Source organism: Phocaeicola vulgatus ATCC 8482 (assembly GCF_000012825.1).
Taxonomy (GTDB): Bacteria; Bacteroidota; Bacteroidia; order Bacteroidales; family Bacteroidaceae; genus Phocaeicola; species Phocaeicola vulgatus.
On sequence record NC_009614.1, the window covers coordinates 1,903,153 to 1,960,823 of the forward strand.

At 41.6% G+C, this 57,671-nt stretch carries 52 protein-coding genes, 1 tRNA gene and 4 pseudogenes (2 of these 57 only partly in view); 34 read left to right on the forward strand and 23 right to left on the reverse strand.

The window, feature by feature from the left end; all coding sequences use genetic code 11:
- The 3 genes and pseudogenes from BVU_RS07205 to BVU_RS23100 form a co-directional block, all read left to right on the forward strand.
- Positions 1–415, forward strand: the 3' end of a protein-coding gene (locus BVU_RS07205) for a Na/Pi cotransporter family protein (protein WP_005845382.1). Its footprint begins 1,277 nt before the window's first position; 415 of the gene's 1,692 nt are visible here — the last part of the coding sequence; the start codon falls outside the window, past its left edge; its stop codon occupies positions 413–415.
- Between the two features lie 191 nt (positions 416–606).
- Positions 607–672, forward strand: a pseudogene (locus tag BVU_RS23095) (Na+-dependent phosphate transporter); the annotation flags it as partial.
- Between the two features lie 54 nt (positions 673–726).
- Positions 727–981: pseudogene (locus BVU_RS23100) on the forward strand (Na+-dependent phosphate transporter); the annotation flags it as partial.
- A 186-nt stretch (positions 982–1,167) separates the two neighbouring features.
- On the opposite strand, the gene BVU_RS07215 reads toward BVU_RS23100, so the two are convergent.
- The 3 genes from BVU_RS07215 to BVU_RS07225 all read right to left on the reverse strand — a co-directional run bounded on the left by BVU_RS07215 (position 1,168) and on the right by BVU_RS07225 (position 4,222).
- Complete coding sequence (locus tag BVU_RS07215) at positions 1,168–2,526, reverse strand: transposase (protein ID WP_011965174.1); 1,359 nt, start codon at positions 2,524–2,526, stop codon at positions 1,168–1,170.
- Between the two features lie 223 nt (positions 2,527–2,749).
- Positions 2,750–3,616, reverse strand: a complete 867-nt coding sequence (locus BVU_RS07220; RefSeq protein ID WP_005845386.1) for an FKBP-type peptidyl-prolyl cis-trans isomerase — start codon at positions 3,614–3,616, stop codon at positions 2,750–2,752.
- Positions 3,617–3,637: 21 nt separating this feature from the next.
- Positions 3,638–4,222, reverse strand: a complete 585-nt coding sequence (locus tag BVU_RS07225) for an FKBP-type peptidyl-prolyl cis-trans isomerase (RefSeq protein WP_005845388.1) — start codon at positions 4,220–4,222, stop codon at positions 3,638–3,640.
- A gap of 127 nt (positions 4,223–4,349) precedes the next feature.
- Here BVU_RS07225 and BVU_RS07230 point away from each other — a divergent pair, with 127 nt between their 5' ends.
- From BVU_RS07230 to BVU_RS07240, 3 genes are all read left to right on the forward strand, one after another.
- Positions 4,350–5,048: an SIR2 family NAD-dependent protein deacylase gene (locus tag BVU_RS07230; protein ID WP_005849574.1), complete on the forward strand. Its 699-nt coding sequence runs from the start codon at positions 4,350–4,352 to the stop codon at positions 5,046–5,048.
- Between the two features lie 74 nt (positions 5,049–5,122).
- Positions 5,123–5,287 carry a rubredoxin gene (gene rd, locus BVU_RS07235; protein WP_005845392.1) on the forward strand — a complete coding sequence of 55 codons (165 nt, stop codon included), beginning with the start codon at positions 5,123–5,125 and terminating at the stop codon, positions 5,285–5,287.
- 249 nt (positions 5,288–5,536) lie between these two features.
- A complete protein-coding gene (locus BVU_RS07240) occupies positions 5,537–7,192 on the forward strand; it encodes an IS1182 family transposase (RefSeq protein WP_011965154.1) in 1,656 nt (551 codons plus the stop codon).
- Positions 7,193–7,284: 92 nt separating this feature from the next.
- Here BVU_RS07240 and pnp read toward each other — a convergent pair whose 3' ends face one another.
- Entirely contained in the window at positions 7,285–9,420 is a 2,136-nt protein-coding gene (pnp, locus tag BVU_RS07245; RefSeq protein WP_011965175.1) for a polyribonucleotide nucleotidyltransferase, read from the reverse strand.
- A 215-nt stretch (positions 9,421–9,635) separates the two neighbouring features.
- Between pnp and BVU_RS07250 the strand changes: the two genes are divergently transcribed.
- The 3 genes from BVU_RS07250 to BVU_RS07260 all read left to right on the forward strand — a co-directional run bounded on the left by BVU_RS07250 (position 9,636) and on the right by BVU_RS07260 (position 11,908).
- A complete protein-coding gene (locus BVU_RS07250; protein WP_005845396.1) occupies positions 9,636–10,784 on the forward strand; it encodes a thioredoxin-like domain-containing protein in 1,149 nt (382 codons plus the stop codon).
- Positions 10,785–10,984: 200 nt separating this feature from the next.
- Positions 10,985–11,449 (forward strand): transcription elongation factor GreA, encoded by a 465-nt coding sequence (greA, locus tag BVU_RS07255; RefSeq protein WP_005845398.1) that lies wholly within the window; start codon positions 10,985–10,987, stop codon positions 11,447–11,449.
- 51 nt (positions 11,450–11,500) lie between these two features.
- Positions 11,501–11,908, forward strand: coding sequence for an HIT family protein (locus BVU_RS07260; protein ID WP_011965176.1), 408 nt, complete (start codon positions 11,501–11,503; stop codon positions 11,906–11,908).
- Positions 11,909–11,996: 88 nt separating this feature from the next.
- Here BVU_RS07260 and BVU_RS07265 read toward each other — a convergent pair whose 3' ends face one another.
- Positions 11,997–13,040 carry a mannose-1-phosphate guanylyltransferase gene (locus BVU_RS07265; RefSeq protein ID WP_005845400.1) on the reverse strand — a complete coding sequence of 348 codons (1,044 nt, stop codon included), beginning with the start codon at positions 13,038–13,040 and terminating at the stop codon, positions 11,997–11,999.
- Positions 13,041–13,224: 184 nt separating this feature from the next.
- Between BVU_RS07265 and BVU_RS07270 the strand changes: the two genes are divergently transcribed.
- Positions 13,225–13,308: transfer RNA gene (locus BVU_RS07270), tRNA-Leu, on the forward strand.
- A gap of 112 nt (positions 13,309–13,420) precedes the next feature.
- Here BVU_RS07270 and BVU_RS07275 read toward each other — a convergent pair.
- Positions 13,421–14,083, reverse strand: a complete 663-nt coding sequence (locus tag BVU_RS07275) for an Abi family protein (RefSeq protein ID WP_011965177.1) — start codon at positions 14,081–14,083, stop codon at positions 13,421–13,423.
- A 185-nt stretch (positions 14,084–14,268) separates the two neighbouring features.
- Between BVU_RS07275 and BVU_RS22595 the strand changes: the two genes are divergently transcribed.
- On the forward strand, positions 14,269–15,102 hold the full coding sequence (locus tag BVU_RS22595) for an AidA/PixA family protein (protein WP_011965178.1): 834 nt from the start codon (positions 14,269–14,271) through the stop codon (positions 15,100–15,102).
- Between the two features lie 324 nt (positions 15,103–15,426).
- On the opposite strand, the gene BVU_RS07285 is transcribed toward BVU_RS22595, so the two are convergent.
- From BVU_RS07285 to BVU_RS22365, 3 genes are all read right to left on the reverse strand, one after another.
- Positions 15,427–16,830, reverse strand: a complete 1,404-nt coding sequence (locus tag BVU_RS07285; protein WP_011965179.1) for a hypothetical protein — start codon at positions 16,828–16,830, stop codon at positions 15,427–15,429.
- Positions 16,831–17,041: 211 nt separating this feature from the next.
- Positions 17,042–17,998 carry a toprim domain-containing protein gene (locus BVU_RS07290; protein ID WP_011965180.1) on the reverse strand — a complete coding sequence of 319 codons (957 nt, stop codon included), beginning with the start codon at positions 17,996–17,998 and terminating at the stop codon, positions 17,042–17,044.
- A gap of 830 nt (positions 17,999–18,828) precedes the next feature.
- Positions 18,829–18,984, reverse strand: coding sequence for a hypothetical protein (locus tag BVU_RS22365; RefSeq protein ID WP_158303735.1), 156 nt, complete (start codon positions 18,982–18,984; stop codon positions 18,829–18,831).
- A 594-nt stretch (positions 18,985–19,578) separates the two neighbouring features.
- Here BVU_RS22365 and BVU_RS07305 point away from each other — a divergent pair.
- Positions 19,579–20,370 (forward strand): hypothetical protein, encoded by a 792-nt coding sequence (locus BVU_RS07305; RefSeq protein ID WP_011965183.1) that lies wholly within the window; start codon positions 19,579–19,581, stop codon positions 20,368–20,370.
- On the opposite strand, the gene BVU_RS07310 is transcribed toward BVU_RS07305, so the two are convergent.
- The 7 genes and pseudogenes from BVU_RS07310 to BVU_RS07340 form a co-directional block, all read right to left on the reverse strand.
- A complete protein-coding gene (locus BVU_RS07310) occupies positions 20,367–20,810 on the reverse strand; it encodes a metallophosphoesterase family protein (protein WP_143707633.1) in 444 nt (147 codons plus the stop codon). The two genes, BVU_RS07305 and BVU_RS07310, sit on opposite strands and share 4 nt — an antisense overlap.
- Positions 20,811–20,917: 107 nt before the next feature.
- A complete protein-coding gene (locus BVU_RS07315; protein ID WP_011965185.1) occupies positions 20,918–21,367 on the reverse strand; it encodes an SF0329 family protein in 450 nt (149 codons plus the stop codon).
- A complete protein-coding gene (locus BVU_RS07320) occupies positions 21,339–22,178 on the reverse strand; it encodes a hypothetical protein (protein WP_011965186.1) in 840 nt (279 codons plus the stop codon). Before BVU_RS07320 ends, BVU_RS07315 begins: the two co-directional genes overlap by 29 nt.
- Positions 22,162–23,460 (reverse strand): PD-(D/E)XK nuclease family protein, encoded by a 1,299-nt coding sequence (locus tag BVU_RS21035; RefSeq protein ID WP_011965187.1) that lies wholly within the window; start codon positions 23,458–23,460, stop codon positions 22,162–22,164. The genes BVU_RS07320 and BVU_RS21035 overlap by 17 nt, the downstream gene beginning before the upstream one ends.
- Before the next feature lie 78 nt (positions 23,461–23,538).
- The gene (locus BVU_RS07330) at positions 23,539–23,898 is read right to left on the reverse strand and encodes a hypothetical protein (RefSeq protein WP_011965188.1); all 360 of its coding nucleotides are present in this window, start codon (positions 23,896–23,898) and stop codon (positions 23,539–23,541) included.
- Positions 23,899–24,064: 166 nt separating this feature from the next.
- Positions 24,065–25,204, reverse strand: coding sequence for a PDDEXK nuclease domain-containing protein (locus tag BVU_RS07335; RefSeq protein WP_011965189.1), 1,140 nt, complete (start codon positions 25,202–25,204; stop codon positions 24,065–24,067).
- Between the two features lie 25 nt (positions 25,205–25,229).
- A pseudogene (locus BVU_RS07340) lies at positions 25,230–25,820 on the reverse strand (site-specific integrase); the annotation flags it as partial.
- On the opposite strand from BVU_RS07340, the pseudogene BVU_RS07345 reads away from it, so the two are divergent.
- The 5 genes and pseudogenes from BVU_RS07345 to BVU_RS21445 all read left to right on the forward strand — a co-directional run.
- A pseudogene (locus BVU_RS07345) lies at positions 25,807–26,271 on the forward strand (Fic family protein); the annotation flags it as partial. The pseudogenes BVU_RS07340 and BVU_RS07345 overlap by 14 nt on opposite strands.
- A gap of 11 nt (positions 26,272–26,282) precedes the next feature.
- Entirely contained in the window at positions 26,283–26,600 is a 318-nt protein-coding gene (locus BVU_RS07350; RefSeq protein ID WP_032944233.1) for a DUF3784 domain-containing protein, read from the forward strand.
- Between the two features lie 304 nt (positions 26,601–26,904).
- The gene (locus tag BVU_RS07355; protein ID WP_005849549.1) at positions 26,905–27,243 is read left to right on the forward strand and encodes a hypothetical protein; all 339 of its coding nucleotides are present in this window, start codon (positions 26,905–26,907) and stop codon (positions 27,241–27,243) included.
- Positions 27,244–27,267: 24 nt separating this feature from the next.
- On the forward strand, positions 27,268–29,574 hold the full coding sequence (locus BVU_RS07360; protein WP_032944582.1) for an outer membrane beta-barrel protein: 2,307 nt from the start codon (positions 27,268–27,270) through the stop codon (positions 29,572–29,574).
- Between the two features lie 3 nt (positions 29,575–29,577).
- On the forward strand, positions 29,578–29,928 hold the full coding sequence (locus BVU_RS21445; protein WP_005849545.1) for a hypothetical protein: 351 nt from the start codon (positions 29,578–29,580) through the stop codon (positions 29,926–29,928).
- On the opposite strand, the gene BVU_RS07365 is transcribed toward BVU_RS21445, so the two are convergent.
- On the reverse strand, positions 29,869–30,633 hold the full coding sequence (locus BVU_RS07365) for a helix-turn-helix transcriptional regulator (protein ID WP_005845430.1): 765 nt from the start codon (positions 30,631–30,633) through the stop codon (positions 29,869–29,871). The two genes, BVU_RS21445 and BVU_RS07365, sit on opposite strands and share 60 nt — an antisense overlap.
- Positions 30,634–30,738: 105 nt before the next feature.
- Positions 30,739–32,394, reverse strand: a complete 1,656-nt coding sequence (locus tag BVU_RS07370; RefSeq protein ID WP_011965154.1) for an IS1182 family transposase — start codon at positions 32,392–32,394, stop codon at positions 30,739–30,741.
- Between the two features lie 358 nt (positions 32,395–32,752).
- Between BVU_RS07370 and BVU_RS07375 the strand changes: the two genes are divergently transcribed.
- On the forward strand, positions 32,753–33,658 hold the full coding sequence (locus BVU_RS07375) for an IS982 family transposase (RefSeq protein WP_016270147.1): 906 nt from the start codon (positions 32,753–32,755) through the stop codon (positions 33,656–33,658).
- 680 nt (positions 33,659–34,338) lie between these two features.
- On the opposite strand, the gene BVU_RS07380 is transcribed toward BVU_RS07375, so the two are convergent.
- Genes BVU_RS07380 through BVU_RS07390 form a run of 3 tightly spaced genes read right to left on the reverse strand, consistent with a single transcriptional unit; the run spans position 34,339 to position 36,962 of the window.
- On the reverse strand, positions 34,339–35,976 hold the full coding sequence (locus BVU_RS07380) for a B12-binding domain-containing radical SAM protein (protein WP_011965194.1): 1,638 nt from the start codon (positions 35,974–35,976) through the stop codon (positions 34,339–34,341).
- Positions 35,977–35,991: 15 nt separating this feature from the next.
- On the reverse strand, positions 35,992–36,513 hold the full coding sequence (locus BVU_RS07385; protein WP_005845436.1) for a GNAT family N-acetyltransferase: 522 nt from the start codon (positions 36,511–36,513) through the stop codon (positions 35,992–35,994).
- Positions 36,514–36,530: 17 nt separating this feature from the next.
- Positions 36,531–36,962: a GNAT family N-acetyltransferase gene (locus BVU_RS07390; RefSeq protein ID WP_008668335.1), complete on the reverse strand. Its 432-nt coding sequence runs from the start codon at positions 36,960–36,962 to the stop codon at positions 36,531–36,533.
- 104 nt (positions 36,963–37,066) lie between these two features.
- On the opposite strand from BVU_RS07390, the gene BVU_RS07395 reads away from it, so the two are divergent.
- The 5 genes from BVU_RS07395 (at position 37,067) to BVU_RS07415 (ending at position 41,745) form a co-directional block, all read left to right on the forward strand.
- Positions 37,067–37,552 carry a GNAT family N-acetyltransferase gene (locus BVU_RS07395; RefSeq protein ID WP_005849540.1) on the forward strand — a complete coding sequence of 162 codons (486 nt, stop codon included), beginning with the start codon at positions 37,067–37,069 and terminating at the stop codon, positions 37,550–37,552.
- 73 nt (positions 37,553–37,625) lie between these two features.
- Positions 37,626–37,982, forward strand: a complete 357-nt coding sequence (locus tag BVU_RS07400) for a DUF488 domain-containing protein (protein ID WP_011965195.1) — start codon at positions 37,626–37,628, stop codon at positions 37,980–37,982.
- A 176-nt stretch (positions 37,983–38,158) separates the two neighbouring features.
- Positions 38,159–39,670 carry an acetyl-CoA carboxylase biotin carboxylase subunit gene (gene accC, locus BVU_RS07405; protein WP_005849536.1) on the forward strand — a complete coding sequence of 504 codons (1,512 nt, stop codon included), beginning with the start codon at positions 38,159–38,161 and terminating at the stop codon, positions 39,668–39,670.
- A 24-nt stretch (positions 39,671–39,694) separates the two neighbouring features.
- Positions 39,695–40,210, forward strand: a complete 516-nt coding sequence (locus BVU_RS07410) for an acetyl-CoA carboxylase biotin carboxyl carrier protein subunit (protein ID WP_011965196.1) — start codon at positions 39,695–39,697, stop codon at positions 40,208–40,210.
- 2 nt (positions 40,211–40,212) lie between these two features.
- Complete coding sequence (locus BVU_RS07415) at positions 40,213–41,745, forward strand: acyl-CoA carboxylase subunit beta (RefSeq protein ID WP_005845448.1); 1,533 nt, start codon at positions 40,213–40,215, stop codon at positions 41,743–41,745.
- Positions 41,746–41,875: 130 nt separating this feature from the next.
- On the opposite strand, the gene BVU_RS07420 is transcribed toward BVU_RS07415, so the two are convergent.
- A complete protein-coding gene (locus tag BVU_RS07420) occupies positions 41,876–43,186 on the reverse strand; it encodes a S28 family serine protease (RefSeq protein WP_008668332.1) in 1,311 nt (436 codons plus the stop codon).
- A 104-nt stretch (positions 43,187–43,290) separates the two neighbouring features.
- Between BVU_RS07420 and BVU_RS07425 the strand changes: the two genes are divergently transcribed.
- The 7 genes from BVU_RS07425 to BVU_RS07455 all read left to right on the forward strand — a co-directional run bounded on the left by BVU_RS07425 (position 43,291) and on the right by BVU_RS07455 (position 49,313).
- Positions 43,291–43,914 (forward strand): hypothetical protein, encoded by a 624-nt coding sequence (locus BVU_RS07425; RefSeq protein WP_011965197.1) that lies wholly within the window; start codon positions 43,291–43,293, stop codon positions 43,912–43,914.
- A gap of 8 nt (positions 43,915–43,922) precedes the next feature.
- Positions 43,923–44,486 (forward strand): cob(I)yrinic acid a,c-diamide adenosyltransferase, encoded by a 564-nt coding sequence (locus BVU_RS07430; protein WP_005845453.1) that lies wholly within the window; start codon positions 43,923–43,925, stop codon positions 44,484–44,486.
- Positions 44,487–44,557: 71 nt separating this feature from the next.
- On the forward strand, positions 44,558–44,779 hold the full coding sequence (locus BVU_RS07435) for a DUF2795 domain-containing protein (protein ID WP_002558131.1): 222 nt from the start codon (positions 44,558–44,560) through the stop codon (positions 44,777–44,779).
- A gap of 163 nt (positions 44,780–44,942) precedes the next feature.
- Positions 44,943–45,542: a porin family protein gene (locus BVU_RS07440; RefSeq protein WP_011965198.1), complete on the forward strand. Its 600-nt coding sequence runs from the start codon at positions 44,943–44,945 to the stop codon at positions 45,540–45,542.
- 72 nt (positions 45,543–45,614) lie between these two features.
- On the forward strand, positions 45,615–48,077 hold the full coding sequence (gene priA, locus BVU_RS07445; protein ID WP_005845458.1) for a replication restart helicase PriA: 2,463 nt from the start codon (positions 45,615–45,617) through the stop codon (positions 48,075–48,077).
- Positions 48,078–48,124: 47 nt separating this feature from the next.
- Positions 48,125–48,835, forward strand: a complete 711-nt coding sequence (locus BVU_RS07450; protein WP_005845460.1) for a phosphatase — start codon at positions 48,125–48,127, stop codon at positions 48,833–48,835.
- Between the two features lie 7 nt (positions 48,836–48,842).
- Entirely contained in the window at positions 48,843–49,313 is a 471-nt protein-coding gene (locus BVU_RS07455) for a low molecular weight protein-tyrosine-phosphatase (RefSeq protein WP_005845462.1), read from the forward strand.
- Here BVU_RS07455 and BVU_RS07460 read toward each other — a convergent pair.
- Positions 49,288–51,345 (reverse strand): HD family phosphohydrolase, encoded by a 2,058-nt coding sequence (locus BVU_RS07460; RefSeq protein WP_005845464.1) that lies wholly within the window; start codon positions 51,343–51,345, stop codon positions 49,288–49,290. The two genes, BVU_RS07455 and BVU_RS07460, sit on opposite strands and share 26 nt — an antisense overlap.
- A gap of 81 nt (positions 51,346–51,426) precedes the next feature.
- Between BVU_RS07460 and gltX the strand changes: the two genes are divergently transcribed.
- From gltX to BVU_RS07480, 4 genes are all read left to right on the forward strand, one after another.
- On the forward strand, positions 51,427–52,944 hold the full coding sequence (gene gltX, locus BVU_RS07465) for a glutamate--tRNA ligase (protein WP_005845466.1): 1,518 nt from the start codon (positions 51,427–51,429) through the stop codon (positions 52,942–52,944).
- 12 nt (positions 52,945–52,956) lie between these two features.
- Complete coding sequence (locus tag BVU_RS07470) at positions 52,957–54,177, forward strand: 3-deoxy-D-manno-octulosonic acid transferase (protein WP_011965199.1); 1,221 nt, start codon at positions 52,957–52,959, stop codon at positions 54,175–54,177.
- A 1,201-nt stretch (positions 54,178–55,378) separates the two neighbouring features.
- Positions 55,379–55,867, forward strand: coding sequence for a helix-turn-helix domain-containing protein (locus BVU_RS07475; RefSeq protein WP_005845470.1), 489 nt, complete (start codon positions 55,379–55,381; stop codon positions 55,865–55,867).
- Between the two features lie 77 nt (positions 55,868–55,944).
- Positions 55,945–57,671, forward strand: the 5' portion of a protein-coding gene (locus tag BVU_RS07480; protein WP_011965200.1) for a PL29 family lyase N-terminal domain-containing protein. It continues 1,132 nt past the right edge of the window; the window shows 1,727 of its 2,859 coding nt (coding positions 1–1,727); it begins with the start codon at positions 55,945–55,947; the stop codon falls past the right edge of the window.

Sequence of the window (57,671 nt, forward strand, 5' to 3'; positions counted from 1 at the left end):
AATTCGTGCTATGCTTCGTGAAGTGACTGAAATAGAAAGTATCGGGGACAGCTGTTATAATTTGGCACGTACTATCAATCGTAAACATCGCAGTGATATGGATTTTACTCCGAAACAGTATGATCATATTCATCAGATGTTCCAGTTGACTGATGATGCTTTGTCTCAGATGATTTCGTTGGTGGAAGATGAGCATCATGTGGTAGATGTGAATAAATCGTTTAATATAGAGAATGAAATAAATAACTATCGTAATCAGCTAAAGAACCAAAATGTGCTGGATGTGAATAATAAGGAGTATGATTATCAGATGGGGGTGCACTATATGGATATTATTGGAGAATGTGAAAAACTGGGCGATTATGTAGTAAATGTGGTGGAAGCCAGTAGCAATGTGAAGGAAAAGAAATCCTGACCTGAAAGGGCTATGGTGAACAGAATAGGTGCAGAGGTGCAAGGTTTAACCTATGATGGGTTAAATACTTTGTGCCTCTGTGTTTTTTAATAAAGTGTAAGAAAGAAGAGAGTCTAAATAAAAGAGAATCTACATGTCAATATTTGTTTTTTTTGAAACTGATAGGCTCACTGGTACTTCTGATATATGGTATGAAAACCGTGAGTGAGGCTTTGCAAAAACTGACAGGTGGGCATTTGCGCCATATTTTGGGTGCTATGACCACGAATCGCTTCACCGGATTGTTGACAGGTGCATCGTACAGCCTTCCACTGCAACAAATAGTATCTTTGGAAGAAGACGAATATCATTTGGTTGATCCTAACAAATCATTTAATATAGAGAATGAGAGAAACAATTACCGCAACCAGTTGAAGGATCAGAATGTATTGGATGTGAATAATAAGGAATATAATTATCAGACGGGGGATCATTATATGGATATTATCAGCGAATGCGAAAAATTAGGCGATTATGTAGTAAATGTTGTTGAGGCACGTACAGATATAAAGGAAAAGAAAATTTGATTTGTAGGGATATTCAGTAAATGTCTCTAAAAAATAAGATGGCATATGAAGATGATAGGGCATGACCATTTCATATGCCCTTCTTATTGTCATTTTTCCGTGCTTTCTCACATACTTCTATCCGACAGGACATGACGTTCCGGAAGAAGTCTGATGACCTCTTCTGATTCTGTGAGTAAAATCATATCATGCTGCTTTAGCTGTTTTGTTTCTGATTTTTTCTATCATCAGTATGGCATTTGCCGTATGTATTCCAAAGAAAATCCACAGTATTTCCGTCTTCCTGTTTCTGGCCTTTATCCTTGAGAGCGAGTAATGTTGCTTTTGAGTGCCGAAGCTTCCTTCAAGCCGTGTTGCCCTTTCTTTTGAGAGTTCGCTTCTAAGCACCTTCCTCAAAGGCTCATCTTTGGCCGCCCTTCCCTTGCGCACAAAGGATGTGGATATCCCATATTTTGTACAGAACTTTCTGTTGGCATTATTGGCATATATGGAATCGGCAGCCACACATCTTACCCTTACATTCATAAGCTTCTGCTGCATACGGATACAGTCCTTCAAGCGTATACCCTCATTGAATGCCTTGAACGAGAGGTGTTCGATGAACGATATGCCGTCTATCTGTATATTATTGACCTTTGCACCGAACTCGACGGACTTGTTTTCCTTGCCTCTGACGATGGGACGTACATAATGACGGTCAATGCTGACGATGCGGTCACTGACTTTCCGCCCTTCAAACATTTCCTTTTCTTGTACAAGCACCTTTCTGATGATGGAAAGACGCTTATGATAATCCTGGGTATATCGGAGTAAAGCACCGTACTCGCTATGGATCCCATCCCTTTGACTGAGGAGCTTTTCAAGAAGCTTGATCATACGGCGCTTAAGCATTCTTGTCCTTGAAGCTCTCCTCTTTCTTTTCTTGCAGTAGGACAGATAGGATTCCGCCACATTCCTGTATTTGTTGCGCGGACGCCTTATGCCCAGCTCCCTGCAATGCCGGCATATATGCCTGTAGAGCCATTCGAGGCTTTCCCAAAGGAGTTTCATGTCCGTAGGAAAACGCATGTGGCTTTCATAGCATGTGGCATCGGTCATGCAGACGTGAAGGTTATCAAGATAAGGTTTCCAGTGTGAAGCCAGGAGCTCCTGGAAAGAATCAATGTCAAGGCGGGATGCTATCTCATTACGGATGGCACTGACTATCTTGAAGTTGGTTATGGGAAGGGACGGGGGAATCATAATTCCACAGAAAATCTGGTAGTGTATGTTCCCGTTCAGATGTTCCACCAGTTGCCTGTCGGAGAATCCGGTGTATGCCTTCAGGACCATAAGGGCGATCTTTGCGGAAGGACTGAATCTGTTCCTGCGTCCCAGGCGCCGGTCCGACAGGCCGGCGGCTTTTGCCATACATTCAAACGGAAAGACCGAATGAAGCTTGCCAAGCTCACTCTCATTAAAACTCTTGCGGTATTTTTCCAGAATATCAAATTCTGTAAAACCCAAAGTAGGGTGAATTTCTGAAATATTCACTATCTTTGCCATATCTTATTAGTTTGGATATTTCCCCCGTTTTGGCCGTCAAATCTTATTTTCGGGGGAATACCTAAAGATACAAAAAAGCCAACTAATTCGCAATACTTTGTGTATGAATTAGTTGGCTGATTTTGTAATATTTAATGAATGTCCCTTTGTAGAAGGACAAGTTAAAAGAAAAGCGTGAGACACGAATGTTCCACGCTTTTTTGTAAATCGTATTAAAATGAGGTTATTTTTCGATTCCAACCAGTTCTACTTCGAAAATCAAAGTAGAGAAAGGTTTAATCTGACCGGCTTCACGTGCACCATAAGCCAAGTCTTGAGGGATGTAAAGTTCCCATTTAGAACCTACTGGCATCATTGTCAGTGCTTCAGTCCATCCTTTGATTACTTGATTAGCACGGAAAGTAGTCGGTTCTTTACGATCATATGAACTGTCGAACTGAGTTCCGTCAATCAAAGTACCTTTATAGTTTACTTTTACTTTAGAAGAATCGGTAGGAACAGCGCCGTTACCTTCTTTAATTATCTTATATTGCAATCCGCTTGATGTAGTTTTAACACCCTCTTTCTTTGCATTTTCAGCTAGGAATTTTTCACCGGCAGCCTTATTTTCAGCGAATTGGGCTTCAGTAGCTTTTGTTTTGATTGCTTCTGCTTTAGACTGAACGTAGGCGTTGGCTTCTTCCATAGTAACATTCATGCCTTTTTTCTGCAAAGCAGCCATGAAACCTGCCAGGAAGTTTTCTTTACTTAAACTTTGAGTAGAGTCATTTCCGAAAATACGTTGGCTCATCATATCGAACATACGTCCACCAACTTGTTGACCAATCTGAAGACCTGCCATATAAGCAACATCTTTAGGACTTGTCTTGCTGGTACCTTCTTTAACACCTCTGATGAAGTCGGCCATATAGGCTGTGTCAACGCCCAGTTGTTGGCTCATATACATATCCAGACCTTGCGTGTTGGTGATACCCATCATGTAAGAAAGTGAGTCTACGTCATTCTTCATGTTTGCTTTCGGTGCTTGGGCTGTACAAGAAGCCAAGCTGGCTGCAGCAGCGATTGCTACAAAAAAACTAATTTTTTTCATTTGCCTTAAATGCTTTAATAATTATAATACTTCGATTAATTCTACTTCAAAAATCAATGTGCTGTGAGGAGGAATCATTTCTCCTGCCTGTTGTGCTCCATAGGCTAGTTCTGAAGGAATGAAAAGTTTCCATTTAGCACCTTCAGTCATCAGTTGGAGTGCTTCCACCCATCCTTTGATTACTTGGTTCACACCAAAGATAGCCGGTTCGCCGCGTTTGATAGAACTGTCAAACAAAGTCCCATCAATCAAGGTACCTTCATAATGGCATTTTACACGGTCGGTTGCACTCGGTTTTTTTCCGTTACCTTCTGTGATAACTTCGTACTGTAAGCCGCTGGGAAGTGTCACGACCCCCGGTCTTTTTGCGTTTTCCTCCAAAAATGATTTTCCCTTTTCAATATTCTCTGCATTCAATTTGGTTTCCAGCTCTTCAAAGTACTTGTTTACGATTTCACGTGCTTCGTTGTGGCTGATAGCCGTTTCTTTTCTATCTAATACGTCTTTGATTGCTTGAGCAAAGTCTTCAACATTAATACTTTGAGCACCCATGCTCAATAAATTCTGGCCAATACCAAGGCCGATGGCGTAACTGAATTTATCCATAACTATTTATTTTATAAGATGTTTTATACAAAACGCACAAAGGTAGGTGTTTTATTTGAATGAATCTGTTTTTAACAATTTAATTTTTCTTATTTTTGTGTGTTTAGTTAAAAGAGGAGGACTAGAAATGAAGAATTTAGTAGTTTTAACAGGTGCTGGAATAAGTGCAGAAAGCGGTATCAGTACATTTCGTGATGCAGGTGGTTTATGGGATCAGTATCCGGTGGAACAAGTGGCTACTCCGGAAGGGTATGCGGCAAACCCTAAATTGGTGATTGATTTTTATAATGAGCGTCGTAAACAGTTGCTTGCTGTAAAGCCTAACCGGGGGCATGAACTGGTTTCTGAGATGGAAAAGTTCTTTAATGTGACTGTTATCACTCAAAATATTGATAATTTGCATGAGCGTGCCGGAAGTTCGCATATTATTCATTTACATGGCGAACTGACCAAGGTGACATCTAGTTGGCAACCTAATAATCCAGCTTATATTAAAGAATTAAAGCCGGAAGAATATGAGATACATTTGGGAGACTTGGCCGGAGACGGTTCCCAGTTTCGTCCGTTCATTGTATGGTTTGGTGAATCTGTTCCTATGATTGAAACTGCAATTGAATATGCTGAAACAGCTGATATCTTTTTAATTATAGGAACTTCGCTTAATGTATATCCTGCTGCCGGTTTGTTGAATTATGTGCCTGCCCGCACTCCTGTTTATTTAATAGATCCTAAGCAGGTGCCCATTGCATCGGGACGTAAAGTGCATGTAATTCAGAAAGGTGCGTCCGAAGGAATGGAAGAGCTTAAAAAAATATTAGTGGGATAGTTTGCAAGTAAACAATTTCCTTGTATATTTGTTATGTATTTAAAGAATATTTAAAACATAAAACAGAGACAATTATGAAAAAGTACGTTTGCACAGTATGTGGTTGGGTTTATGACCCGGCAGAAGGAGATCCTGAAGGTGGAATCGCTCCGGGAACAGCATTTGAAGATATTCCAGATGATTGGGTTTGCCCTCTTTGCGGAGTAGGTAAAGATGATTTCGAAGTTCAAGAAGATTGATCCTACCTTATAACCGGATATCATATAAAGCGGAGGAATTTCTTTTGTATGATATATCAGATAGCGCGACTAATTATTATTTAGTTGCGCTTTTTTATTTTACATTATTATTAATGGCTTACCTTAAAAAAAAGAAGGTGTGTCAAAATGCACACCTTCTGTTTTTTACGCACAAAGCCCCGACTTTCACAAGCTGGGGCTTTGTTATTACCTAAAGATTTTGTATCTTTAGGTAATAAGAATTTCACTATGACAAAGATACATTTTCGTTCTTACAATCCCAACCAAACCGTTCTTTTTCCTCAAAGAATTGATGAGGATATTGCAGAAAACGATCCGGTGCGCATGGTTGACGCCCTGGTTGAGGGCTTGAATCTTGAAAGTTTCAGAAAGCTGTATAAGGAATGCGGGCGCAGCCCTTACCACCCCAGGATGATGCTCAAGGTCATTCTGTATGCCTATATGAACAACATCTACTCCTGCCGGAAAATTGAAAAGCTCCTTCACCGTGACATCCATTATATCTGGCTGGCCGGATATGAGAAACCGGATTTCATCACCATCAACCGTTTCCGCAACCGGGTGAAGAATGAAATCAACGAGGTGTTTACCCAAACCGTACTCCTTCTCTCTTCCAAAGGCTTCATCAGCTTGAATGTGGAATACATTGACGGGACAAAGATTGAGTCCAAAGCCAATAAGTATACTTTCGTCTGGCGGAAAACGGTTGAGCGGAACCGTGAACGCCTGATGAAGAAAATACATATCCTGCTAGGGCAGATAGACAATGTCATCGCCCAGGAGAACTCATCGGAAAGCAATGAGGAGATTGAGTTCACTCCGGCCATGCTGACTGAAATGGCAGGAGAATTGCGTCAAGCACTCGAACAGGTTCCTGAACCCTCCACGAAAGAGGAAAAGACTGCGTTGAAAAAGAAACGCAAACAGCTGAAGGAGTTGGAAGAGCACAGGGACAAGCTACAGGAATACGACAACCGTCTGGACACGCTGCAGGACAGGAATTCCTATTCCAAAACGGACAATGACGCTACTTTCATGAGAATGAAGGAGGATGCCATGCGCAACGGACAGACGAAGCCCGGTTACAACCTTCAAATCGGCACCGAAAATCAGTTCATCACCGATTTTGCACTCTTCCCGAACCCTACGGATACACTGACCCTGATTCCTTTCCTGCAATCTTTTTCAAACAGGTATGACCGGATGGCCCATACGGTGGTTGCTGATTCCGGCTATGGCTCCGAAGAGAATTACCGCTTCATGTCCGAAAACGGCATGGAAGCCTACGTAAAGTACAACTACTTCCACATGGAGCAGCGGCCGAGATTCAAACCGGACCCGTTCAAGGCCGAAAACTTCTACTACAATGAAGAACATGACTTCTGCATCTGCCCTATGGGGCAAAGGATGCGGAGGATAGGCACCAGGAATGTGAAAACCGCATCCGGATATGTCAACGAAAATGCACGGTACAGAGCTGTCAGGTGTGAAGGCTGTCCCCTGCGATGCCGCTGTTTTAAAGCAAAAGGAAACAGGACGATAGAACTGAATCATAGGCTTAGACAATACAAGCGGAGAGCCAAAGAACTGCTCTGCTCTGAGAAAGGACTGAAACACAGAGGGCAGAGATGCATAGAACCGGAAGCCGTGTTCGGACAAATTAAAAACAATATGAACTACAAACGTTTCCGACATTTTGGAAAGGACAAGGTCTTCATGGACTTTGCCTTCCTAGCCATTGCCTTCAATATAAAAAAGATGTGTGCAAAACTGACAAAAAAGGGTATGAACTGGCTGATTAGACTGTTTTATGAGCTTACAACTGCTGTTTTTAGATGCTGGGAACACATAAATCAAAGAAATCTTCAAAAGATCGCAGCTTAAAGAAAGTGAACAGATTTGTATAGTGATGAACAAAAAAAGAGGTGCATCGTGCATTACGACACACCTCCTTTATGGTATAAAAAAGAATGTTCTTATTTCTTTTCTTGCTTTTCAGGACGAGGCAGTAATACTTTGTGAGAGAGCTTGAATTTACCTGTTTTGGGATCAATATCAAGTAACTTCACTTCTATTTCATCCCCTTCTTTTAAACCGGCCTCTTCTATTGTTTCAAGACGTTTCCAGTCAATTTCAGAGATGTGTAACAATCCGTCTTTACCAGGCAAGAATTCTACGAACACGCCATATGGCATTACTGAACGGACTTTACCTACATAGACTTCACCGACTTCGGGAACGGCAACGATACCCTTGATAATGCGCATAGCATCGTCAATACATTTCTTGTTTGTTCCCGCAATCTCAATGCGACCTACTCCATCAGTTTCTTCAATCGTGATGGTTGCTCCGGTTTCTTCCTGCATACCTTGGATAATCTTTCCGCCCGGACCGATGATAGCCCCAATGAACTCTTTAGGAATAGTCATCGTTTCAATACGAGGAGCATGCGGTTTCAAATCTTTACGAGGTTCGGCTATACATTCGGTTAACTTGTTAAGAATATGTTCGCGACCTTCTTTTGCTTGCAGTAACGCTTTTTCCAAGATTTCGAATGACAGACCATCTACCTTGATGTCCATCTGTGTAGCAGTGATACCATCACGAGTACCTGTAACCTTGAAGTCCATATCACCCAAGTGATCCTCATCTCCAAGAATATCAGACAATACGGCATATTTTTCTTCACCTGCATTCTTAATCAAGCCCATGGCAATACCTGAAACTGGTTTTTTCATGGCAACACCGGCATCCATTAATGCAAGCGTTCCTGCACAGACAGTAGCCATTGAAGAAGAACCATTTGATTCCATGATATCAGATACTACACGTACTGTGTATGGGTAGCCTGCAGGAATTTGTCCTTTCAAAGCACGCCATGCCAAGTGCCCGTGACCGATTTCACGACGACCTACACCACGTTGTGCTTTTGCTTCACCGGTAGAATAAGGGGGGAAGTTGTAGTGTAACAAGAATCGTTCTCTGTGTTGATCCAGAACATCGTCTACGATTTTCTCATCTAGCTTGGTGCCTAATGTGACAGAAGTTAAAGACTGAGTTTCACCACGGGTGAAAATGGCAGAACCGTGAGGGCCGGGCAGATAACCTACTTCGCACCAGATAGGGCGAATTTCAGTTGTCTTACGTCCGTCCAGACGCTTGCCTTCATCAAGAATACAACGACGCATGGCTTCCTTTTCCACATCGTGGTAGTAACGGTCGATTAATGCACCTTTTTCTTCCAGTTCTTCTTCTGTATATTGAGTTTTGAATTCATCGCGGATGGCATCAAAAGCATCTTGACGTTCATGCTTGTTTCTGTTTCCTGAAGCAGCGATGGCGTATGCTTTATCATAACAAGCTTCGCGTACAGCTTTGCGTAAATCTTCATCGTTTTCTTCGTGGCAGTATTCACGTTTTACTGTAGAACCGACTTCTTCCATCAGTTCCATCTGCGCTTTACAATGAACTTTGATTGCTTCGTGAGCAGCCTTCATGGCAGCCAGCAAGTCTTGTTCGCTGACTTCCTGCATTTCGCCTTCTACCATCATGATGTTGTCATATGTGGCTGCAACCATCAGATCCATATCAGCTTTCTCAAGTTGTTCGAAAGTGGGGTTGATAACGAACTGGCCATCGATACGTGCTACGCGTACTTCAGAAATCGGTCCGCCGAAAGGAATGTCGGAAACGGCTAATGCTGCTGAAGCGGCCAATCCTGCCAATGCATCAGGCATATCTATTCCATCAGCTGAGAAAAGAACAATGTTTACGTAAACCTCTGCATGGAAATTATCGGGGAATAAAGGACGCAATGCGCGGTCTACCAGTCGGCAAGTCAGGATTTCATAATCTGAAGCTTTGCCTTCTCTTTTGGTAAAGCCACCGGGAAAACGTCCGAATGCTGAATATTTTTCTTTGTACTCTACCTGAAGGGGCATAAAATCTGTACCGGGAACTGCATCTTTTGCTGCACAAACAGTAGCTAGCAACATGGTGTTACCCATGCGGAGCATTACAGAACCGTCTGCCTGTTTAGCCAGCTTTCCCGTTTCGAGTGTGATGGTTCTACCATCAGGAAGCTCGATCGTCTTAACAATTGGATTGATCATAAAAAATGTTTTAATATATTTTTCGTCTAAAATTCGTGCAAAGATAGGCATTTATTCTTCTAATTTGGTGAGAATGAGATAAAAAGTTACTATGATTACTGTTTTTTTTCATTTTAATGTGTAAGAAGGTGGATAAATGCTTTGACAAACCACGAAAAGACGTATCTTTGCATCCAAAATTATTAAGAGAACACACATTTATATTAATTTTAGCGATGAAAAAGAATGTATATTTTTTGCTCGCACTTCTGTTGATAGGGTTGAGCGCCTGCGATAATGCACCGAAGTTCAAAGTTCAAGGTGAAATTAATGGTGCTGAAGATAAGATGCTTTATTTGGAAGCGTCGGGATTGGATGGCATAGTAGCGCTTGATTCGGCAAAATTGGGCAGTAGCGGAAGTTTTAGTTTTGCACAGAAGCGCCCGGAATCTCCTGAATTCTATCGTTTGCGTTTAGATAATAAAGTGATAAACTTTGCTGTAGACTCTACGGAAACAGTATCAGTTAAGGCTGAGATAAATGATTTTGCGACTGCCTATCGTATTGAAGGTTCGGAAAACAATTTGAAAATTAAGGAATTGGTGTTGTTGCAAGCTGATTTGCAGAAGAATGTGGACAAACTCGGTCAGAACCGTAATATCCCTGCGGGCATCGCACAAGACAGCCTTTTGGCTATGGTAAACAATTACAAGAATAAAGTGAAACGAGAATATATTTTTGCGGCTCCAAATATGCCATATGCTTATTTCGCTTTATTCCAGTCGTTGAATGGGTATATGATTTTTGATCCTTTGACAAATAAGGAGGATGTGAAGTGTTTCGCTGCGGTGGCTACGAGTCTGAATAATGCTTATCCACATGCCGACCGTTCACGCAACTTGTACAATATGGTTATAAAAGGAATGAAGAATACCCGTACTCCCCGTCAGCAGACCATGGAAATTCCTGAAGATAAAATCAAGGAAGCCAGCATTATTGATATTCAGCTGAAAGACTTGAAAGGCAATACACGCAGTCTGACCGATTTGAAGGGTAAAGTGGTGCTGATCGATTTTACTGTATATAACAATGCAATGTCTGCTGCACATAATTTGGCGTTACGTGAACTTTATAATAAGTATGCTTCTCAAGGGTTCGAGATTTACCAGATTTCACTGGATGGTGATGAACACTTTTGGAAAACATCTGCAGATAATCTGCCTTGGGTCTGTGTACGTGACGCTAATGGCGCTTATTCTTCATACATTTCATTATATAATGTAACTAATCTGCCTTCGGTATTTTTGGTAAATCGTAATAATGAATTAAGTGCCCGTGGTGAGAATATTAAAGATTTGGATGAAGCCATTAAAAAACTCTTGTAAAAAGCTAATTATGAGTTGAATTTGTTTAAACATGTTACATAGCATCCTTATAAACTTGACTCGTATTAGATAAAAGTCTATCTTTGCAAGACTTGAAATACCAAAGAGGGTTCCGACATTTCCATGTCGGAATTCTTTTTGTTTTTATAGGCATAACTGGAACAATGAATAATTATATAATTTAAAAGGAGGAAAACATTATGGCTTATATGTCAGAAGAAGGTTACAAGCAACTGATTGAGGAACTGAAATATCTGGAATCAGTAGAACGTCCTAAAATTGTGTCGGCTATTGCCGAAGCGCGTGATAAGGGAGACTTGTCAGAAAATGCCGAATATGATGCTGCCAAAGAGGCGCAAGGTCTATTGGAGATGAAGATCAGCCAGCTGAAATCAACTATTGGTGATGCTAAAATTATTGATACTTCAAAAATGAATGCAGATACAGTGCAAATTTTGACGAAAGTAGAATTGAAGAATGCCAAGACCGGAATGAAGATGGTTTATACTATCGTAGCCGAAAGCGAAGCGAATTTAAAATTGGGCAAGATTTCGGTAAACACTCCGATAGCACAGGGTTTGTTAGGAAAAAAAGTGGGTGATGTGGCTGAAATCACTATTCCGCAGGGTAAAATCAGCTTAGAAGTTGTGAATATTTCATTTTAATATATAAGGCAGGTCCGCTATGCGGGGCTGCCTTATTTAATACTTATAGATATGGCAACAATATTTAGTAGAATTATTGCAGGTGAGATTCCTAGCTATAAAGTGGCTGAAAATGACCAGTTCTATGCTTTTCTGGATATCAATCCGTTAGCCAAAGGGCATACGTTGGTTGTTCCGAAATGTGAGGTGGACTATATCTTTGATTTGGAGGATAATGAACTGGCTGCTATGCATGTTTTTGCAAAGAGTGTGGCGCTTGCCATTCAAAAGGTTTTTCCGTGCAAGAAAGTAGGTGAGGCAGTAATCGGATTAGAGGTTCCTCATGCACATATTCATCTGATTCCTATTCAGAAAGAGTCGGATATGATTTTTTCTAATCCGAAGTTGAAACTGACAAATGAAGAATTTGTGGAGGTGGCAACAGCAATCAATCAAGCCTGGGAAGGTGGTGACAAGTAATCTTTTTCTTTCTTAGTAAATATAAAGAGCGGGAAACGGATATTCTGTTTCCCGCTTTCTTTTATGATTAAACTCCGGTTACCTGTTTTTATACAAACTGATCTCCTAGTTTGATTTGTACGTCATTTACGAATTTTCGGATAGCGCTTTCGTCATCTTTTTTGCATATGAGTAATACATTGTCTCTTGCGGCTACTAAATAACCTTCTAGATCCTGTATTACGGCTAATTTCCCTTCTGGCACTACTATTACATTATTATAGCTGTTATATAATAAGGAGTTTCCGTTTACTACGACGTTACCTTCTTGGTCCTTGGATGATATATCATACAAGGAGTCCCATGTACCTAAATCTGCCCATCCGAAGTCGCACAATTGGACGAAAACATTGTTGGCTTTCTCCATGATTCCATAGTCAATGGAGATATTGGGACAGGAGGCAAAATCTTCTTCTCCGTTAGTCAGTTTGGTACAAACTTCGGGCATAATCTCATTGAAGGCTTTTAAAATTGTATTGATATTCCATAAGAATATTCCTGAGTTCCAATAGAATTCTCCACTTTCTACGAATACTTTGGCAAATTCCAATTGGGGCTTTTCAATGAATGTTTTTACTTTAAAGAATTCTCCTTGTTTTTCTTCCTCAATCTGAATATAGCCATAGCCGGTTTCCGGTCTGTTAGGTTTGATACCTAATGTTAGTAATTGAGGAGAGTTTGAAACAAATTCCAGACCTTTCAAAATTGCAGCTTTGAACTCATCTTCTTTTAAAATCAGGTGGTCGGACGGTGCGACAATGACATTGGCATTTGGATTGAGTTTTTTTATATGATAGGAAGCCCAAGCTATACATGGAGCAGTGTTTCTGCGGGTGGGTTCCAATAAAATTTGTGATTTGTCCAATTCTGGGAGTTGTTCTTGGATCAGTTCTTTATACAATACATTGGTTGTAATAAAAATGTTTTCTATAGGGACTATTTTTTTATAACGATCAAACGTTTGCTGTATTAGAGAACGTCCGGTCCCGAAGAAATCAAGGAATTGTTTAGGAAGGTTTTTGCGGCTATATGGCCAGAACCGACTACCTATACCTCCCCCCATGATGACACAATAATTATTGCTGTTTGTCATGATATAAAATCGTTTTAAAGTTTCCGCTAATATAGGGCTTATTTTTAGAAAACCATTGTCCGTTATCCCATAAATCGTAGTATATTTATCTTTTTTTGAAAAAAAATGCCGAAAAGTTTGTAGGTATGAAAAAAAGTCGTACCTTTGCAACCGCAATCGAGAAACAAACAATGTTTCAAGAGATGCCCAGATGGCGGAATCGGTAGACGCGCTGGTCTCAAACACCAGTGGATTCACTTCCATCCCGGTTCGACCCCGGGTCTGGGTACAAAGATAAAAGCTAAGTAATTGATAATTCAATACTTAGCTTCTTCTTTTTATCGGGGATGTTCCCAAATTGTTCCCAATCATCCTTATGTATCCCACCAAAGATGGGGCATTTACTTCATGCCATCTATTACCTTTAGTATAGAATCGGGCTTTTCTACCATTCGCAATACAGAATCCGAATCAAATCCCATATATTCTATATAGGTTCGTATTAACTCATAATGCTCTTTGGCATAGCTTGTATCTATCACACGTGTAGCGTTGAAGCAGATAGGTTCATGATGTGCTATTCGGTTACGAAATTCACGGATGGCAGTCAGTTGGTTGTAGATGTCTGTTTGCTTTAAACCATGCGCTTTGTTGGGGAATATTTGAAGAAGTGTTTTTCCTCCTATGCGGTAATTGCGTCTTGTAAACAGATAAGTCCAGAAACCAAATGTAAAGGAAGCTACCATCTTATCGTTGTTGTACACTCCCATATTGGTATAAGTACGCTGTATGCGTACTATTTCGGAGGCTTCCTGTTCAAGTAATCCATTGGGTCTTGCTTGGTTGATTATCCAATTATCATCATTGAAGTACTGTTTGTAGTGAGTGTTTATAGCATTGCGTAGCATTATCTCAAACATACCGATAACCCCATAAAAACGTTGGCTCAACTTGATGTTATATTGGTATAGGCGCAAGGTTTTGGCTTTTTCATAGCCACTTGCTTGTGCGTATTTGTTTAATCTTGCAGGGGATAGTACCTGCAAACATTCGTCATATTTCATTTGGTATAAGTTTAAAAACAAAACTTTTCTTGCAAATATAGAAATAAATGACTATATTTGCAAACGTAAGACCCTGTTGTCCCTGCTGAACAAGCAAACTTCAGGGTTATTGTTTTTTATGTGGGTCTTATTATGCACTTTTGATTTTAGAACAATTTGATTATAAGCTAATTAGATGTTTGTTTATGAGAATAGTAAATTATATTTTTATTGTCATTATCCTAAGTCTGCTTGGTATGACAAGTTGCAACGATGATAAACGGGAAGTTTTACCTTTTCATTTGGATAAGAAATCTTATGAGGTAATGTTAATGGGATGGAATGATATTCCTATTACAAACGGTAGTGGTAGGCTGAGTGTCACTACTGATGATAAAGAGATTGTTTCGGTATCATGTACTACCTTAGGAATAGATGGAGCTACTGCTATGCTCCGTATCACGGGACTTGAAAAAGGAAATGTTAATCTGATAGTTAAGGATGATGTTACTAATGAAACGGAAAGGATATCTGTAAAGGTTACAGACAGCTATTTGGTCTATATGGTAGGTGAGAGCAAACACCCCTCTTTGCCTAATGGAACGATTATGTATTTGATAAATAATGAAGCCCAGGATTGTTACTTCTTTACATATAATAATATAGAGCATGAAGTACATAGCGATTTTATCACTAAGGGTTCTTATTCATTTTCAGTAGTAAAAAATAGTGATCCAAATCTATCGTATGAAACATTTCCCTATTTAACATTAACGTATAAGACGGATGAGAATGATATTCTAACTGATGCAGATGTGCCTGCAAAGGAACATAAATTCAATTTGATAGGTTCTTCTTCATTGACATATAGTGTTATCGATAAGTTTTTGGGAGTTGATTGGGATGAGTTGGCAAAAACTCAGAATTTGCGTTCAGTAGGTAATGTTACCTTCATGAAAATGCAAGAGGATGGCACAAACTATTTGTTGCATGGAGAAATAACACTGTTTCCTCAAATACCTGAGGGGGTTTTGAAATAGGTGTCATTTTCTTTTGAAATGATAATACAAACATAGGTGAGGTGTTATTTTAGGTAGTAAGGTTTATGATATGGGCAATAAGCAGAGTTACTGCTTGCTCGTTCTGTACAATTAGGATATGCACATTTGCTGTCTCCTGTTATTATTTCTAATATAGTTGAACAAGAAGAAGATAGCATCGAAATGCTTAGACTAATTAATATAATTATTATTTTTTTGCCCATTGTGGTTGATTTATGTGCCTTAACTTTTAAAATGATTTGTAAATATAGGGAATTAAAGTGTAATTCATCATTGAATTACACTTCTTTTGCTTATTGTTGGTTATAATTTGAATCCTCTATTTTTTCTTGGTTTTTCCACCGTTTGTTGCAAACCTTGCCTTAGTTTCTCCCATTGCTCCTTGAACCATTCACCTATTGGCTGTCGGTTTATGGTTAGTACCAACTTGTTCCCATCAACCGGACTTTGCTCAATTTTGAAAGTGGCATTTTTTGTTTCAAATCTCCGTCTATACTCTTCGGAATAGATTTTTCCGCTGCACCTGATTGCTTCCCTTTTGTATAAAAGAGAATCAATCATCCCCTTGGTAAAGCCAATGACATAGCATAGTTTTTCCATTCTCAGCATTTCTTTGAGCAATGGGAACCAGCATAATGCTTTTTCAAGAATGGTGTTCAATCGTGAAATTTCCTTGTCTTTGGCTTCAAGTTCTTGATTATGTATTCCTTGAAGATTACGAATTTGTCTGCCATGCTGTTCCTGCATTTGTTGCATCTGCACTTTTAAGTCATCAATGCTTTTGTCACGCTTGGAAATTTCATAGCGTAAACTTTCGTTGGCTTGTTCCAAATCTTTTAATTTACCACTTCCGAAAAGAGAACCTACACCGCTAGTTATGGCAGTGGCTACATCGGTAGCTGCACTTTTGAGTTTGTCTGTGCGTATCTCTGCTTTTACCTGTTTGAGTTCCTGCTCGGCAAGGCTTACCTGTTGCTCCTTGTGTCGCTTGGTTTCCTCTATACGTTGCAGTTCGGCTTTTTGTTTTTTTATGATGAAATCGTTCCGTTCCAGATGCTCTTTACCAGTGACCGCTTTTGCCTGCCCACGTTCCATCAGGAGAATATCGGAAGCAAGGGTCTGCATGGTTGCCATATCCTCGTCATTGAGCTTTCGGCTCTTTCCGGTTTCATGGTTCATCCAGTCGAATACGACATGAGCATGATAATTTGGTTTGAACCATCTGTTACCGACTTGGAAGCTCTCTTTGTCTTCCGCTTCCGGCTGACCGTTCAGCCAATGCCCTTCGTCTTTGTGCAGGAAAATTTGTAGCGGAGTGATGCCCCATCGTCTTTGACACTCTTCACCGAATTTGCGTACATCAGCCAGTGTGGTGTCCGGTCTGATGAGCAAGACTCCTTCACGGATGGGTGAACATCCCGCCACCTTGATAATCTTTCCATTCTTTCCCTTGCGTTCCCTTTCCTTTTCCTGCATGGTACGTCCGGTCTTTTCCTTGACCATTTGCTTGATATTGTCATAATGAGTTCGCAGTTCGGGGGTGCCGAAGTCGGGATTTATCCACTGTTCGTTATCGGTGGAAAGTTCGGGAACGACATAGATTCTGGACTCCCCGATATTACGCATATACTCGGCAGTCCTTCGGTTGTGCGCCTCGCTCGATGCGATTCTGCAAGGCTTGATATGTATGCTTGATTTTGTTGCCATAGCTTCTTTTCTTTGTTTGCAATTGATTATTTTGCTCGCTTCCGCAGAGGGGTTCTTAGGGGTAAACCCATAAGCGGAGATTGCAAAGAGAGGGTCACTCTTTGCTCGGGGTTCTCAGGGGTGAAACGCCTTGAGTGGGTCATTAGGGCAAAGCCCTAATCCCCTCGGGAGAGCCCACAACTACGAAAGCGGAGCGTGTAGTTATAGTGGGCTATAACCGGAAGCCGTTCTTCTTCTCCGGTGATTGGCTGCGCACCCCTTTTGCGGACTGGAGCTGCCCTTTTTTCTCAGCCTGTTTCTGTAAGTATTCGTTCAAGTCCTTGCATCCGCTGTAAGTCTGTGAAGCGTCACGGATGTATCGGTCTCTGCCGTATTCCTTGCGGATTTGTTGGAGGGCTTCCATGCCTGCATGGTCGTTGTCAAAAAAACAGTGGATGCGTTCGTAATTGCCCAACGGATAGAGAGCCTTGTTTACATTCGATACGGAGTTCAATACGATGTAGTCCTGCCCGTCCAATTCCGGATAATTCGGGCAGTTCTCCTGTCTCAATGTCAGAAAGGAGAGGTAGTCCATAAATCCCTCGAACACATAACAGGTATTCCTCGCTTTCCCAGACTGTCTGATGTGGGAGATTTCCTTTGGAGCGATGCAGCCCTTGAAATAGCGGTTGCGAACCTCAAACCCACCCGAAGCATTGGGAAAGGCAATGGCAAAGTACCGCTTGCCGTTGTGAGTGAAACGTGCTTCACTACATTCTCTTTTCGCCAGTTCTATGTTAATTCCTCTACCTTGTAAGTAGGCAAGCAGGGCAGGAGATGATAACGGAACTATTTCCAACTGTTGGAAGCTCGGCTCGGAAGAGCTTTGCTTGCCAAAAGAGAAAGATACCGGGCGCACGTGCGGTGTCTGCTCTGCTATCCGTTTCAAGATATAAGGTACATGGTCGGTAGCGTACAGATGTGCAGCCAGTGCAATGATGTTTCCGCCCTTTCCCAAACCGAAGTCATACCATTGTTCACGTTCGGTATTTACTTTGAACGATGCTTCACTCTCTTCCCGAAATGGGGATTTGTACCAAAGGTTGACTCCCTGTTGTTTTACTGGTGAATAACCCAAGCTGTGCAGGTAGTCGGCTATTCGTATGCGTTTAGCTTCTTCTATTGTCATTTTCTTACGGATTTGTAGGTGAATGAAAAAATGATGATTTGATGAATTTGAAATGTAACGCACTGTTAAACAGAATTATATCGGCTCATCTTTTTCTCATCAGATTGCTTTCCAAAAGAGAAATGATGTTTTCTTTTTTCATCAGCAATCGTTGTTGATGAGTGTTTGATGAATACATATCTATCTGTAAGGCAATATATTACTTCCCTTATTCATCATTTCATCAAAATAATTAGATAGCGGTCAGTTGTTCTTTCGTTACCGTATAAAACCGACCAGTTTTCCTTTTCGGCTCATAGTGGCACTCACGATGGGGTGCGAACTCATAAGCTTTTAATGCAAAGATTAAAGCATTTAGGGCTTCATTTCGTGGAGTAGTAGATAAGAGGTTCTTTCTGTATAGATTAGCAAAGGTGTATGCATAAAGGGAAATTAGCAAAGGTTAATCCCCTAAGAATTATAACTGATCCCATATTTTGTATCTATGGCACGTGTAGCGTTGAAGCAGATAGGTTCATGATGTGCTATTCGGTTACGAAATTCACGAATGGCAGTCAGTTGTTTGTAGATGTTTGTTTTAAACCATGCGCCTTGTTAGGGAATATTTGAAGAAGCGTTTTTCCGGCTCAGCGGAATTTTCTTCCTATACGGTAATTGCGTTTTGTAAACAGATAAGTCTAGAAACCAAATGTAAAGGAAGCTACCATCTTATCGTTGTTGTACACTCCCATATTGGTATAAGTGTGCTGTATGCGTACTATTTCGGAAGCTTTCTGTTCAAGCAATCCATTGGTGTATATAATAACTTAACTCAAGTTTCGGATTTAGACTTAGACCGTCATAGCGTAGGCTTTAAGAGCATCCAACCTCTTGTCGTTTTCAATGACCGGCATATTCAAATCTTCAGATTCAGCCCCAGTGATTTCAGCCACAACCGCCACGACTTCTAAATACTCAAATAGAACTTTGTTTCGTATGGTGTACATGTGAGAAACTTTTTCCAATGGCTTTCATGTGAAAGCCTGCCTTAGGAAGGTCTGTGTCATCTGCTATCAGTACTGTTGGCAATTTGCTTTTCTTGTGATCGTTCCGCATGGTTACTTTCATTAGAAGCCAATAGGTTATGCGGTATATCACCTTTCGCCAGTTGATGTCGTCTTGTGACAAATAGGAATACAGTACATCCTTTTTCCCACCAAACATCCGGCTTAAGACAGAACCATTGTAATGTGAGACCCCTTTATTGCAAAGAATGGAAGCAACACTAATATTTGGAGCACCTGGAGGTTTGTGAGCTGACAGTTGTCACGCTTCATTCCACCAAGACTACGACAGTCCAAGTTGACATTTTCAAGTAGGTGTGTAAATGAGCCCATAACGGCACTGCGACGTTTTTCACTGAAAAAAAATGCGGATTTCTGACGGAATTTTTGTAATTTTGCTCATGGCTTTCAGTTTTGAGTAATGTTTTTTATCACATCTAATTTGCTCATTTCCCATGATATACGGAAATACTCAAAGCCTTTTTTATGCGATATACTCAACCTCAAAGTCTAAATCATTAAACAAATAAGACGATTATGGATTTATATGCAGACGATTTGGCGGATTACATCTATCAAGAAAATGATGTGGACAAGAAACGGGCATTGTTATTGAAAGTGGAAGCGGAAATCAAAAAGCTCATGGGCGAACAGGAAAAGGGTAGCCTTGATTTAAGGCACATCGGTGCAGTACAGATAGAAAAGATACAAGATCTGATAGGTACAAGAAGTTTGATTCTCAACCAGATGTTTCAAGCCACTTCGCAGGAAATCAAACGCTTTGAAGCGGTAAATGAATTGCTGAATAGTTTGACTAAGAAGATGTATCATCGCATGGCAAACCTCTATCGTACATTGATTAATAGCCCCAAAGATGAATCTTTTGATGACGATTATATCATCCGTGGTACACTGAGGTATGTGTTCTGTGGGGTGGAGTCTATATTGGAATTGCCGGAAGACAGCTATTATGGCTCCGATTTTGCTTACATGATAGAACTAATTTGTTGTTTACTTGAAGAATACAATGGGGGACTTCCCGAAATCGAAGAATGTTCTTGTAATTATTCATCCAAAAACACATCGGATATGACAGATGAGCAGTTACAATGTGTGGATGTATGGGATGATGGAGTGACATGGGCAGAAGAACATTTACGCCGTCCGGAACTGAAGCATATTATCGTGTGTCATGCCATACATGACATTTGCACTCACAAACCTTACTCCATTCCGGACTTATTGCGGTTAAATGATTTTTGGGTAGAAGCCCATCTGGTATGTCAACATATTATAGACCAAAACGGGAAACGCTATAACTCGGATTAATCATTTATTTTGCAAAGTGCCTGAAAGGTGGAGACATTGCCAAACTTTGTGCTCCACTTTTCTTCCCATAGTCCTCCTGTATAATGCACATGACCGGAAAGATGATATTTTGGTTGGCGTTCTAAAATTATTTGTTTCAATATTTCGCTACCCGTATCTTCATCCAATATGCCTTTCGGGGGAATGTGGGTAATCAAAAAATCCGTTTTATAAGACAATCCATATTCTTCTCCCAACCATTGCATTTGCTGAATCATCCTACAGGAAATAGCGTAGAAGGTAATGCCGTCATATTCTATGCCGCAATCTTCAAGCAAAGTTACATTTGCAGGTATCAACCGGCGGGCTTCTTCCAGACAAAGGTCATATGAGAATCTTTCCCTTTGGATTTCAATTTCAGGATAATCTTCACGAGATTTTCTGCGCTTTTTGTAGAACACGTTCATTTCCAATACAAATAATGCTTCTATAATTGATAGTTTTAGTAAAAAATATTCCGATGCAAATGAATGAACCGGGAGTTTGACAAATAAAATAGATTACAAAATCAGTAGGGGGTGCCCAATCTTTTTCGGATAATCCAATGTACTTGGGTAAAATAGTCTTGCTTCAAAAGTAAAGTCAAGCGTCTTTTACCTATGCGTTTATCGCACGCTATCAGTATGGGCACTAAGTGCCATCGGTCTTCAAATGAATGAGTGAGTAATTCCCAATCAGGACAATCAATATATTCTCTAATTAAGCAAGAAATATCGGATGTATCTCCCATCCAAGGATAAAACTGTTCTCTCAGTTCTTCTTTGGTGAATATTTGGGGATAGTCCCATATGATTTTTTTTCCTATGGTAATCCAATAACGTGGCATGTCGTCGTTAGCATATCCAGTCTTGCTACGCATTGGGTATGCTACGCAATGTATCTGAAATTTTATATTTGGGTCAATTATTTGATATAAAGCTGTCTGAAGTTTACTCCAGCGATGTCGTACTATTTTCATGTCCTTGTGCTTTTGTAATGAAATATGGTTCAAGCTGTTTCAATCGTACAATCATTTCTTCTTTGAAACGCGATTCAGAGTACTCATCTTCTGTCCATATAAGCCACGAGAAGTAGTCCCACGAATTGTTAGGATTAAGAGTAAATCCTTCTATATCCAATTGCTTTACATCGCGTCCATATATATACGTACAAACAGCATATACATTATCACGGAAATAGAATCCTGCTCCTATGATGTATCCGTCCTTTCGGGTTTCAATGGTGTATTTGCGGCTGTAATCCCAATTGGGCTCACTGAACTCAAACTGAGGAAGCTCTGATTTTATGTCAAGCAGGCAATGTTTCATGCTTTCCCAATCCAGTTTCTCTAAGTCTTTAGGGGGAAACCGCTTCAGGGCTTTTTCTCTACGGAAGCTCTTTATTGCAGATGGTATATAGACCAAAAAGGCAATGCCCATGATTATTATAACTAAAAGCATCGGTAAATAAGGGATTAATATAAACTTCCACGGCATGACAATCAGATTGTTATAGCGTAGAAACATTAAGGGAAATGTAAGAAAATACGACAAGGAAGATATATAACTTTCACCACCAAATATTTCATCTACAGAAGTATCTCTTGAAGTTAATACATTACGTATAAATATAAAAGGACTGGTAATTATAAAATATGCAGGTGTTGCACACCATATAGGGATAAATACCTCCCACCATTCCCTTTGTATGGCACCATCCAGTTTTTGAGTTACCAGAAAAGCGCTTAAACATCCTGCGCTGGCTACAATAAATTTATAAAATCTTTTCATGCTTTTCTTTTAATATCATGTTTATATTATCAATAATATCTTTGCTTATGCTTTCTATCGTTTCCTTCATCCTACTTAAATGTCGTTGACTATCTCCATCATTCAGATTTCGGAAATTGATAGTCGGATGGGTATATTCCCATAAAAGCCAAGAATCACTCGATTGATATCTGTTGTCATTTTCTATAATCTTATTAATTTTATTTATAACTCTCTGTATTTCTTTGTTTTGTATTTCTTTGACGACTGAACGTCTGACTATTCTCCCCTCTTTATCTCTTAGTATAACACCGCTATATGTACGCCAGTCAACTTGAACGGCATACATCAATTGGTAATCATCACTGATTGTCTTTAGCTTAAATTCAAGAGACTGGTATTTATTGTTACTTTCATAATATCTGCGTATGTAGTCTTTATGATTGTCGAGAGCATATTTGTAGTCACTAAAAGATTCTTTAATTACTTCATAACCTTTTTCTTCAATGACCGCCTCCAGTTGACTCCAAAAATCGATTTGCAGACTAATTTCTACTTCCCGTATGGCATCCTTGTATTGAGATATACAACTGATATACTTCGGGTTACTTTTAATCAAATTGATTAATTCATTCTTTTCTTTATCCATTTGGTGTGTCAATATTTTAATTAAGTTCAAATAATGTGCTATTCCTTCCCGTATTAGAGACTTGTCTATTACTTTGTGGCGACAATCAGTCAGCCAGTTTAATATAAAATCGGCATAGGATATGGTAAAGAAAGTTATTTCTTCGCCACCTGTGGTTTTATCAATATCGTGTACTTCACCGTCTAAAGACAAGTATAGCAACAGTGTATTATTCTTATTTTTTGAACATCGTTTCAGAAAATTGTGATACCGAAGAAGTTGATTTTCTTGGTCAGTCGCATAAATCTTGTTTTCAATGACAATATGGTTTATCCCGTCGGTGAGGTAAATGTCGAGTCTTCCTCCATCCGTATCTGTTTTAGGACCGATATATTTTTCACATTCCACTTTGGCATTATCGCAAGTGAAAGAAACAATATGGTCTGTTTGCCCATTCAGACGCTCAATGAATAATTTGAGAAACACATTTTCCATTTGGTGCTGTCCATTCGGATTCAGCAAATCCGCTATCATGGCTGAATGTACTCTTGTTTCGTCACTGGTCATATTGATTACTTTGAAAAGATTATAATTGTCTCCTTTCTCTTTCCGTATATATTCATGTTTTTCAATGATTAGATGTATTTCATTGAATAGTTGTATCAATTTCTTCATTTTCTCCTGTAGTTTTATACTTATAAAATTCAGATGTTTGTCTTTTGTACATTCTTAATCGGCTGATAAGAGGATAACTTATTCTTGCTTCTCTGAAAAATCAGCAAATGCAATTACATCTCCCTCGATGTCTATAATTGATTGTGTATAATTCTCACATAAGCAATAAGAGTCTATTTTTAATATTATGCAGATGTCTTTCATGATAGAAGTAACTTCTAAGTGTTTTCTATTTTTGAAAGTTATATATATTCCATGAAACCATTTTCTTTCTGTAAGTGTGGTGTAAAATTTCCATTCAACCTTTTTACAAAAAAGATAATCCAGTAATTTATCAAGATCCTTTTTGTCTGAAGGCATTTCTACACAATATCCATTTCCAAAATGCAAAAAGAAATAGTTGATGGTAAAGCAGTTCAAAATCATATTGTGGCTCATAGCTTTTAATGAATATGTGGTTGATAAATGTTTTGTTTACCTCTTTAATTTATTTCAGGAGTTTGTCTGAATGGAATAATACACGGTTAAAATATTTGTGTGTGTTTTATTTATATATTTTAGCATAATTAACATTGAGATACAAATAGGAGTGCTCAATGAAAGATTAAAAATTTACTCCTAATATAAACCTCTTGATTTCTTCCTCGCTCGGCAATTCTATCATATATTTCTGTACGAAGATGTTCGGGTCTAATCCGGCAGTGGCATACTTTACTAATGTATCTCCCTTTTCCGTACAAAGTAGAATACCGATAGGTGGATTATCGTCCGGCTGCATTACTTCCGCTTTAAAGTAGTTAAGGTACATATTTAGTTGCGAGGCGTATTCATGGCGAAATTTGTCTATCTTCAATTCCACAATGATATGGCACTTCAAAATGCGGTGATAGAATACGAGGTCGGCAAAGAAATAATCTTCATCAATCAAGATACGTTTTTGCCGGGCTTCAAAGCAGAAACCATGTCCCATTTCCAACAGGAAGTGTTGCAGGTTATCAAGAATGGATTGTTCCAAATCGTTTTCCGTCACTAATGCACGTTCATTCAATCCTAAGAACTCTAAAGTAACAGGAGTGTTGATAACATCTTTGGGTTGCAATAAGGTTACTTGTTGCTGGACTAAAGCGGAGAGGGCTTCTTTGTTTTTGGATAGTCCGCTACGTTCGTAATATAAAGATGCGATTTGCCGCTCTAACTCTTTTACAGACCAGCATCCACGAATAGTTTCCATTTCATAGAAAGCACGTTTTATCGGGTTCTCAATTCCTGATATAGTATTTAAATGGGTGGAAGATAATCTGTTGAATAATCTATCAGCTGGAATCATCCATGTTTCGGTTTGTGGGTGTTCTGTTGATAGTTTCCAAACGCCATTTTCAGATTCGGCGGTCACCAACCGCCGAATTGGTTCGGTGAATTCGGCGGTCAATGACTGCCGAATTTGTATTTGTGATGCAATATATTGTGTGACAGACTCTTTTAGCTGTGGATAAACAAGATATAACCGCCTAAACTCTCGGAATCTTCGTTCATTCAGACCTTTTGTTTTCAGCCGTTGTTCCAGCTTTTTCAACAATTGTTCACCGTAGGCGGCACGGTCTTCTCCGTTCTGTTCGAACTCCACGATATAGCAACCCATAAGCCAGTTACGGGAAGTAAGGGCAAGGTTTACAGCATGTGCGGCTTGTGCCTGCAACGTGTTCTGTATCGTGCTGATATGTTTTACTAATACTTCAAAGTTCATAGTTACAAAGATAAGTCTTTTGTGGTTAAAACTTTAATTCGGGTAAGCTGTTTATTGCTTCCTCTTTCAATTTATCCACCGCACGGGTGTATTTCTCCGTATGCTTCAATCCGCTATGCCCTAAAAGGCTGGCTACGGTTTTGATATTTGCCCCATTGTTCAAAATGTTCACGGCAAACGAATGCCGAGCAAGGTGCCAGCTTATATGTTTGTCTATCCCAGCTCTCTTTACCCAACGCTTTACAGATTTACAGCAGCTTTCGTATGTAGACAAATCGAATATTAAACAGTTCTTATCTGTCGGAGCTTCACCAATGATAGACAATAGACCGTCATTCAAAGGAATAACCACACCACTACTGGCAGAATGTTCCTTGGCCTTGCTTTGCTCGAACTTCAATAATCGGTTAGCATAATCCACATTTTTAAAAGTAAGATCTTTTACATTGCAGAAGCGCAGACCGCAATATAGGCAAAAGATAAACGCTTGTCTGACTGTAGGGTTTTCGTTGTCATAATGACAAGCCATCAGCTTTTGTACTTCTTCGGGCGAAAGCACATCTTTCCGAAGCATCTGACTATCCACTTTGCAGGTAATATCTTTACAAGGGTCTTTCGATTCTTCCAAAGGAGAATTTCGCTTATGTGGTGTTACGGCTGATGTTGGCGGACATTCTTACATGAACTATCTGAAAGTTCCTGCTAAGGTGGATGAACTTTGTGCGATTCTGCAAGAGAAGCAAAAGACCGTGGGAGCATTTCGGGAACAATATGAATTGAGTTTTAATGCCCACCTTAATTTAGTAACCATACATCCGTGGGTGGATGGCAACGGCAGAACAGTTCGATTACTGATGAACTACATCCAGTTTTGTTATCACCTTTTTCCTACTAAGATATTCAAAGAGGATAGGGAAGAATATATCCTTTCTCTACGCCAATGTCAGGACGAAGAAACCAACCAGCCGTTTTTGTCGTTTATGGCAGGGCAGTTGAAGAAATCGCTTTCTTTGGAGATTGAAAGGTTTAAAGTTTCGCAAAAGAAAGTGTTCAGTTTTATGTTTTAAGTATCATATAAATGGAGACACCAGTGTTGATAATAGCAGCTGTTCTGTTTGTATTGGGAATGCTCGTAAGGAAATATCCCAACCTCATAGCGGGCTATAACACAATGACTGCTGAGCAAAAAAAGAATGTGGATGTCAAAGGACTGTCTAACTTCATGCGTCGCTCGCTTTGCGTGATTGCTGTGCTTATGATTGTGTCATATTTCGTAATGGTTGCAAGGTCAGTAAACGAAAAAGCGGTGTCAGTTGTGTCGACAATGCTTATACCAATCATCGGTTCAATATATATGGTGGTAAAGGCGCAGCGATACGATAGAAACGGTAAATGAATAAAACGGGAATCGGGTCGGTATGGGAAATCTGATATTCGTCTTTTGAGATAAAAGGAACGACGGCATACCTGTCCTTCCGCCTGCAAGGGTGTAAATCAAGCATTGGGTTTATACCTTTTTTTACGTTCCAAAAATCAACTACAGGTTTAGTCTTTACTATGGGTAAACCTATTCACTCCCTTCTTTATATGTATTATATCTCCTCTTTTTTAGCTCCTGTAATCAAAACTACTCTACAGGGTAGTGGAGAAGTCTTCGGAAGTGTGGAACTTTGCTGCAGAAATCAAAAAAACATCGTACAATGAAAAATGTATTTTATATTGTAACAGTAATTTTCTTGACTGTCATAGGTTTGACAGTTAATGCAAAGCCACGTTGTCAAGGTTTCAACAATTACGACAACAAAGTAACCATCGTTTTCACGGACAATCAAGCCAAAGACAAATACACGGTTTCTGATGTAAAACTCATTCCGTCATCATGGAGTGAAAAAGAATATCCGGCAACATCCGTAGAAGTAACAGTAAAAAAGGGGGTGGCCACTGTCACACTCACATTTCCTCATGTCACGCAATTCTCAAATCCCCAAGTGACGCTCCGGATAAATGGAAAGAAAAGCAAATTCAAAGTGTGCCAATAGGATATATCAATGAAAAAGATGAAAATGTATTTGATCATGCTTGTCGTGAGCATGTTGCTGCCGATGAGAGTGTCGGCACAAACCGTGAAGGGGAAACTTGTAGATGAAAGTAACCATCCGTTGCCATATGCCAATGTGGTGCTGCTGTCTCTGCCGGATTCGGCATTTGTAAGTGGAACCATCAGTGGTGAAGATGGTTTGTTTAAGCTGGAAGCTACATCGGTAAACCAGATAGTGAAAATATCCTCTATCGGATATAAGACAGTGTATAAACCGACTACTCCTGCCAATATGGGTATCGTGCAGCTCGTATCGGATGCACGGATGCTTGGAGAAGTGGTAGTAAAAGCCAATTTGCCTGTGACACGCATAAAGAATGATGCTCTGGAAACCAATGTGCAGGGTACAGTTCTCTCGAAAGCCGGAACAGCTGAAGATGTATTGGCACATATACCCGGTTTACAAAAAAAGGCTGATGGATTTGAGGTGTTGGGTAAAGGTTCACCGCTTATCTATATCAACGGTAGAAAATTACGTGATATCGCTGAACTGGACCAACTGACATCGGAGGAAATTAAAAGCGTAGAAGTTGTTCGTAATCCCGGTGCCCGTTATGATGCAACGGTAGGGGCAGTTGTTCGTATCCGTACTGTCAAACGACAAGGAGATGGATTTGGAGTGAGTTTGCGAAGTTCCTATGATCAATCTCAAAATTCAGACTTTGTAGAGCAAGCCGATGTAAACTATCGGCATAACGGTCTTGATGTTTTCGCTATGGTCCGTTTTGATAAAACTACCTCCTTGCAAAACGATATTCTGGAGCAAACGGCCTTTACCGATACCATATGGACGCAAAAGAATTATCAGCACTCTAATACCGATTCTCGCAGTATAGACGGACGCATCGGATTCAATTATGATTTTAATGAGTATCATTCCATAGGTGTACGTTATGATTTGAGCAATGCCCTGCATACAGATATGTTTACCGCCTTCGATAGCGAGATTCAGGCAGATGGATTGCCTTACGATATTTTATATAGTACCATTGCTGCCGATGCAAAATCACAACCGGAACATCAGCTTAATATTTACTATGCAGGACAAATAGGCAAAGGAGAACTTACCTGGGATGCAGACTATTACAGCAATACATACACGCAATATACCATTAATATGGAGAATAGTCAGGACCATGAAGACCGTACTGTCACTTCTGATAACAGGGTGGAAAATCAACTTACTGCCACCAAAGTTTCATACACTCATCCCTTATGGGGAGGAAGTATCTCTGTGGGAGGAGAATATACCTATACCAACCGGCATGATGATTATGTAAATCAGGAAGGATATGTACCTACAACCTATACCCGCATCCGTGAACAGAATCTTGCCGGCTATGCACAGTACAGCCATCCTTTACCATTCGGTCAGGCAAACATTGGCTTGCGATATGAGCATGTGGATTTTGATTATTTTGAAAATGCTACATTTGTACCCGGACAAAGCCGTGTATATGATAATATCTTTCCAAATATTTCTGTGAACGGGCAATTGGGGAAAGTACAATTCCAAGTCAGCTATGCTGCAAAAACACAGCGTCCCAACTACAGTCAGTTAAGAAATAATATCACTTATGCCAATAGGTTTACATGGCAAACGGGAAATCCACTCCTAAAACCAAGTGTTACGCATGATATAACCGCTGTTGGTGTATGGCGGTTCTTTCAGGCAATGGTAAGCTACAAAGTGCTTCGGGACTATATCCTTTATTGGGGAACACAGGTGGAAAATCAGTCGGCTACTACTTTAATAAACTATATCAATCACGACCGTTTACCGAGTCTGACAGTAATGCTGGCAGCTTCGCCTACTATTGGTATATGGAATCTTAATGCCAGCGCAATTGTGATGAAGCAGTGGTTCTCGTTGGATGCCGCCGGTCAGAGAAGGACCTATAACAATCCACTTTTTGTAGGTTCCTTAAACAATACTTTTACTCTTCCTGCAGGATTCCTTCTCTCTGCTGATTTTAATTATCAAAGTCGTGGTCAGGTTCAGAATATCACCCTTAAACGTCCACAATATACTTTGAACATAGGCTTACGCAAATCCCTTTTTAATGATGCCCTAAGTATAGAAGCGCGTGCAAATGACTTGTTGTTAGGTTGTAAGCAGGAAGCACTTCTTTATATGGAGAGTGCACAAATGAAGGATTTGTCTTGGAGTGATACACGCTCGTTCAGTCTTACAGTGCGCTACAAGTTTAATGCAGCCAAAAGCAAGTATAAAGGTACGGGAGCAGGACAGGATACAATAAACCGTATGTAAATTATGACAGCATCAATTTCCTATATAAATCTCTCATGGGCAGTTGTGGGCATCATCGACAAGGACGTCCGCAACGGCCTTCAATCCATGAAGCGTCCGGACGAACCGATAGAAGTTACCATCGAAAGGTATGTAATCGGTTATCTGGTCTTCTGGCATATTGCCTTTATTGATAAAGAAAAGATGAACAGATGTAACGATGAAAAGGTCATCGAACTTGGACGGAAGAAAATGGAGGAATACATATTCTCACATCCTCCTATAGCTACTTTGCCAAAGTTCTACATTGTGTTCCTAAATCAACCTCAGATTGGCTGCGATACCCACGGCCTCAGTGATGTTTTCTGCGTGTAGCTTCTCGAAGATTTTCTTCTTGTGAAACTTGACGGTATTGGCATCAATAAAGAGAGTTTCTCCAATCTCAGTGTTCGACAGTCCTTTGACGGAGAGCTGGAGAATCTCTTTTTCACGGTCGGAAAGAATTAGTTCCGGCTGTTTTCTCCATCGTCTGCCCTCGAATGAATAGATATAGTGGTCAGTACATGTATGGTCTGATATGACTACATCTCCGATGTTTTTCTCCGGTGAAAGTGAAACTGTACATAGAGCCAGCCATATATCTCCCTTGCCACTTAGCAAAACGGGTGTTAGTTTGTGGTGGATAAGGTGCGGATGCTTTTCTGATGTGTGGATATGAAAGTTATATTCGATAGACAAGTCAAGCCTTTTTTCTATAGGCTGGTCATAGTAGAACCGGAATCCAGCTTCGTTGATTTCCATAAGACGGTTTATCTCGTCAGACGGAACAACCTCAAAGTAGAAGGCATAACCTTTTTGTTGCACTTCTTCCGGTGAATGACCGCAGAGAAAAAGCGGGTTGGACGATACGTAAAGGAAATTCTTGCGGTGATAGTCTATGATATATAGGCTATGATTGGTATTGCGGGCCAAAGCATCAGCCATGACAATACATACATCGGTTTTTGCATACTCGCTATCTGGTATCTGTATGTCCGTATTTATAGGGCGAAAGAAATTGCTTATAATATTTTGTTGCATAATTGATGTTCTGATTTAGTATTGCAAAGTTATAAAAGGAGGTGTGTCGTAATGCACGATGCACCTCTTTTTTTGTTCATCACTATACAAATCTGTTCACTTTCTTTAAGCTGCGATCTTTTGAAGATTTCTTTGATTTATGTGTTCCCAGCATCTAAAAACAGCAGTTGTAAGCTCATAAAACAGTCTAATCAGCCAGTTCATACCCTTTTTTGTCAGTTTTGCACACATCTTTTTTATATTGAAGGCAATGGCTAGGAAGGCAAAGTCCATGAAGACCTTGTCCTTTCCAAAATGTCGGAAACGTTTGTAGTTCATATTGTTTTTAATTTGTCCGAACACGGCTTCCGGTTCTATGCATCTCTGCCCTCTGTGTTTCAGTCCTTTCTCAGAGCAGAGCAGTTCTTTGGCTCTCCGCTTGTATTGTCTAAGCCTATGATTCAGTTCTATCGTCCTGTTTCCTTTTGCTTTAAAACAGCGGCATCGCAGGGGACAGCCTTCACACCTGACAGCTCTGTACCGTGCATTTTCGTTGACATATCCGGATGCGGTTTTCACATTCCTGGTGCCTATCCTCCGCATCCTTTGCCCCATAGGGCAGATGCAGAAGTCATGTTCTTCATTGTAGTAGAAGTTTTCGGCCTTGAACGGGTCCGGTTTGAATCTCGGCCGCTGCTCCATGTGGAAGTAGTTGTACTTTACGTAGGCTTCCATGCCGTTTTCGGACATGAAGCGGTAATTCTCTTCGGAGCCATAGCCGGAATCAGCAACCACCGTATGGGCCATCCGGTCATACCTGTTTGAAAAAGATTGCAGGAAAGGAATCAGGGTCAGTGTATCCGTAGGGTTCGGGAAGAGTGCAAAATCGGTGATGAACTGATTTTCGGTGCCGATTTGAAGGTTGTAACCGGGCTTCGTCTGTCCGTTGCGCATGGCATCCTCCTTCATTCTCATGAAAGTAGCGTCATTGTCCGTTTTGGAATAGGAATTCCTGTCCTGCAGCGTGTCCAGACGGTTGTCGTATTCCTGTAGCTTGTCCCTGTGCTCTTCCAACTCCTTCAGCTGTTTGCGTTTCTTTTTCAACGCAGTCTTTTCCTCTTTCGTGGAGGGTTCAGGAACCTGTTCGAGTGCTTGACGCAATTCTCCTGCCATTTCAGTCAGCATGGCCGGAGTGAACTCAATCTCCTCATTGCTTTCCGATGAGTTCTCCTGGGCGATGACATTGTCTATCTGCCCTAGTAGGATATGTATTTTCTTCATCAGGCGTTCACGGTTCCGCTCAACCGTTTTCCGCCAGACGAAAGTATACTTATTGGCTTTGGACTCAATCTTTGTCCCGTCAATGTATTCCACATTCAAGCTGATGAAGCCTTTGGAAGAGAGAAGGAGTACGGTTTGGGTAAACACCTCGTTGATTTCATTCTTCACCCGGTTGCGGAAACGGTTGATGGTGATGAAATCCGGTTTCTCATATCCGGCCAGCCAGATATAATGGATGTCACGGTGAAGGAGCTTTTCAATTTTCCGGCAGGAGTAGATGTTGTTCATATAGGCATACAGAATGACCTTGAGCATCATCCTGGGGTGGTAAGGGCTGCGCCCGCATTCCTTATACAGCTTTCTGAAACTTTCAAGATTCAAGCCCTCAACCAGGGCGTCAACCATGCGCACCGGATCGTTTTCTGCAATATCCTCATCAATTCTTTGAGGAAAAAGAACGGTTTGGTTGGGATTGTAAGAACGAAAATGTATCTTTGTCATAGTGAAATTCTTATTACCTAAAGATACAAAATCTTTAGGTAATAACAAAGCCCCAGCTTGTGAAAGTCGGGGCTTTGTGCGTAAAAAACAGAAGGTGTGCATTTTGACACACCTTCTTTTAGTTTATATTCTGAGCCCTCTATTTTTTCTTGGCTCCTCCTCTGACTGTCGTAAACTTCGTCTTAACTTTTCCCATTGTTTAGAGGTTTTATCCCGATTTAGGTACTGTAGCCAGGTAATTATACTAAATAACGTGAGTTCGAAATAAGAATAAATATATTTCACTTATAATTAGAAACATAGCGATAAAAGTATTAAATTTATAGTGCTGAATTATAACATTTAAACGATTACCACTATGTTTCCAGAGTCTAAAGTTACAGAGATTTATTGTATGGCCGATGATTTTTGCAAGGAATTTACATTGCAACAGGAAAAATATATGATTAAGGATATGAAGACCATGCATCGTAACAAACCCAACCGTATGAGTGATGCAGAGATTATGGTTATTCTAATCCTGTTTCACTCCGGTGGTTTCCGTTGTTTCAAGCATTACTACAAGGAGTATGTCTGTAAACATCTGAAACACCTTTTTCCTCGTCAGGTTTCTTATAACCGTTTTGTGGAACTGGAGAAGGAAGTATTGCTTCCCATGACCATATTCATCAAAAGAGTACTGCTGGGAACTTGTACCGGCATCAGTTTCGTTGATTCCACTCCCTTATGTGTATGTCGTAACCAAAGAATCTTGATTCATAAGACATTTGAAGGGCTTGCCGAGCGTGGAAGATGTTCTATGGGATGGTTCTTCGGATTCAAGCTGCATCTGATAATCAATGACAAGGGTGAAATCCTCAATTTCATGTTCACGCCTGGAAACGTGGATGACCGGGAACCGTTGAAACAGGGTAGGTTTCTGGAAAACATCAAAGGAAAACTATGTGCAGACAAGGGATATATAGGTCAGGCTCTGTTTGAAAACCTTTTCCTTAATGGCATACAACTTGTTACTAAAGTTAAAAATAATATGAGGAACTCACTGATGAGTATTGCCGACAAGATTTTGCTAAGAAAAAGAGCCTTGATTGAAACGGTCAATGACGAACTGAAGAACATCGCACAGATTGAACACTCAAGACATCGTTCATTCAGTAACTTTATAGCCAACTCCTTGTCGGCTATCGCGGCATACTGCTTTTTTGAAAAGAAGCCCGCCATTGACGTAAAGTTTGTCAATGACGGACAACTTGCTATTTTTTGATTTTATTTCGAACTCACGTTAAATAGTTGATTTTCTTTTATTTCCTGATATTACAAAGGTACAAAAGAAAATGAGATTTCAAAGTGTACTAAAAGCGTACTGAATAATAGGAAACGGGCAAAATAGGGAAAAATGGAGAATATAGGAAATATGCAAATAGTTGATAATAAGGAAAATAAATTCTTTTGTTTTCCTATGATTTCTATGGCTTGTACCCGATATTTCACTTGGGTGAAAAGGGCTTTTCATCTGTGTGAATATCCGTTGTCACTAAAGTGGAATCACTGCTTCACATAGGTGAGGCAACAGTATATATCGGAAGTTAACGCAATGACATCCTATTAAATTAAATGAAAGCACGGCATGTCCTGTCAGATCCAATCTGATATCTGCGGCTCTTATACAAATAATGGGCGAATGTTTCCATCTCCATTGCCTACATACCGGTTCAGGGACATTATGGATGTTTTTATACGGTAAATTGCTGGTAATGAGAGAGATGGTGTGACAGAAGAATTTTATGTTTTACATAAGACGAAATCACCTTTTCCTTTGGCTCTTATCCGGATTACTCTTGTTGGACTCTTTCAGCCGCTTGGCTTCACTTCTATAAAGTGATACTAAATCAAAATCGAGCATTACTTTTTGAAACCAACAGCTTCTCCTGATGTCGTAACGTTTTACGTTCTTGCCTTGAATACAGGACTTGCTTTTTGTATCTCCGACTCAAAGCCGAACCAGTAGCCATGTTCCCCCTTTTCATCGGCAGGAAGGAAACACAGACGAAGGCTTTCTTTGTATTCTCCATAAATGATATTCCAAGTGGCAGGAGGGATTTGTCGTTTGGTCCATACTTTCTCGGCAGGGAGTTTTTTCAGTGACATGCCTGCTTCTATCCAGGCAATAGCAGCCTGTATCTGGTATTCGGGGTAGTTTTGTTTGCAGAACTCATACAGTATCAAGCCTCGTTTCTCCAGACTCATGGGCTGGTCTATCAGATTGGCTTTTGTTAAATATGCAAGAAAACGATGGAGGAATTGTTCGTCATTCAAAATGAGTTCACGTGTCAGTGCCTGCCATGCCGGTGTGTTGTAGAATCCGTCCAACAAGCGTGAAAGCTGGCGGGCTGTCTGCAATTCACTGACACTGATCTCGTGGGTTTGTAGCACTTCGTATGGCGGCAGAGGGGAATATTTGATTCCTAATTCTTCCGCCCTCCGGCGCATTTCGGTTCCGGGAAGCAGCTTGAGTGACTCCAGTTGGATTTCTCCCGCAGCATATCCGGCAAGGGTACGGACATCTTCAAATATCTCATGAAGATGATAAAGAGGCAGGCCGGCAATAAGGTCGGCGTGGGTTTCCATGTTGGGCAAGGCGCATAGGAATCTCAGACCATCCAGTGCATCAGATAGTTTGCCCATCCGGCGGCTTTTCTCAAGTACAGGTTCGCGCAGGCTCTGGATGCCGGCTTCCAGATGAAGCAGTCCTTTGGGCAGCAGGCTGAGTTCTTCTTTCAGCTCTTCTGACAACAGGGCGGGATGTATTTCCAGATGGAAGCGGATATCGGGATGGAATTCCAGAAAGAGCCGGAGTAGTTCTTTGGCTCTTCGAGGGTTGTAATTAAAAGTACGGTCTAATACGCGTACATTTTTGATGCCATGTGCATGGATGAGTTGTAGCCTTTCGCGGATGCTTTCGATGGAAAGGGTGCGTACCGGTTTTTCACCGCCGCTGACACAGAAGGCGCAGGTGTTGAAACATCCGCGTGTTGTTTCCAGTTGGACAAAGGGCTTGCTCCAGTTAAAGAAACGGCTTTGTTCTGGCGGGACGAGTCCGGCGAAATTCAGTACGCGGGCTATACCGTTGTCTTTATATTCTTTGTTAGGAGTGAGGTAACAGAGTCCGGGCACGGTGTGCCATTGTTCCGGATGGTTCCAGCAGGTCAACCATTGTGGAAAGACTTCTTCTCCTTCTCCTCTGAAAACACAATCCACAAATGGATTTTTGCGGAGGAACTCTTCATTGTCTCCCAGAAATTCCGGACCGCCCAGCACCAGGCAGGCTTCGGGGAGCAATGCTTTTACTCTGGAAGCGACATGCATCAGTTGCTCATGGTTGAAAAGCCAGGTGGTTGCGGCAAGGATGTCGGGTCGGTGGCGGTAGATCTCATCGACAATCATTCCTGTATTTTCGTTGATGGTGGCAGATACGATTTCCCATTCTATAGAAGGGTCTGTCATGATTTGTGCATGTAGGGCTGGCAGTGCCAATGAGGAATGGGCATATGAACTGTTCAGGTCTATCCAGAGAATCTTCATGTTTCTTTTTCTTGTTTATTCGGTTGGCAAAGATAACTCTTTTTCGGTTAATGTCCGCTGGTAAGCGATGCGGGATGTGCCGTTGTGGGTATAAATGATGCCACAACGCCGGAAACCGTACTTTTTCAGGATATTCTGCATTACAAGGTTGTCGTGGTGGGTATCTACCCGGATATTGTTGCAATGTTCGAAACACCATTTGAGGCAGGCGTCAGCTACTCCCTTCTGTTTGCCGTTGGTAGCCATGCGGTGAATGACGTAATATGGTTCGTTGTTCAGCCAGTTGCCGTCATCAATGCGGGCATAAGTGGGGTCCTCTCCGGGAATAAAACAGAATGTGCCTATTATTTCTCCGTTTTCATTTTCGCAAACATAGTTGGTTCCGTTGGTTATTTCTCGCAGAATCAATTCAGCGGAAGGATAACCGTTTATCCATTGGTTGGGGTTGCCATGCTCTTTCATGAACTGACGGGCATAGTGGAATATTTCTATAATTGCATCCAAATCTTTGGGCAATGAATGTCTGATTGTTATCATATTGAAATAGGAATGGGTTATTCTAAATTCATTCTGTACACATTGGTCTGCTTTTGTTCGAAGCCTAATTTTTGATATAGCTTGTTGGCTGCTATCCGTGTGGGGTTTGAGGTAAGCATAATAAGAGGTATGCCTTGTTCCTTCACAAACCGGACAGCGTGGGTGACCAGCTGTTTGCTGAGTCCTTGTCCCCGGTATTTTTCATCCACTACCACATCTTCAATCCACGCTTTGCCGCCTGTGGGGCTGTGATAGATGCCTACAGTCAGCATTCCCGCAATTTCCTGATCAGCCAGTAAGAAAAACAGATGGGTGTTTTCTTGGGATATGATCTCTCTGAGGGTTGTCCCGGTCAGTTTTACCGGGCGGTTTGTGAGCTGCTCCAGCAGTTTTTGTACTGCATCGGTGTAGGCTGGGATAAAGTCTTTTACTTCTACTATTTCTGTCATTTTTATAGCTGAAATTAGAATCGGCTGTAAATATAGTGATTATTCTCCAGATAACTGATTATTTTTTTATATCTTGCTTACGTTTTAATAATAGATATGACATTATGATTAGACGAGTGGAACTTCAGGATGCCAAAGCCATCACAACGATATACAATGAATATGTCGGGCACAGTGTGGCTACATTTGAAACGGAACCTTTGAGAGAGGAGGATATGCGTAACCGTATTGCCGGAATTGCCGTCCGTTTTCCCTATTTTGTGTATGAGGAAGAAGGGAAAGTAGTGGGTTATTGTTATGCCCATTTGTGGAAGGAGAGGGCTGCTTACAGGCATACGTTGGAAACAACGGTCTATTTAGCTCCCGGATACGAGGGGAAGGGCATAGGCAGGGAGTTGATGGAAAGATTGATTGAAGAATGTCGTAGGGACGGGTATCGTGCACTGATAGCCTGTGTCACAGAGGGAAATGTTGTCAGTGATGCTTTGCATTTGAGGCTGGGATTTAAAAAAGTTTCCCATTTTAAGAAGGTAGGACTGAAATTCGGACGATGGTTGGATGTAGTGGATTACGAGTTGCTGTTATCCTGAAACCACTGTCCGGAATGAACTTTTTAGGGTTATATGGAGTTATAAGCTTGTACCTAAATTAAAATAACCAACTATGACTCAAGTAAACATCAAGAGGGTTTATGATGAACCTTCTGAACAAGACGGCTATCGTGTTTTGGTAGATCGCCTGTGGCCCCGTGGCATGAAGCGGGAATATTTGAAATACGATTATTGGGCAAAAGAGGTCACTCCATCCAATGATTTAAGGAAATGGTTTCATGCGGATATAGAAAAAAGATGGGGGGCTTTTGCAGATATGTATCAAAAAGAATTGAAAGAATCGGATGCCGCTAAAGCGTTCATTGATAAGATAAAAGCTTATTCGAAAGTAACATTACTTTACGCTTCGAAAGAACAGGAGCGAAATCATGCCAATGTATTGAAACATTATTTAGACACACATTTGTAGTTTTTGTGCAAAAAACAAGTATCTTTGCAGCCAATTATGGCTCCCACTTCTAAAAAACAGGGAGTTTTCGTTAAATAATCAATACTAATGAGAGATGCCACCCATGTAAGATGTGTTCATGTATAATGAATGCATCTGTAATTTTGTGTGACATTTCGGGTAAAAAGAGAAAGATTATGATACAAAAGGTTCTAATTGCCAACCGTGGCGAGATAGCCGTGCGCGTTATGCGCTCTTGCAAAGAGATGGGTATCCGCACTGTGGCTGTTTTCTCGGAAGCCGACCGTACGGCGCGTCATGTGATGTATGCAGACGAAGCCTGTCTGATAGGGCCTGCCGCTTCCAAAGAAAGTTATCTGAATATAGATAATATCATTAAAGCTGCAAGGCAACATCATGCCGATGCCATTCATCCCGGTTATGGTTTTTTGTCCGAGAATGCTGATTTTGCCCGCCGGTGCAAAGAGGAGGGGATCATCTTTATCGGCCCTGCCGCCGAGACGATGGAAGCGATGGGTGACAAGATTGCCGCCCGTAAGCGTATGATTGCCGCAGGTGTTCCCGTGGTCCCCGGTACGGAACAGCCGTTGCAAAGTGCCGAAGAGGCGGTACGTATCTGTAATGAAATAGGCTATCCTGTCATGTTGAAGGCTTCTATGGGAGGCGGCGGTAAAGGGATGAGGCTGATACACAGTGAAGATGAAGTGGTGGAGGCATATAACACCGCCCGTTCCGAGTCCATGTCTTCTTTCGGGGATGATACGGTTTATCTGGAAAAATTTGTGGAGGAACCCCATCATATAGAATTTCAAATACTGGGTGACAATCATGGCAATGTAATCCATCTGTTTGACCGCGAGTGTTCTGTTCAGCGTCGCAACCAAAAGATTGTAGAGGAGAGTCCGTCTCCGTTCCTTACTCCGGAACTCCGTCAGGAGATGGGGGAAAAGGCGGTGGCTGCTGCCAGGGCAGTGAACTATTCGGGAGCCGGAACTATCGAGTTTCTGGTGGACAAGAACCGCAATTTCTATTTTCTGGAGATGAACACCCGTCTCCAGGTGGAGCATCCCATTACCGAAGAAGTGGTGGGCGTGGACTTGGTGAAAGAGCAGATCCGCATTGCCAATGATGAAGTGCTGCATTTGAAACAGGAAGAGCTGTATCAGCGCGGTCATGCCATCGAATGTCGTATCTGTGCGGAAGACACGGAGAACAACTTCATGCCTTCGCCGGGTATCATCAAACAGCTGACGGAGCCTAACGGCATCGGCGTACGCATTGACAGCTACGTGTACGAAGGGTACGAGATTCCTGTCTTTTACGACCCGATGATAGGCAAGTTGATCGTGTGGGCTACAACTCGCCAGTATGCCATAGAGCGTATGCGCCGTGTGCTTTACGAGTACAAGATTACGGGCTTGAAGACCAACCTCAGTTATCTGAAACGCATCATGCATACCCCCGACTTTGTGAAGGGTGAGTATAATACCTTATTTATAGAGAAGAACTCCCGTATGCTGCTCCGTGGCAACGGCAACAATGAGGAGATTGAAAACATGGCCATGATCGCCTCTTATATTGACTATCTGATGAATCTGGAAGAGAACAAGAGTCCCCAGCTGTCTGATGCCCGTCCCATCAGCCGTTGGCGTGAGTTCGGCTTGCAGAAAGGAGTGTTGAGAATCTGATTCTTCATTTAATTAAGCAAAAGTATGGAAATACATATTGGAGACCGCGTAGCCGATGTGACGTTGGTGAGCAAGGAAGGAAACAAGGTACAGTTTATGATTGACGGAAAACCGTATGATGTGGATATCGTTATGGCCGAGAACGGAAGCTGTTCCATCCTGCACGATGGCAATTCCTTCAATGCCGAACTGAGCCGTGGGGAGGGTGGAAAGAGTTATGATGTGAATATGTTCTACCGTTCCTATCATGTGGACATAGTGGACACCCAGACCAAGTATCTGCGTATGAAAAAGGGCGGCGAGGAGAGACAGGATGACAAGATTGTGGCTCCTATGCCCGGAAAGGTTGTGAAAATTCCCGTCCGGAAAGGTGACCGTCTGTCATCCGGGGATATTGTGGTAGTGCTGGAGGCCATGAAGATGCAGAGCAACTACAAAGTGACCTCGGACTGTACGGTAAGGGATATCCTGGTCAATGAGGGGGATTCCGTCAATGCTAACCAGGTATTAATAGTATTGGATATAATAAAAGAAGATTGATCATGACAAGAGAAGAAATATACAGCCGGTTTGAAGAGCTGGACAAACGCGCGTCGCTGGGCGGCGGTGTGGACAAGATCGAGAAACAACACGCCCAAGGGAAGATGACCGCTCGCGAGCGTATCGGAATGTTGCTGGACAAAGGTACGTTCAATGAACTGGACAAGCTGGTGAATCACCGTTGTACCAACTTCGGCATGGAGAAGAAGCAGATTGCCGGAGATGGTATGGTTACCGGTTACGGAAAGATAGACGGCCGTCCGGTGTTTGTCTATGCATACGATTTCACCGCGCACGGCGGTTCGCTGAGCGAAACCAATGCGGCCAAGATTGTAAAGGTTCAGCAACTGGCTTTGAAGACGGGAGCTCCCGTTATCGCTTTGAACGATTCGGGGGGTGCACGCATACAGGAAGGGGTGAACAGCTTGGCCGGATATGCCTCCATCTTTTATCAGAATACCATTGCATCAGGTGTTATCCCCCAGATTTCCGCCATTTTGGGGCCTTGTGCCGGAGGCGCCTGCTATTCCCCGGCACTGACCGACTTTATCTTTATGGTGAAGGAGCAGAGCCACATGTTTATCACGGGTCCGGATGTGGTGAAGACCGTGACTAACGAGGAGGTGGGCAAGGAGGAACTGGGTGGTGCCCAGACTCACAGCGGCAAAAGCGGTGTGACCCATTTTATGTGCGATAATGAGGAGGAAACGCTGATGAGTATCCGCGAATTGCTGAGTTTCCTGCCTTCCAACAATATGGAGGATGCGCCGCTGGTTCCCTGCAACGATGACATCCATCGTCAGGTGGAGGCGTTGCAGACTGTCATTCCCGAAGATCCGAACATGCCTTATGATATAAAGGATATCATCGAACCGGTGCTGGATAACCAGTATTTCTTCGAGGTGATGCCTCACTTTGCTAAAAATGTGGTGGTGGGGTTTGGTCGCCTGGGAGGTCGTTCCGTAGGTATTGTTGCCAATCAGCCCGCCTGGCTGGCCGGCGTCCTTGACATTGACGCCAGCGACAAGGCTGCCCGTTTTATCCGTTTCTGTGACTGCTTTAATATTCCTCTGATCACTTTCGAGGATGTTCCCGGCTTCCTGCCCGGAACGGTACAGGAACACAACGGCATCATCCGCCACGGTGCGAAGATAGTCTATGCATACGCTGAAGCTACAGTGCCCAAGGTTACTTTAATTACCCGTAAAGCTTATGGAGGTGCCTACATTGTCATGTCCAGCAAGCCGACGGGAGCCGATGTGAACCTGGCTTACCCACAGGCGGAAATAGCCGTCATGGGTGCAGAAGGGGCAGTGAATATCCTTTACCGCAAGTCTGCTCCGGAAGAGAAAGCTGAGATCATCAAGGAATACGAAGATAAATTCTCCAATCCTTATCGTGCGGCAGAACGTGGTCTGATTGATGAGGTGATTATGCCCCGTGACACTCGTTACAAACTTATTCAAGCTTTGGAAATGTGTCACAATAAAAACCAAAGCAATCCGCCTAAGAAACATGGCAATATGCCTTTATGATAAAATCAAGATTCCGTCACAGATTGATCAGATTGACATCGGTCCAATTTAAGCAGTGGGTCCTCAATGGAAATAACCGGTGACAATCTGCGTAACCTGTGGCGGAAAAGCTTTTTATCTCGTCTCTTTGCTATTCTTTATTCAGCCATGCATTGATCTGTGTCTTGATTTCTTCTTGTGTGTCGGTGTCAAAGCTGCCGATACGGGTGGTATGGCTGCCGCCGGGTAACACATAAACTTTTATGTTTTTCTTGTTCTTCAGCCAAGTGACACCCGAAGCTGTCCAAGGATCATCGCCGCCATAAATATAGATCATTTCGGGATCATTCTCTTTCAGGAATTTTACCACCTTATTATATAGTGTCTTGTCAAATTTGAGATTTGACAGTTCGGGCGGTAACATTACCTTATGAAGATAGTCACGGCTGCTCTTTATCGTCAGATACTTTTTGAAGGGTTTGATGTCATATCCGTAATACCCCAGTTCTTTGGCCGCTTGCACATTAAAGGAAGGGTAGGGAGATTGTTCGGAGAAATAATCCGGTTCACAAATAGCCATGAAATGCTTGAATAGCGTGTGGTCATCGGCATTTGTTTCCGGAATCTTATTTACAGGAGTTCCCCATTGCCATAGGGCAAATGAGTATTCCAATACATTGAAGTCGTATACTTCGGCTATAGGAATGCGGAAGGTATATCCTTTATCCGAGCAATATTTTTCGAATATCGGCAGCAGCCGGCTCTTGCGTTTAAGTACTTCCAGTTGAAAGTTTTCAACTCGTTTACGGTTTTCGGGAGTCGAAACTTTATTGGCAATGAACGGTTCGTGACGGCCGTCCTCCAATGATTGGTTGAGGGGGGCTACGTAAGGTACGGAGATATCCACATCATCGGGAAAGTAAGTGCGGTAGAACATCGTAGTCTGTCCGCCTTTGCTGATTCCGGTAGCTATCCATTTCTCATCGTATAGTTGTTTCAAGGTCGTGGTTACATGATGCAAATCATACAGTGAATTTTCAACCGTGAGATAATCCCAGTTGCAGGGCTTCGGCATGGACTCACCAAAATAACGGTATTCCACGAATACCAGATTGGCGTTGAATAATTTGGATAACTCTTCTTGATAACGCGGATGGGTGGCATAATGGGCGGTATAGCCTTCGGTAACCAGTACGGTAGGGCGGTCAAAACCTACATGCGAGAGAATAACCCTTTGCTTGAAATTCCCTGCTTCGGGGTGATGCGGATCCAATAGTTGATTAATGAAGAATACATATTTCTCCGGATAGGCATCACTTTGCATTGGTTTAATGTCACTGATGTCCGGAAGATTTTGAAGTCTTTTCTGTAATTCAGTGGGAGGAGCTGCGGCCTGGGCCATTTGTAAAGGCAATAAGACAGCCAGTATTGCCCATACCATAAAAGAGAGTGTGTGTTTCATCGTTTATAAATGGTTTAATAACTAATGGGCAACAAAAATAGTATTTTATTTCGATATTGTCGGGTAATCTTTTATCTTTGTGTTACTTAATAAAGCTGAGAAATATGTTGTTTCTTCATCGTATATGGAATTGGTGCAGTCGCTTCCGTCACCGTTGTGGTTACGGAGTACACTCTCCGTCTGATTTTTTTCTGATTACTTCTGTTGTTTATGAAAAATATCACTACTATGCTTATCGGGTATTGAAGGAAAGGGGATTTCCTGCTTATTTGCCACATTATCGAAGGAAAGTGAACCGTTTGCTATTCCGGTTGGTTAATTATTTCAGACCAAAGTCGTTGATTGAAGTGGGGATTGGTAATGGGGCATCCATAGGATATATGCGGGCTGCGTGTCATACTATGGACTCCGTCACCTTGAAAGGCAGGGATTGGGCAAAGACTTCCCGACAACTGGAGGAGAAACTGGCGGAGGTGCATACATTAGATTGTCTGCATATAGGGCATACTCCTTTTTATAAAGAAGTTTTTGAACTGGTACTTCCTTATGCCGGACCTCGTAGTTGCTTTATTGTCGGAGGAATTCATGAATCGAGGGAAAAACGGAAATGGTGGGAGCAAATTGTAGCCAGTGAGTCGACGGGTATCACTTTTGATTTGTATGACATAGGGTTGGTCTTTTTTGATAAAGCGAGATATAAACAGCATTATATTGTAAATTTTTTATAACCGGAACCATGAAGAAAAGCATGATATACACCAAAACAGGTGATAAGGGAACCACATCATTGGTAGGTGGTACCCGGGTGCCGAAAACGCATATACGGCTTGAAGCCTATGGCACAGTGGATGAATTGAACTCCTATTTGGGATTGTTGCAAACGTATTTGACGGATGAGGAGGATAAACAAATCATTTTTCGTATACAAAATAAATTATTCTCTGTCGGTTCGTATCTGGCAACGGATCAGACACAGACCAAGTTGCGTATGGAAAGTCGTATAGAGGATGAAGACATCCGGATGTTGGAGCAGGCAATTGACGTAATTGACAATGAACTTCCTCCTTTGAATGCTTTTATTCTGCCGGGGGGTGACCGTGGAGCAGCCGTTGGGCACATTTGCCGGACGGTGTGTCGCCGTGCCGAGCGACGTATTCTTGCATTGGCTGAAGAATGTGACATAGATGCCCGTGTAACAGCATTTGTCAACCGTTTATCTGATTATTTATTCATTTTGACCCGAAAGTTAAATCATTTAACTAAAACGGATGAAATTTTTTGGGATAAAAGTTGCAAATGAAATAATTTATTATACTTTTGCGGCTAATTAGAGAACGAAAGAAAAGTATTTACTTAAAAAATAAGAAAACTATGTACTGGACATTAGAATTGGCCTCGAAGTTAGAGGATGCTCCCTGGCCTGCTACAAAGGATGAGTTGATTGACTATGCAATGCGTTCGGGCGCTCCGTTGGAAGTAATCGAAAACTTGCAAGAGATGGAAGATGAAGGCGAAATCTATGAAAGTATAGAAGATATTTGGCCGGATTATCCGAGCAAAGAGGATTTCTTTTTTAATGAGGAAGAATATTAGAAAGAGAACATGGCGGACAGAATAAAAAATTCTGTCCGTTTTTTGTTTGATATTTCTTCTTGGAAGGGGGGATTGGAAAGCGTAATGTAACTTTCCTGGGAGATTGAACATTATACATGGAAAAAGTGTTTATCTTTGTGGCGTAAACTAAAAATAGACAAACATGAAAAAGATTATTAGTGTATTAATGGTAGCTGTATGTTTGATGATGGCTGCTCCTGCTCAGGCTCAGTTGCACTTTGGAGTAAAAGGTGGTTTGAATATTTCAAAATTGAGTTTTTCAAAGGATGCTTTTAAGGGGGATAATAAGACTGGTTTTTTTGTGGGTCCGATGGCTGAATTCACCCTGCCTATTATCGGGATAGGGGCAGATGTTGCGGCTTTATATTCTCAGACAGACTTAGGGGCTGATGGAGAGAAAACAATGAAGTTAAAGACATTTGCAGTTCCTGTGAATTTGAAATGGTCTTTTGGTCTCGGTAGCATGTTGGGTGCTTATATTGCTGCAGGTCCCCAGTTTGATTTTAATATTGGCAATAAAACATGGACGCGTGAATTGTCATTGAAAAAATCTACAACCAGTTTCAATGTAGGAGCAGGTCTTAAATTGATACGTCATTTACAGTTAGGGGTTAATTATAATTTTGCTCTGAGCAAGACTGGTACTTATGAATATTATACAGAGGGTGAATCGGGTGATGGACACCATTCTGTTAATATAAAGAACAACACTTGGCAAGTTTCTTTGGCATACTTGTTCTAGACAACCTTATTTAATAAAAGATAAAAAGGAGGCATTCAGTGAAGAATGCCTCCTTTTTTGTAATTTTGCACCATGAAAAAATTCGTAGATGTCATAGTTCCATTACCTATTGCCAACCAATACACTTATTCCCTTCCTCAGGAGATGGAAGAGATGGTACAGATTGGTTGTCGGGTGGTTGTTCCGTTTGGAAAGAAAAAGTTCTATACGGCAATAGTGACAAATGTACATTATGCGGCCCCGGAGGGGTATGAAACGAAGGATATAGCTGAAGTGCTGGATTCATCTCCGGTACTGTTACCGAAACAATATGAGTTCTGGCAATGGCTGGCGGAATATTATCTTTGTACATTAGGAGATGTGTACAAGGCGGCTATCCCTTCGGGTATGAAACTGGAAAGCGAAACGTTGGTGGAATATAATCCCGATTTTGAAGCCACTGCACCCTTACCGGAGAAAGAGCAGAAAATTTTGGATTTGTTGAGCCGGGATACAGAACAGTGTGTAACCCAGTTGGAAAAAAACAGCGGACTGAAAAATGTGTTGACTGTCATCAAGTCTTTGTTGGACAAAGAGGCCATCTTTGTCAAGGAGGAACTGAAACGTAATTACAAACCGCGTACAGAGGCAAGGGTGAGGTTGGTGAACGGAGAAGCGGATGAGGCTTACTTACAACGGCTGTTCAATGAATTGTCACGTGCTCCTAAACAATTGATGATATTAATGAAGTATGTGGAATTGTCCGGTTGGGTAGCCAGAGGGTATGCTTTAAAGGAAGTAACAAAGAAAGAGCTGCTTGAAAAGTCTGGAGGGTCTGCGGCCGTTTTTAACGGATTGGTCGAAAAGAAAGTCTTTGAGGTCTATCATCAGGAGATAGGACGTTTGGATAAAGGAATTTCGGATACCGGTGATATTAATCCGCTGAATATTGCGCAGCAACAGGCTTATGGCAACATTCTTCAATGCTTCAGAGAGAAAAATGTGTGTCTTCTGCATGGCGTTACATCCAGTGGCAAGACGGAAATTTATATCCACCTCATTCAGGAGGTGCTGAAAACAGGAAAGCAGGTCTTATATTTGCTTCCGGAAATTGCACTGACCACTCAGATAACTGAGCGTTTGAAAAGGGTGTTCGGACATCGGCTGGGTATTTATCATTCCAAGTTTCCGGACGCTGAGCGGGTGGAGATATGGCAGAAACAGTTGGGAGAGAAGAGCTATGATGTGATTCTCGGAGTCCGTTCCTCTATTTTTCTGCCTTTTCGTAATTTGGGGCTGGTCATCATAGATGAGGAACACGAGAATACGTATAAACAGCAAGACCCCGCCCCACGTTACCATGCCCGTAGCTCAGCCATCATGCTGGCCTCTATGTTCAAGGCGAAAGTGCTGCTGGGGACGGCTACTCCTGGTGTGGAAACTTACTTTAATGCTACCTCGGGAAAGTATGGCTTGGTAGAATTGAAAGAAAGATATAAAGATATCCGGCTTCCTCATATAGAACTGGTTGACATCAAGGAACTGGCGCATCAGAAGCGGATGCAGGGCCCTTTCTCACCGGCGCTGGTCAAGCAGATAAAAGAGGCATTGGAGTGTAAGGAGCAGGTTATCCTGTTTCAGAACCGTCGCGGTTTCGCTCCGATGATAGAATGTCATACCTGCGGCTGGGTTCCTAAATGCAAGAACTGTGATGTGAGTCTGACGTATCATAAGGGGCTGAACCAGCTGACTTGCCATTACTGCGGATATACCTATCAAGTTCCCCGTTCCTGCCCGGCGTGCGGCGGAGTGGAATTGATGCATCGCGGTTTCGGTACAGAGCGTATAGAAGATGATATAAAACTGATATTTCCCGAGGCGAAAGTCGCCCGGATGGATTTGGATACCACTCGTACCCGTACCGCATACGAGAAAATTATCGCGGATTTTGAACAGGGCAAGACGGACATCCTGATTGGTACGCAGATGGTGTCCAAAGGATTGGACTTTGATCATGTCAGTGTGGTGGGGATTCTGAATGCGGATACGATGTTGAACTTCCCGGATTTCCGGAGCTATGAGCGTGCTTTCCAACTGATGGCCCAAGTAGCAGGACGTGCCGGGCGTAAAAATAAGCAAGGACTGGTTATCCTTCAGACCAAATCGCCCGATTTACCCGTTATTCATCAAGTGATGCATAATGACTATGAGCAGTTATATTATGACCAATTGGCAGAACGGCAGATGTTCAAATATCCTCCTTATTATCGTTTGATTTATGTATATCTGAAACACCGCAAAGAGGATATTCTGGATTTGGCGGCGGATACCATGGCGGCACAACTCCGTTCCGGATTGGGCGACAGGGTATTGGGTCCGGACAAACCGCCGGTGGCCCGTATCCAGACCTTATTTATAAAAAAAATGATTGTGAAAGTGGAGCAGAATGCTTCTATAAAGAAAGTGCGTGATTATCTGCTTGCCGTACAACGTGCCATATTGGAAGATGAACGTTTCCGTTCGTTGTTAGTATATTATGATGTAGATCCACAGTAACCGGTCCATGCACTGGACGATAATAGAAAAGATAAACGAAAATAAAGATGAAGATAGAATTAGACGTACATACCCATACCATTGCCAGCGGGCATGCATTCAGTACTTTACAAGAAATGGCGCAAGCTGCCGCCGATAAGGGATTGAAGGTTTTAGGGATAACGGAACATTCGCCCGGTGTTCCCGGTACTTGCCATCCTATTTATTTTAGAAACTTGCATGTGGTTCCCCGCCGGATGTATGGGGTGGAGCTGTTGTTGGGGGCTGAGATTAATATTCTGGATGGTAAAGGAAACCTCGATTTGGACGAGGATTATATGAAGATGCTTGATATCCGTATTGCGGGTATCCACTCTTTATGTTATGAATATGGAACGATAGAAGAAAACACCCATGGAATGGTACAGGTTATCAGCAATCCTTTTATTCATATTATCAGTCACCCCGGAGACGGTACGGCGGCGTTACATTTTGAACCGATGGTATTGGCAGCCAAAGAACACCATACTTTATTGGAAATAAATAACAGTTCTTTAAAACCCACCCGTAACAAACCCAATGCCCGTGAGAACAACCTCACCATTCTCCGTTTATGCAAGAAATATGAAGTTCCGGTCATTTTGGGAAGTGACGCGCATATTTCGTTTGATATAGCCCGTTACGATAATTTGTATGAATTGTTGCAGCTTACCGGGTTTCCTGAAGAGCTGATCATGAACCGTGATGTGAAATCATTTAAAGAATACCTTCATTTGTAGATTATATATGAAAAGAATACTTTTTGTCTGCCTCGGTAACATTTGCAGGTCTTCTTCGGCAGAAGAAGTGATGCGTACTCTCATAAAGAAAAAAGGACTGGAACACGAGATAGAGGTGGATTCTGCCGGAATCCTGAGTTATCATAGAGGGGAATTGCCCGACAGCCGTATGCGGATGCATGCTTCCCGCCGCGGTTACAATCTGACCCATCGTTCCCGTCCTGTCTGTACGGAGGATTTCTATCATTTTGATATGATCATCGGCATGGACGACCGTAATATAGAGGACCTGATGGAGCGTGCTCCCGATCTGGAAACGGAAAAGAAAATCCATCGCATGACGGATTATTGCCGCACCAAAGTGGCAGACTATGTTCCCGACCCTTACTATGGCGGTGCGCAAGGGTTCGAGAACGTGCTTGATATACTGGAAGATGCTTGTGCAGGATTGCTTACTTCCTTAGTTCCGGGTAACTGATTCGGGTGTGATACATCGTTTTCAGCTTTTCTTTAAACAGTGCTTTGACTGTTGCTATATCCTTGAACGTAATAGGGCATTCTTTGAAATACCCCTCAGATACCTGTGTGTCAATAATCTTATCTACCAGTGTGCTGATGCTTTCTTCCGTGTACTCCGGCAGGCTGCGTGAAGCCGCTTCTACAGAGTCGGCCATCATCAGGACGGCCTGTTCCTTGGTGAACGGGTTCGGACCGGGGTAGCGGAACTTTTCCTGATCCACTTCTTCGTCAGGATGTTCGTTTTTATATGAAATGTAGAAATACTTCGTCAGTCCCCGTCCATGATGGGTACTGATAAAGTCTTTGATCACTTTGGGCAGATTATGCTTTTCCGCCAGTTTCAGTCCGTCGGTGATATGACTGATGATAACCTGGGCGCTTTGTTCATAACTTAAACTCTTGTGCGGGTTGACTCCCGACTGGTTTTCTGTGAAAAAAGCCGGATTCACCATTTTACCGATGTCATGATATAATGCTCCCGTACGCACCAGCTGGCTTTTACCTCCAATCTTGTTTGCCGCCGCAGCAGCCAGGTTTGCCATCTGCAATGAGTGTTGGAAAGTGCCCGGAGCTACTTCGGACATTTCCCGAAGCAAGCTATTGTTGATATTTGACAGTTCCACCAAAGTCACATCTGAAGTAAAACCGAATATTTTCTCCAAAAGGAACAGTAACGGATAAGCGAACAGCAGTAAGATACCGTTGATCATAAAATAGATGTACATGCGCGTATTCAGCTTGGTCAAATCATCTTCATGAATCAGCTCGAAAGCAAAATATAATAAAGCGTAACTGATAAATACAACCAAAGCCGTCCGTAACAATTGCGACCGTTGGGACAATTCTCTCAAACTATAGATCGCCACCATTCCTGCCACTACCTGTAACAAGATAAACTCATGTGGAAAACGTAAAGTGATGGAGCAAAGCAAAATGATAGTGACATGTGCCATGAATGCCGTTCTTGAGTCAAGGAAAACACGGACTATAATCGGAATCATGGCAAATGGAACCACGTAAATACTTGACAAGTTCTGTTCCACCATAATGGAAGACAGGACGGGGAAGAACACAATCAGCGCAAATAGCAGGGTGAGTGTTCCTTTCCGTTCATAATAATCTGCCCGGAACAACTCCAGATAGGCCATGAAGCAGAACAGGAAGATTCCTACATATAATATTTGTCCGGCCAATGTCAGTCTTTTCTCTTGTACCGAGTCGCTACGTTTTTCCCATTCCTTGCGTAAGGATTCCAATATGTTGTAAGTCTGCTCATCAACAATTTCTCCACGGTCAATAATCTTTTGTCCGTTCAGCACAAAGCCGTTTGCCCATGAAATATTAGAGAGCAGATCTTTTTGCGCCGCCTCGGACTTTTCTTCATCATAAACCAGATTAGGTGTAATGTAATCATTCAGATTACATTGTTGTAATATCTTCTTTTTGTAGTGGGTGGTATCCGCATTCAGCAAATATTCATAGGCTTCCTTCACGGTGTACAATTGGTCGATAAAACGGCTTGTCGCTACATTCTTGTCTACCAGCCGTATGGCAATGATACTGTCTTCCTCCATACGCTTCAAGTCATTTCCGGCAATGATTCCGTCCTCATACAGTGCCTTTAATGTGCGTTCAATATAACGTACATAGTCCGTGCCCGGCAGTGAATGGCGTAAGGTCTTGTTGTAATCCTCCCTTAATTTGGAAAGGACATTTTTTTCGGCTTCCTTGTCTATCTGGAAATAAGGTTGATAGTCTGCCAGGATGCTGTCCTGTTCCTTTTGTACTTGTATGTCGTTTTTGTAAATCGGAAAATCAAATGATGCCTGTAACAGTCCGTATTTCCAAGGCTTGTTTATATCAAATTGATAGTTGAACTTTCCTTCATTGGGCAAAAAGTAGACTATCACTGATACTGTGGCAATGAAAATAAGGCTTTTATAAATCAAATTTTTATATGAAAACCGTTGGTTGGTCTTGAAACTTCTCATAATCGTATATTTTTGCGCGCAAAATACGAAAAAATCGGGAAATTTAGATTAATTTTGCGGCGTATTTTATATAAAACAACAATGTCAGAAAGAAAAGTAAGAGTTCGTTTTGCTCCGAGCCCGACGGGAGCGTTGCATATCGGCGGTGTGCGCACAGCCTTGTATAACTATCTGTTTGCTCGCCAGCATGGTGGAGATTTAATTTTCCGTATAGAAGATACCGACTCAAATCGCTTTGTTCCGGGTGCGGAAGAATATATCATTGAGTCGTTTAAGTGGTTGGGGATAAACTTCGACGAAGGAGTCAGCTTTGGTGGTAACTACGGCCCCTACCGTCAGTCTGAACGTCGTGATATTTATAAGAAATATGTACAGGTGTTGCTTGACAGCGGTAAGGCGTATATTGCTTTCGATACTCCGGCGGAGTTGGACGCCAAACGTCAGGAAATCTCTAATTTCCAGTACGATGCTTCTACCCGTATGTCTATGCGTAACTCTTTGACTCTGCCGAAAGAAGAAGTGGATGCACTGATTGCCGATGGGAAGCAATATGTGGTACGTTTCAAGATTGAACCGAATGAAGATGTACACGTACATGATATTATCCGTGGCGAGGTAGTGATCAATTCTTCCATTTTGGATGATAAAGTTTTATATAAATCGGCGGATGAACTGCCTACTTATCATTTGGCAAACATTGTGGACGACCATTTGATGGAAGTTTCCCATGTAATCCGTGGTGAGGAATGGTTGCCTTCCGCTCCGTTGCATGTCCTGCTGTACCGGGCTTTCGGCTGGGCGGATACCATGCCCGAGTTCGCACATCTTCCCTTGTTGTTGAAACCGGATGGTAACGGTAAACTGAGCAAGCGTGATGGTGACCGTCTTGGCTTCCCTGTTTTCCCGTTGGAATGGCACGACCCCAAGACCGGTGAGGTGTCTTCCGGTTATCGTGAGTCGGGTTACCTGCCCGAAGCTGTTATCAATTTCCTTGCCCTGTTGGGATGGAATCCGGGAAATGACCAGGAACTGATGTCCTTGGATGAACTGGTGAAGCTTTTTGACCTGCACCGTTGCAGCAAAGCCGGGGCAAAATTCGACTTTGAAAAAGGAAAATGGTTTAACCATGAATATATATTGAAGAAAAGCAATGAGGAAGTAGCCGGGCTTTTCATGCCGATCTTGAAAGAGCATGGCATTGAAGCTCCTATGGATAAAGTGGTGACCGTGGTAGGCTTGATGAAAGATCGTGTAAGTTTTATCAAGGATTTGTGGGAAACTTGCAAATTCTTCTTCGTCGCTCCTACGGAATATGATGAGAAGACCCGTAAAAAACGTTGGAAAGAGGACTCTCCCGAACGTATGCTGGAGTTGGCGGACGTATTGGAGGCCTTGGACGACTTCTCGCTGGAGAATCAGGAGGCTGTGGTCATGAAATGGATAGAAGATAAAGGTTATCACTTAGGTAATATAATGAATGCTTTCCGTTTAACCTTGGTAGGCGAAGGTAAAGGTCCGCATATGTTTGATATTTCAGCCGTTTTAGGGAAAGAAGAAACATTGCGACGCATTCGTCGGGCTGTGGAAGTGCTCAAGTAATAGCCGGTAGTTATGATTTATAACCTAGTCATCTATATTTATCTATTCGGGGTGAAGGTTGCCGGCCTGTTCAGTGCCAAGCCCGCCAAAATGGTGAAAGGACACCGGGAAGTATTTGATATCTTGCGTAACAAGATAGACAAAAATGCCCGTTATATTTGGTTTCATGCAGCTTCATTGGGGGAGTTCGAACAGGGACGCCCTTTGATAGAACGTATCCGTAAGGAGCATCCCGAATATAAAATATTGCAGACTTTCTTTTCTCCCTCAGGGTATGAAGTGAGAAAGAACTACCAGGGGGCAGACCTTGTCTGCTATCTGCCTTTCGACACTCCGCGTAATGTCCGTCGGTTTGTAGAATTGGCTAATCCCTGTATGGTATTTTTTATCAAGTACGAATTTTGGCAGAATTACTTGAATGAGTTGCATAGGAGAGGTATTCCCACCTATAGCGTATCTTCCATTTTCCGTCCCAATCAGATTTTTTTCCGTTGGTATGGGAAGAGATATAGTGAGGTGCTGAGGACTTTTGCTCATTTGTTTGTACAGAACGAAGTTTCCAAAGAATTGCTGGCGACAATTGGCGTGACCGATGTGACAGTTGTGGGCGATACTCGTTTTGACCGCGTGCTGGATATCTGCCATCAAGCCAAGCAGCTTCCGCTGGTGGAGAAGTTCAAAGGTGATTCGTTGACTTTTGTTGCAGGCAGCTCATGGGGACCGGATGAGGATATTTTTATCAAGTATTTCAATGAGCATCCTGAGATGAAGCTGGTTATTGCTCCTCATGTGGTGAGCGACAGTCATTTGAAGGAGATTTTAGATAAGGTGAAACGTCCGTGCATCCGCTATACCGAGGCTACGGAAGAAAATGTGACACAGGCCGATTGTTTGATTATCGACTGTTACGGACTGCTGTCCTCCATTTACCGATATGGTGAGATTTCGTATATTGGGGGTGGCTTTGGAGTTGGAATTCATAATGTGCTGGAAGCGGCTGTATATGGTATTCCTGTGATATTCGGACCTAACAACAAGAAATTCCGCGAGGCGCAACATTTGTTGGAGCAGAAAGGCGGTTTTGAAGTAACCGGTTATGATGATTTTAAACGGTTGATGGACAAATTCCTGTCGGATGAGGCTTATTTGCAACAAGCAGGGAAAGCTGCCGGAAATTATGTGAACCATAATGCCGGAGCATTAGAAAAGATAATGAAAGATATCACTCTCTGAATGTTTCAAGGTGATTTGAGTATATGCAGGTTATAGAGAAGATTTGGCTCTATAACCTGTTTTTTTCCTTCAAATCCTTCATTTCAAGGTAATTTATTGTTAATCAGTTGGTTATAATGAATCATTTTCACTTTATTTCCTTCATCCGGATATAAATCCTTCAGCCTGCTGAAATGAGGGCTTGTCCGGCTTTGGGGTCAGCAGAAATTTAGTGGGGATTTTATTTCATGCGATTGTTTGTGATACCCTGTACGAGCGTTCGTAATTTTATGTATGGTTTGTATGGCAGGCAAAAGTAAGAATTGGGATTGCATATATGCCCTCACTTTAGCATTTAGACTTGTTGCTATATACCATACATGTAGTCAGATGTATATCTTCCTGCCCATATGCTGTTTCGCTTTTTTTAAAAGAAGGCTGTCTGGGGATTTTTCCTCCCTACGTAAGGAATGCGTAGCCTTGTAGTCAGCTTCATCCTTAAAAGATCTTATCCATATCTCTAACCCTTTCCCGCCGTATGGTTAAGGGTTTTCTTCCTGCCTGTTTTATCTCCGCAAGCCTTTGGAGTTGACTCCATAGTCTTGGGAGATAACTCCAAAGCTTATGGAGATAACTCCAAAGGCTATGGAGATAGAATACATTCGTATAAAAAGGTTTAATCAGGAGATAGAAAAGGTTTATGCAACAGGGCCCGATCTATTGTTATTTCCACAATAATCCCAAATGCTCCCGGACTTTTATAGTAGAACTTTTTAAAAAAACTGGTTGGCGGTTTTCTCTTTGATGAAATAAAAAAAGTTAAAAGGATGAACTTTTCTTCTTTTAAAGCTAACATGAACTCTTTATAAGAGGAAATCTTCTGTTTTTCAGTTTGTTATGCTTCGCTTTTACATGAACCGATTTATATATCTCTTGATAAGAGATATATATTTTCTGTGCAAAAATAAGCAAAGTTTTGAGAACTAATACATTTTTGGCAAAAAAAATAGGAATTTATATAAAAAAATAGTTCTCTCATTTATTTATATTCTTCTTTATTTCGTTTCAACAGCTCTGTAATATGTTGATATAATGTGTGTTAATACCTTTTGTAGATCTCTTATCAAGAGATCTACAAAAATGTCGTTTTTAAGACCTTTTTATATATGGAATATATCTGGTCTTTGAAGCGGTATAATTAAATGAAAACAACATAAAGCAGATGGAATATCTATTTCTGAGACGTAAACGCACGACCGCTACTTCCGAGCGACAGAAGACTTTGCTTTTCAAGGCTGCCGAGCGGCAATGGAAAGAGGAGTTTGCCGGAAAGGAAACAGACATTCGCAAGGTGGATTGTAATATATATAAAGGTATATTGTACCAGCTTGAGATACGTCAGGTATTTCTTGACACCTCGCTTTCTCTGAAGAAACTGAGTGCACTGCTTGAAACAAACCAGACCTATCTGAGCAATGTGGTGAACAAATACTTCGGTTGTAATTTGAAGGAACTTGTGAACACGTATCGTGTGGAATATGCCAAAGAACTTCTCTGTTCCCGACGTTGTGCGCTGACTGAGCTGCCTTGCAGTTGTGGCTTTGCTTCGAAAAGTGCTTTCTACTCTGCTTTCAGCCGTATTGTCGGGGTATCACCTTTGTCATATCAGACTCAAGAAAGAAGGAGGCATCATTTGCAGGCAGTAAACTAGCTAAGCTATTAATAATGAAATTAATATGTATAACCAATTTTAGTTTTTTAAATTTATAAATTTAAAGTTTTTCTATTATGAACAAAAAGTTTTTAAGTGCAATCCTGTTCGGAGCCTTAATGGTGACCTCGACAGGAACATTTGTGTCTTGTAAGGACTATGATGATGACATTGACCGCATCGACAAGGAATTGAGCGAAGTCAAGGAAACCATTGCAAGTCTTGACTCGGCAATTAAGGCAGGTAAATTCGTTCAGTCATGTAATGAGGTTACCGGTGGATATGAACTGGTTTTCACTGACGGTTCCAAAATTACTATCAAGAACGGTACGAATGGAACAGATGGAGCAGCCGGTACTACTGTTATCCCTGAATTCCGTGTGGAAGGCAATTACTGGCAGGTCAGCACAGACAAAGGTGCTACTTGGGTGGATGTGAAAGATACCGAAGGTAACAAAGTTCCGGCCAGAGGTCAGGATGGTGAAGCTGCCGGTTCAAACGTGTCTTGGGTGACAGTGGACGGTGTGGAATACATCAAGATCGGTGACAAAGTTACTGATTTGAAGCAGAACAATGAATTTCCTAACATTGCTGTAGATGCTGAAAGCAAGACTGTAATCGTGACTATCGACGGTCAGAACTACACTTTGCTGCAGGAAGGTTCTGCATTCAAAGGGTTGCAGACTGTAGTTTACAGAAAACAGGCTGTTGATGATCTCAAGGATATTTGTAAAGCTTATGATATCTATTGGCTGGAAAATGAAGGAACTTTTGACTCAGATAAGGATGTTTTGTTTGCATCTGTTCCTGCTTATGCTTCATTCAAAGTATATCCGGGTGATTTCTCATTGAATAATGCGAAATTCTCCTTTGTTGATACGTATCAGGTTCGTAGTGTCGCTCCTGCTTTGACCTATATGGAAGGTTCTGCAAAATTAGAAAACGGTATTTTGAGCCTTGCTATTTTGCCGAATGAAGGTATTGAAACCTATAGTAATTATGCGACCTCATTGGATGTAACTATGTATGGTCAATATACATCAGCTTCCGATTATTTCACGGTAAGAAGAACAAAGGCATCTGTAAAGAGCATTGTTAATGCTTTTACTTCAACTAATATGGATGAAAATGATTATCCGGCAATTATTACTGAGGATGGTGAATCTTATGATGGTAAATCTTATGGATGCTTTGACTATCAAGGTGTTTATAATGTAAATGATTCTATTGACGCTTACATTTCCGGAGCTGCAACAGTATGGTTGAAGTCAACCAATATTTCATATACCAGAGTGTTCAGACTGTTGGATCAGAATGAGGATTATACATTTAATGGACAACCTATTAAAACTCGTCAGGGTATCTTTGAATTTAAAGATAATGTTTTGTCTGTAAAATCGACTAACCAGGCATCTGCTATTGATGAATACGCTGCGATAGAAGTGACTACTACAGTTAAGCCACAGAAAGAAGGTGTTAAAGAATACGAGGTGAAGAATGTAGTCTTCATCAAGGCTGTTCGTCCTGCTGTTAATCCTGTATTTGGAACTGTTGCTTTGAAACCGTTGGATGCTAAGGAAAACTTTACATTTGCATACAATAGCTCACAGGCCCGGATCATTACTTTGGATGTCCGTAACTTTGAGGCTGCTATTGAAGGTCGTGATGTTATTGCTAATGATAATAATGAATATTGTACATTCATTACATTGAACAAGCCTGTATATGATGCTGGTGGCAGCAAGTTAGTGAGATATGAATCAATATCTGATGATTGTAATCAATATTATCAAAATAACAATTT

Bases quoted from the DNA above. Each gene is read 5' to 3' on its own strand.
- BVU_RS07250 (WP_005845396.1), top strand. From the start codon at position 9,636: ATGAAAAAGAATGTATATTTTTTGCTCGCACTTCTGTTGATAGGGTTG.
- BVU_RS07220 (WP_005845386.1), bottom strand. From the start codon at position 3,616: ATGAAAAAAATTAGTTTTTTTGTAGCAATCGCTGCTGCAGCCAGCTTG.
- BVU_RS07225 (WP_005845388.1), bottom strand. From the start codon at position 4,222: ATGGATAAATTCAGTTACGCCATCGGCCTTGGTATTGGCCAGAATTTA.
- BVU_RS07365 (WP_005845430.1), bottom strand. From the start codon at position 30,633: ATGCAACAAAATATTATAAGCAATTTCTTTCGCCCTATAAATACGGAC.
- BVU_RS07290 (WP_011965180.1), bottom strand. From the start codon at position 17,998: ATGACAATAGAAGAAGCTAAACGCATACGAATAGCCGACTACCTGCAC.
- BVU_RS07440 (WP_011965198.1), top strand. From the start codon at position 44,943: ATGAAAAAGATTATTAGTGTATTAATGGTAGCTGTATGTTTGATGATG.
- BVU_RS07435 (WP_002558131.1), top strand. From the start codon at position 44,558: ATGTACTGGACATTAGAATTGGCCTCGAAGTTAGAGGATGCTCCCTGG.
- BVU_RS07215 (WP_011965174.1), bottom strand. From the start codon at position 2,526: ATGGCAAAGATAGTGAATATTTCAGAAATTCACCCTACTTTGGGTTTT.
- BVU_RS07470 (WP_011965199.1), top strand. From the start codon at position 52,957: ATGATTTATAACCTAGTCATCTATATTTATCTATTCGGGGTGAAGGTT.
- BVU_RS07285 (WP_011965179.1), bottom strand. From the start codon at position 16,830: ATGGCAACAAAATCAAGCATACATATCAAGCCTTGCAGAATCGCATCG.
- pnp (WP_011965175.1), bottom strand. From the start codon at position 9,420: ATGATCAATCCAATTGTTAAGACGATCGAGCTTCCTGATGGTAGAACC.
- BVU_RS07355 (WP_005849549.1), top strand. From the start codon at position 26,905: ATGAAAAATGTATTTTATATTGTAACAGTAATTTTCTTGACTGTCATA.
- BVU_RS07450 (WP_005845460.1), top strand. From the start codon at position 48,125: ATGAAGATAGAATTAGACGTACATACCCATACCATTGCCAGCGGGCAT.
- BVU_RS07430 (WP_005845453.1), top strand. From the start codon at position 43,923: ATGAAGAAAAGCATGATATACACCAAAACAGGTGATAAGGGAACCACA.
- BVU_RS07455 (WP_005845462.1), top strand. From the start codon at position 48,843: ATGAAAAGAATACTTTTTGTCTGCCTCGGTAACATTTGCAGGTCTTCT.
- BVU_RS07335 (WP_011965189.1), bottom strand. From the start codon at position 25,204: ATGAACTTTGAAGTATTAGTAAAACATATCAGCACGATACAGAACACG.
- BVU_RS07385 (WP_005845436.1), bottom strand. From the start codon at position 36,513: ATGATAACAATCAGACATTCATTGCCCAAAGATTTGGATGCAATTATA.
- priA (WP_005845458.1), top strand. From the start codon at position 45,615: ATGAAAAAATTCGTAGATGTCATAGTTCCATTACCTATTGCCAACCAA.
- BVU_RS07315 (WP_011965185.1), bottom strand. From the start codon at position 21,367: ATGAAAATAGTACGACATCGCTGGAGTAAACTTCAGACAGCTTTATAT.
- BVU_RS22595 (WP_011965178.1), top strand. From the start codon at position 14,269: ATGAGAATAGTAAATTATATTTTTATTGTCATTATCCTAAGTCTGCTT.
- BVU_RS21035 (WP_011965187.1), bottom strand. From the start codon at position 23,460: ATGAAGAAATTGATACAACTATTCAATGAAATACATCTAATCATTGAA.
- BVU_RS07410 (WP_011965196.1), top strand. From the start codon at position 39,695: ATGGAAATACATATTGGAGACCGCGTAGCCGATGTGACGTTGGTGAGC.
- BVU_RS22365 (WP_158303735.1), bottom strand. From the start codon at position 18,984: ATGTACACCATACGAAACAAAGTTCTATTTGAGTATTTAGAAGTCGTG.
- BVU_RS07425 (WP_011965197.1), top strand. From the start codon at position 43,291: ATGTTGTTTCTTCATCGTATATGGAATTGGTGCAGTCGCTTCCGTCAC.
- BVU_RS07265 (WP_005845400.1), bottom strand. From the start codon at position 13,040: ATGACAAACAGCAATAATTATTGTGTCATCATGGGGGGAGGTATAGGT.
- BVU_RS07260 (WP_011965176.1), top strand. From the start codon at position 11,501: ATGGCAACAATATTTAGTAGAATTATTGCAGGTGAGATTCCTAGCTAT.
- greA (WP_005845398.1), top strand. From the start codon at position 10,985: ATGGCTTATATGTCAGAAGAAGGTTACAAGCAACTGATTGAGGAACTG.
- BVU_RS07360 (WP_032944582.1), top strand. From the start codon at position 27,268: ATGTATTTGATCATGCTTGTCGTGAGCATGTTGCTGCCGATGAGAGTG.
- BVU_RS07395 (WP_005849540.1), top strand. From the start codon at position 37,067: ATGATTAGACGAGTGGAACTTCAGGATGCCAAAGCCATCACAACGATA.
- accC (WP_005849536.1), top strand. From the start codon at position 38,159: ATGATACAAAAGGTTCTAATTGCCAACCGTGGCGAGATAGCCGTGCGC.
- BVU_RS07420 (WP_008668332.1), bottom strand. From the start codon at position 43,186: ATGAAACACACACTCTCTTTTATGGTATGGGCAATACTGGCTGTCTTA.
- rd (WP_005845392.1), top strand. From the start codon at position 5,123: ATGAAAAAGTACGTTTGCACAGTATGTGGTTGGGTTTATGACCCGGCA.
- BVU_RS07230 (WP_005849574.1), top strand. From the start codon at position 4,350: ATGAAGAATTTAGTAGTTTTAACAGGTGCTGGAATAAGTGCAGAAAGC.
- BVU_RS07380 (WP_011965194.1), bottom strand. From the start codon at position 35,976: ATGAAGATTCTCTGGATAGACCTGAACAGTTCATATGCCCATTCCTCA.
- BVU_RS07460 (WP_005845464.1), bottom strand. From the start codon at position 51,345: ATGAGAAGTTTCAAGACCAACCAACGGTTTTCATATAAAAATTTGATT.
- BVU_RS07320 (WP_011965186.1), bottom strand. From the start codon at position 22,178: ATGAAAAGATTTTATAAATTTATTGTAGCCAGCGCAGGATGTTTAAGC.
- BVU_RS07275 (WP_011965177.1), bottom strand. From the start codon at position 14,083: ATGAAATATGACGAATGTTTGCAGGTACTATCCCCTGCAAGATTAAAC.
- BVU_RS07370 (WP_011965154.1), bottom strand. From the start codon at position 32,394: ATGACAAAGATACATTTTCGTTCTTACAATCCCAACCAAACCGTTCTT.
- BVU_RS07415 (WP_005845448.1), top strand. From the start codon at position 40,213: ATGACAAGAGAAGAAATATACAGCCGGTTTGAAGAGCTGGACAAACGC.
- gltX (WP_005845466.1), top strand. From the start codon at position 51,427: ATGTCAGAAAGAAAAGTAAGAGTTCGTTTTGCTCCGAGCCCGACGGGA.
- BVU_RS07390 (WP_008668335.1), bottom strand. From the start codon at position 36,962: ATGACAGAAATAGTAGAAGTAAAAGACTTTATCCCAGCCTACACCGAT.
- BVU_RS07375 (WP_016270147.1), top strand. From the start codon at position 32,753: ATGTTTCCAGAGTCTAAAGTTACAGAGATTTATTGTATGGCCGATGAT.
- BVU_RS07475 (WP_005845470.1), top strand. From the start codon at position 55,379: ATGGAATATCTATTTCTGAGACGTAAACGCACGACCGCTACTTCCGAG.
- BVU_RS07305 (WP_011965183.1), top strand. From the start codon at position 19,579: ATGGATTTATATGCAGACGATTTGGCGGATTACATCTATCAAGAAAAT.
- BVU_RS21445 (WP_005849545.1), top strand. From the start codon at position 29,578: ATGACAGCATCAATTTCCTATATAAATCTCTCATGGGCAGTTGTGGGC.
- BVU_RS07240 (WP_011965154.1), top strand. From the start codon at position 5,537: ATGACAAAGATACATTTTCGTTCTTACAATCCCAACCAAACCGTTCTT.
- BVU_RS07400 (WP_011965195.1), top strand. From the start codon at position 37,626: ATGACTCAAGTAAACATCAAGAGGGTTTATGATGAACCTTCTGAACAA.
- BVU_RS07330 (WP_011965188.1), bottom strand. From the start codon at position 23,898: ATGAGCCACAATATGATTTTGAACTGCTTTACCATCAACTATTTCTTT.
- BVU_RS07350 (WP_032944233.1), top strand. From the start codon at position 26,283: ATGGAGACACCAGTGTTGATAATAGCAGCTGTTCTGTTTGTATTGGGA.